The organism is Streptomyces sp. NPDC029956 (assembly GCF_055574655.1).
In genome coordinates this window covers 57672-107711 of record NZ_JBVHZJ010000028.1, presented here as the reverse complement: position 1 = coordinate 107711, position 50040 = coordinate 57672, and the positions used below count along the sequence as shown (strand labels likewise).

The 50040-nt window shown below is 72.7% G+C and carries 47 protein-coding genes (1 of these 47 cut by a window edge); 23 read left to right on the top strand and 24 right to left on the bottom strand.

Annotated elements, in window-relative coordinates; all coding sequences use genetic code 11:
- Window positions 1–154 precede the first annotated feature (154 nt).
- Together ACZ4XX_RS22670 and ACZ4XX_RS22665 are read right to left on the bottom strand one after the other, a co-directional pair.
- A complete protein-coding gene (locus ACZ4XX_RS22670) occupies window positions 155–505 on the bottom strand; it encodes a hypothetical protein (protein WP_468509669.1) in 351 nt (116 codons plus the stop codon).
- A complete protein-coding gene (locus ACZ4XX_RS22665) occupies window positions 502–753 on the bottom strand; it encodes a lipopolysaccharide assembly protein LapA domain-containing protein (protein ID WP_468509668.1) in 252 nt (83 codons plus the stop codon). The genes ACZ4XX_RS22670 and ACZ4XX_RS22665 overlap by 4 nt, the downstream gene beginning before the upstream one ends.
- A 210-nt stretch (window positions 754–963) precedes the next feature.
- On the opposite strand from ACZ4XX_RS22665, the gene ACZ4XX_RS22660 reads away from it, so the two are divergent.
- Window positions 964–1725 carry a GntR family transcriptional regulator gene (locus ACZ4XX_RS22660; protein WP_468509667.1) on the top strand — a complete coding sequence of 254 codons (762 nt, stop codon included), beginning with the start codon at window positions 964–966 and terminating at the stop codon, window positions 1723–1725.
- Between the two features lie 334 nt (window positions 1726–2059).
- Entirely contained in the window at window positions 2060–3163 is a 1104-nt protein-coding gene (locus ACZ4XX_RS22655) for an adenosine deaminase (RefSeq protein WP_468509666.1), read from the top strand.
- 75 nt (window positions 3164–3238) lie between these two features.
- Here the strand turns inward: ACZ4XX_RS22655 and ACZ4XX_RS22650 are convergent, their stop codons facing one another.
- The 5 genes from ACZ4XX_RS22650 to ACZ4XX_RS22630 form a co-directional block, all read right to left on the bottom strand.
- A complete protein-coding gene (locus tag ACZ4XX_RS22650; RefSeq protein ID WP_468509673.1) occupies window positions 3239–4195 on the bottom strand; it encodes a S66 peptidase family protein in 957 nt (318 codons plus the stop codon).
- 35 nt (window positions 4196–4230) lie between these two features.
- Window positions 4231–6231: a S9 family peptidase gene (locus tag ACZ4XX_RS22645; protein ID WP_468509665.1), complete on the bottom strand. Its 2001-nt coding sequence runs from the start codon at window positions 6229–6231 to the stop codon at window positions 4231–4233.
- Window positions 6232–6273: 42 nt separating this feature from the next.
- Complete coding sequence (locus ACZ4XX_RS22640) at window positions 6274–7608, bottom strand: M20/M25/M40 family metallo-hydrolase (RefSeq protein WP_468509664.1); 1335 nt, start codon at window positions 7606–7608, stop codon at window positions 6274–6276.
- On the bottom strand, window positions 7601–8434 hold the full coding sequence (locus ACZ4XX_RS22635) for a M55 family metallopeptidase (protein ID WP_468509663.1): 834 nt from the start codon (window positions 8432–8434) through the stop codon (window positions 7601–7603). The genes ACZ4XX_RS22640 and ACZ4XX_RS22635 overlap by 8 nt, the downstream gene beginning before the upstream one ends.
- A 371-nt stretch (window positions 8435–8805) precedes the next feature.
- Window positions 8806–9039, bottom strand: coding sequence for a hypothetical protein (locus ACZ4XX_RS22630; protein WP_468509662.1), 234 nt, complete (start codon window positions 9037–9039; stop codon window positions 8806–8808).
- Window positions 9040–9213: 174 nt separating this feature from the next.
- Here ACZ4XX_RS22630 and ACZ4XX_RS22625 point away from each other — a divergent pair, with 174 nt between their 5' ends.
- Entirely contained in the window at window positions 9214–10410 is a 1197-nt protein-coding gene (locus tag ACZ4XX_RS22625; RefSeq protein ID WP_468509661.1) for a hypothetical protein, read from the top strand.
- A 30-nt stretch (window positions 10411–10440) separates the two neighbouring features.
- Here the strand turns inward: ACZ4XX_RS22625 and ACZ4XX_RS22620 are convergent, their stop codons facing one another.
- Together ACZ4XX_RS22620 and ACZ4XX_RS22615 are read right to left on the bottom strand one after the other, a co-directional pair.
- Entirely contained in the window at window positions 10441–12924 is a 2484-nt protein-coding gene (locus tag ACZ4XX_RS22620; RefSeq protein WP_468509660.1) for an MFS transporter, read from the bottom strand.
- A 238-nt stretch (window positions 12925–13162) separates the two neighbouring features.
- Window positions 13163–13606, bottom strand: coding sequence for an SRPBCC family protein (locus tag ACZ4XX_RS22615; protein ID WP_073907439.1), 444 nt, complete (start codon window positions 13604–13606; stop codon window positions 13163–13165).
- A 147-nt stretch (window positions 13607–13753) separates the two neighbouring features.
- Here ACZ4XX_RS22615 and ACZ4XX_RS22610 point away from each other — a divergent pair, with 147 nt between their 5' ends.
- From ACZ4XX_RS22610 to ACZ4XX_RS22600, 3 genes are all read left to right on the top strand, one after another.
- Window positions 13754–14785: an Rv2578c family radical SAM protein gene (locus ACZ4XX_RS22610; RefSeq protein ID WP_468509659.1), complete on the top strand. Its 1032-nt coding sequence runs from the start codon at window positions 13754–13756 to the stop codon at window positions 14783–14785.
- Between the two features lie 116 nt (window positions 14786–14901).
- Window positions 14902–16494 (top strand): alpha/beta hydrolase, encoded by a 1593-nt coding sequence (locus tag ACZ4XX_RS22605; RefSeq protein ID WP_468509658.1) that lies wholly within the window; start codon window positions 14902–14904, stop codon window positions 16492–16494.
- Between the two features lie 77 nt (window positions 16495–16571).
- Window positions 16572–17048 carry a RidA family protein gene (locus ACZ4XX_RS22600; RefSeq protein ID WP_468509657.1) on the top strand — a complete coding sequence of 159 codons (477 nt, stop codon included), beginning with the start codon at window positions 16572–16574 and terminating at the stop codon, window positions 17046–17048.
- Here the strand turns inward: ACZ4XX_RS22600 and ACZ4XX_RS22595 are convergent.
- Entirely contained in the window at window positions 17019–17621 is a 603-nt protein-coding gene (locus ACZ4XX_RS22595; protein ID WP_468509656.1) for a HEAT repeat domain-containing protein, read from the bottom strand. The two genes, ACZ4XX_RS22600 and ACZ4XX_RS22595, sit on opposite strands and share 30 nt — an antisense overlap.
- A 303-nt stretch (window positions 17622–17924) precedes the next feature.
- On the opposite strand from ACZ4XX_RS22595, the gene ACZ4XX_RS22590 reads away from it, so the two are divergent.
- The 9 genes from ACZ4XX_RS22590 (at window position 17925) to pssA (ending at window position 28932) form a co-directional block, all read left to right on the top strand.
- Complete coding sequence (locus ACZ4XX_RS22590; RefSeq protein WP_468509655.1) at window positions 17925–19706, top strand: 3-hydroxyacyl-CoA dehydrogenase family protein; 1782 nt, start codon at window positions 17925–17927, stop codon at window positions 19704–19706.
- A gap of 115 nt (window positions 19707–19821) precedes the next feature.
- Window positions 19822–20652: a TetR family transcriptional regulator gene (locus ACZ4XX_RS22585; RefSeq protein ID WP_030320147.1), complete on the top strand. Its 831-nt coding sequence runs from the start codon at window positions 19822–19824 to the stop codon at window positions 20650–20652.
- Window positions 20653–21173: 521 nt separating this feature from the next.
- Window positions 21174–22511 carry a crotonyl-CoA carboxylase/reductase gene (gene ccrA, locus ACZ4XX_RS22580; RefSeq protein WP_468509654.1) on the top strand — a complete coding sequence of 446 codons (1338 nt, stop codon included), beginning with the start codon at window positions 21174–21176 and terminating at the stop codon, window positions 22509–22511.
- A gap of 14 nt (window positions 22512–22525) precedes the next feature.
- Entirely contained in the window at window positions 22526–24547 is a 2022-nt protein-coding gene (locus ACZ4XX_RS22575; RefSeq protein ID WP_468509653.1) for a protein meaA, read from the top strand.
- Window positions 24544–25509, top strand: a complete 966-nt coding sequence (locus ACZ4XX_RS22570; protein WP_073907415.1) for an HpcH/HpaI aldolase/citrate lyase family protein — start codon at window positions 24544–24546, stop codon at window positions 25507–25509. The genes ACZ4XX_RS22575 and ACZ4XX_RS22570 overlap by 4 nt, the downstream gene beginning before the upstream one ends.
- A 5-nt stretch (window positions 25510–25514) precedes the next feature.
- Entirely contained in the window at window positions 25515–26039 is a 525-nt protein-coding gene (locus tag ACZ4XX_RS22565) for a MaoC family dehydratase (RefSeq protein WP_229315537.1), read from the top strand.
- 2 nt (window positions 26040–26041) lie between these two features.
- Window positions 26042–27247: an acyl-CoA dehydrogenase family protein gene (locus ACZ4XX_RS22560; protein WP_015037484.1), complete on the top strand. Its 1206-nt coding sequence runs from the start codon at window positions 26042–26044 to the stop codon at window positions 27245–27247.
- A 169-nt stretch (window positions 27248–27416) separates the two neighbouring features.
- Window positions 27417–28073, top strand: a complete 657-nt coding sequence (locus tag ACZ4XX_RS22555) for a phosphatidylserine decarboxylase (protein WP_030320136.1) — start codon at window positions 27417–27419, stop codon at window positions 28071–28073.
- Window positions 28066–28932: a CDP-diacylglycerol--serine O-phosphatidyltransferase gene (gene pssA, locus ACZ4XX_RS22550; RefSeq protein ID WP_229315557.1), complete on the top strand. Its 867-nt coding sequence runs from the start codon at window positions 28066–28068 to the stop codon at window positions 28930–28932. Before ACZ4XX_RS22555 ends, pssA begins: the two co-directional genes overlap by 8 nt.
- A 70-nt stretch (window positions 28933–29002) precedes the next feature.
- Here the strand turns inward: pssA and ACZ4XX_RS22545 are convergent, their stop codons facing one another.
- Window positions 29003–30037 (bottom strand): GNAT family N-acetyltransferase, encoded by a 1035-nt coding sequence (locus ACZ4XX_RS22545; protein WP_468509652.1) that lies wholly within the window; start codon window positions 30035–30037, stop codon window positions 29003–29005.
- A 59-nt stretch (window positions 30038–30096) separates the two neighbouring features.
- On the opposite strand from ACZ4XX_RS22545, the gene ACZ4XX_RS22540 reads away from it, so the two are divergent.
- Window positions 30097–30942 (top strand): NAD-dependent epimerase/dehydratase family protein, encoded by an 846-nt coding sequence (locus tag ACZ4XX_RS22540; RefSeq protein ID WP_468509651.1) that lies wholly within the window; start codon window positions 30097–30099, stop codon window positions 30940–30942.
- 13 nt (window positions 30943–30955) lie between these two features.
- On the opposite strand, the gene ACZ4XX_RS22535 is transcribed toward ACZ4XX_RS22540, so the two are convergent.
- Genes ACZ4XX_RS22535 through ACZ4XX_RS22515 form a run of 5 tightly spaced genes read right to left on the bottom strand, consistent with a single transcriptional unit; the run spans window position 30956 to window position 35933 of the window.
- Window positions 30956–32221, bottom strand: a complete 1266-nt coding sequence (locus ACZ4XX_RS22535; RefSeq protein ID WP_468509650.1) for an ABC transporter substrate-binding protein — start codon at window positions 32219–32221, stop codon at window positions 30956–30958.
- Complete coding sequence (locus tag ACZ4XX_RS22530) at window positions 32218–33372, bottom strand: branched-chain amino acid ABC transporter permease (protein WP_468509649.1); 1155 nt, start codon at window positions 33370–33372, stop codon at window positions 32218–32220. Before ACZ4XX_RS22530 ends, ACZ4XX_RS22535 begins: the two co-directional genes overlap by 4 nt.
- A complete protein-coding gene (locus ACZ4XX_RS22525; protein ID WP_468509648.1) occupies window positions 33365–34255 on the bottom strand; it encodes a branched-chain amino acid ABC transporter permease in 891 nt (296 codons plus the stop codon). The genes ACZ4XX_RS22530 and ACZ4XX_RS22525 overlap by 8 nt, the downstream gene beginning before the upstream one ends.
- The gene (locus ACZ4XX_RS22520; RefSeq protein WP_468509647.1) at window positions 34252–35118 is read right to left on the bottom strand and encodes an ABC transporter ATP-binding protein; all 867 of its coding nucleotides are present in this window, start codon (window positions 35116–35118) and stop codon (window positions 34252–34254) included. The genes ACZ4XX_RS22525 and ACZ4XX_RS22520 overlap by 4 nt, the downstream gene beginning before the upstream one ends.
- The gene (locus ACZ4XX_RS22515) at window positions 35115–35933 is read right to left on the bottom strand and encodes an ABC transporter ATP-binding protein (RefSeq protein ID WP_468509646.1); all 819 of its coding nucleotides are present in this window, start codon (window positions 35931–35933) and stop codon (window positions 35115–35117) included. Before ACZ4XX_RS22515 ends, ACZ4XX_RS22520 begins: the two co-directional genes overlap by 4 nt.
- 206 nt (window positions 35934–36139) lie before the next feature.
- On the opposite strand from ACZ4XX_RS22515, the gene ACZ4XX_RS22510 reads away from it, so the two are divergent.
- Both ACZ4XX_RS22510 and ACZ4XX_RS22505 read left to right on the top strand, forming a co-directional pair.
- Window positions 36140–37348, top strand: coding sequence for a PucR family transcriptional regulator (locus ACZ4XX_RS22510; protein WP_468509645.1), 1209 nt, complete (start codon window positions 36140–36142; stop codon window positions 37346–37348).
- A gap of 73 nt (window positions 37349–37421) precedes the next feature.
- Complete coding sequence (locus ACZ4XX_RS22505) at window positions 37422–38030, top strand: hypothetical protein (protein WP_468509644.1); 609 nt, start codon at window positions 37422–37424, stop codon at window positions 38028–38030.
- 206 nt (window positions 38031–38236) lie between these two features.
- Here the strand turns inward: ACZ4XX_RS22505 and ACZ4XX_RS22500 are convergent, their stop codons facing one another.
- A complete protein-coding gene (locus tag ACZ4XX_RS22500; protein ID WP_468509643.1) occupies window positions 38237–39388 on the bottom strand; it encodes a glycerate kinase in 1152 nt (383 codons plus the stop codon).
- Between the two features lie 112 nt (window positions 39389–39500).
- On the opposite strand from ACZ4XX_RS22500, the gene ACZ4XX_RS22495 reads away from it, so the two are divergent.
- Entirely contained in the window at window positions 39501–39644 is a 144-nt protein-coding gene (locus ACZ4XX_RS22495) for a hypothetical protein (RefSeq protein ID WP_468509642.1), read from the top strand.
- Window positions 39645–39740: 96 nt separating this feature from the next.
- On the top strand, window positions 39741–40883 hold the full coding sequence (locus tag ACZ4XX_RS22490; RefSeq protein WP_468509641.1) for an ADP-ribosylglycohydrolase family protein: 1143 nt from the start codon (window positions 39741–39743) through the stop codon (window positions 40881–40883).
- 208 nt (window positions 40884–41091) lie between these two features.
- Here the strand turns inward: ACZ4XX_RS22490 and ACZ4XX_RS22485 are convergent, their stop codons facing one another.
- On the bottom strand, window positions 41092–41295 hold the full coding sequence (locus ACZ4XX_RS22485) for a type II toxin-antitoxin system VapB family antitoxin (RefSeq protein ID WP_266970805.1): 204 nt from the start codon (window positions 41293–41295) through the stop codon (window positions 41092–41094).
- Window positions 41296–41540: 245 nt separating this feature from the next.
- On the opposite strand from ACZ4XX_RS22485, the gene ACZ4XX_RS22480 reads away from it, so the two are divergent.
- Window positions 41541–42260, top strand: coding sequence for an SIR2 family NAD-dependent protein deacylase (locus ACZ4XX_RS22480; protein WP_468509640.1), 720 nt, complete (start codon window positions 41541–41543; stop codon window positions 42258–42260).
- A 27-nt stretch (window positions 42261–42287) separates the two neighbouring features.
- Here the strand turns inward: ACZ4XX_RS22480 and ACZ4XX_RS22475 are convergent, their stop codons facing one another.
- From ACZ4XX_RS22475 to ACZ4XX_RS22450, 6 genes are all read right to left on the bottom strand, one after another.
- Window positions 42288–42788: a methylated-DNA--[protein]-cysteine S-methyltransferase gene (locus ACZ4XX_RS22475; protein ID WP_468509639.1), complete on the bottom strand. Its 501-nt coding sequence runs from the start codon at window positions 42786–42788 to the stop codon at window positions 42288–42290.
- A gap of 21 nt (window positions 42789–42809) precedes the next feature.
- A complete protein-coding gene (locus tag ACZ4XX_RS22470) occupies window positions 42810–44285 on the bottom strand; it encodes an AlkA N-terminal domain-containing protein (RefSeq protein ID WP_468509638.1) in 1476 nt (491 codons plus the stop codon).
- Between the two features lie 181 nt (window positions 44286–44466).
- Window positions 44467–45228, bottom strand: a complete 762-nt coding sequence (locus ACZ4XX_RS22465; RefSeq protein WP_468509637.1) for a metallophosphoesterase — start codon at window positions 45226–45228, stop codon at window positions 44467–44469.
- A 248-nt stretch (window positions 45229–45476) separates the two neighbouring features.
- The gene (locus ACZ4XX_RS22460; RefSeq protein WP_468509636.1) at window positions 45477–46097 is read right to left on the bottom strand and encodes an L-threonylcarbamoyladenylate synthase; all 621 of its coding nucleotides are present in this window, start codon (window positions 46095–46097) and stop codon (window positions 45477–45479) included.
- 9 nt (window positions 46098–46106) lie between these two features.
- Window positions 46107–47519 (bottom strand): phytoene desaturase family protein, encoded by a 1413-nt coding sequence (locus ACZ4XX_RS22455; protein ID WP_468509672.1) that lies wholly within the window; start codon window positions 47517–47519, stop codon window positions 46107–46109.
- 72 nt (window positions 47520–47591) lie between these two features.
- On the bottom strand, window positions 47592–48428 hold the full coding sequence (locus ACZ4XX_RS22450; RefSeq protein WP_468509635.1) for an inositol monophosphatase family protein: 837 nt from the start codon (window positions 48426–48428) through the stop codon (window positions 47592–47594).
- Window positions 48429–48704: 276 nt separating this feature from the next.
- On the opposite strand from ACZ4XX_RS22450, the gene ACZ4XX_RS22445 reads away from it, so the two are divergent.
- A complete protein-coding gene (locus ACZ4XX_RS22445; RefSeq protein ID WP_468509634.1) occupies window positions 48705–49592 on the top strand; it encodes a hypothetical protein in 888 nt (295 codons plus the stop codon).
- A gap of 222 nt (window positions 49593–49814) precedes the next feature.
- Window positions 49815–50040, top strand: the 5' end (the start) of a protein-coding gene (locus tag ACZ4XX_RS22440; RefSeq protein ID WP_468509633.1) for a serine protease. Its footprint extends 584 nt past the window's final position; only the first 226 of its 810 coding nucleotides appear in the window; it begins with the start codon at window positions 49815–49817; its stop codon lies beyond the right edge, outside the window.

The window sequence follows — 50040 nt, the reverse complement described above, 5'->3', positions numbered from 1 at the left end:
GACCATCCTCCCCCCCCCCGCCCGCCCCCCCCCCCCCCCCCCCCCCCCCCCCCCCCCCCCCCCCCGCCCACCGATGCCGGGCAGAGGGCCGGCCGTCGGCCGGGGGCTGGGGGCTGGAGGCTGGGGGCTGGGGGCGCTCAACGGCGCCGGGTCCTCAGCGCCTCGCCATGCGCACCCGCGGCGGGCAGCTCTCTCCCTTCCGTACGACTCCGATCATGACGGTGGTGCGCCGGTCGAGGCCCGTGCCCGCCGCCGGGTACTGGGTGACGACCCGCCATCGCGGCGGCCAGATCACCCGCCGGTCCCGCCCGCTCACATCGTGGACGTCGAGCCGGGTACGGCGGTCCAGCCGGGTGAAGACCCGCCACAGGCCGCGGCCGAGGAAGTCGGGCACCGGGCGGGCCCCCGAGCCGTCGTCGGCCGCGGCGGCCTCCTCGGTCGAGGTGACGGCGACGGCCGCGAGGGCGAGGACGGCGCCCGCCCCCACGACGGCGCGCCGCTTCACTTCCGCCTCCGGGCCGCGGCGTAGTAGCCGCAGGCGGCGCCGATGAGGGCGGTCGCGAGGAGGGCCAGGTAGAGCGGCATGGACACCTCGGGGACGAGGAGCCGGATCTTGACCTCCCGGGTGTTCTGGAAGATGAAGACGAGGGTGACGATGGCGAGCGCGGCCATCGCGATCCGGCCGGGCGTGAGGGCCTCGGCGTACCGGGACCCGCCTCCGCCCGATGTCCGTGACGTCTCCTCTGGACTCATGCCCTGCCCTCTCCTCCGTCGTGCCGTCGGTCGTACGCGGCCACAGCCGTGGGACCAGAATGGGGTGAGTGGAGCCTCACCGTGACGGCGAGAGCAGCCGTACGGGTGACTTGTCAGACAACGTCGGCCGACTACCGTGGTGCCGGACACCGTCGGAACCGGGGCAGCAGGACCCACCGGAACCGACCGGAATCGAGACGAGGAGCGGCCGTGGCGGTCAGCGGACAGCGGCGGCGGCCGGTCGTGGCGCTCTACGAGCGGATCGCGGACGCCGTCCACGACGGCACCTACCCGCCGGGCTCGACGCTCCCGTCCGAGCCGAAGCTCGCCGCCGAGCTGGGCGTGAGCCGGCCGGCCCTGCGCGAGGCACTGCTGCTGCTCCAGGAGGACGGCCTGCTGACCGTACGCCGCGGGGTGGGCCGGACGGTCAACGACCGGCCGCCCCGGCGCGGGTTCGAGCACGTCCAGCCGCTGGAGGAGCTGATCGGCGCGGGCACACCGCTGCGGGTGCGGGCGCTGCTGCGCACGGTCGAGGAACCGACCGACTTCACCACCCAGCACCTGCTCGCCCCGGCCCGCGCGGAGCTGCGGTTCTGGGAATCCGTGCTGACCGGGGAGGGTACGGCGGCGGCGCTGAGCCACGAGTGGGCGGCGGCCGACGAGCTGCTGGAGCGGGTGCACCCGGAGTTCGCCCGGGCCCTGCGGGCGACGGAGGAGCGCACCGCGCGCGGGCCCGCCGTCTCGATGCTGTCGGTCCTGCTCGGGGCCTCGCGGGACACGGCGCTCACCGCGCACAGCGGCATCACGGCGACGCTGCTCGGGCGGCGGCGCGGGGACCAGCTGGGGCGGCCCGCGGACACCCCGGCCGTGCTGGTCACCCAGGTGGTGCGGGTCGGCGAGACCCCGGTCCTGGCCGCCAAGCACATGCTCCCGACGGGCGCCCCGGCACTGCCCGTCCTGCAGTCGCACTAGAGGGTCTCCTTTCGAGCCCGGCCTGACCGGCAGGACGCCCCGAGCCCGAGCCCCGGACCGACCCCGGACCGCCGGGCCGGCGCAACCTGCGAACGGCGGCTCCCGGAACCCGCCGGGCACGCGCCCCAACCCCCGGGGCGCTCCACCCCAACCCAGGAACGCTCCACTCCAACCCCCGGGCACGCACCGCACCCCCCCGGACGCTCCACCCCACCCCAGGACGCCTCCGCCGCACCCGCCGCGACTCCCGTCGCGCCCCTCTCGGCTCTTCCTCCCGCACCCCCTGCGGGCCCGTCACAGCGGGCCCCTCCCCCGTGGCGTACACTTCCCCGCCATGCACTTGTCTGACAACCCTGCCACGCCTGCCGCCGCCACCGTCTCCGAGTGGATCCGCCGGGCGCCCAAGGCCGTCCTCCACGACCACCTCGACGGTGGGCTGCGCGCCGCGACCATCGTCGAGCTGGCACGGGAGTGCGGCTACACCGCGCTGCCGACCGAGGACCCCGCCGCCCTCGCGGTCTGGTTCCGGGACGCGGCCGACTCCGGTTCGCTGGAGCGCTACCTGGAGACCTTCGCCCACACCTGCGCGGTGATGCAGACCCGCGAGGCGCTCACGCGCATCGCGGCCGAGTGCGCAGAGGACCTCGCGGCGGACGGTGTCGTCTACGCCGAGATCCGCTACGCCCCCGAGCAGCACCTGGAGGGCGGTCTGACCCTCGACGAGGTCGTCGAGTCCGTGAACGACGGTTTCCGTGAGGGCGAGCGCCGCTCCGGCGGCCGCATCACCGTCCGCACCCTCCTCACGGGCATGCGCCACACGGACCGCTCCCTGGAGATCGCGCAGCTCACGGTGGCGCACCGGGACAAGGGCGTGGCCGGCTTCGACATCGCCGGCGGCGAGATCGGCAACCCGCCGGCCCGCCACCTCCCCGCATTCCAGCACCTGAAGCGGGAGAACTGCCACTTCACGATCCACGCGGGCGAGGCCGTCGGCGCGGAGTCGATCCACGAGGCCGTGCAGGTCTGCGGCACCGAGCGGATCGGCCACGGCGTGCGGATCACGGACGACATAGCCGAGGACGGCACGCTCGGCCGGCTCGCCTCGTACGTCCGGGACAACCGGATCGCCCTGGAGGTCTGCCCGACGTCGAACCTCCAGACGGGCGCCGCGAAGGACTACGCCTCGCACCCGATCGACGAGCTGCGCCGCCTGGGCTTCCGGATCACGCTCAACACGGACAACCGGCTGGTCTCCGGCACCACCATGAGCGAGGAGTTCCAGCACATGGTGGACGCCTTCGGTTACAGCTCCGAGGTCTTCGAGGAGTTCACGGTCGCCGCTCTGGAGGCCGCCTTCCTGCCGCTGCCGGAGCGGCAGCGGCTGATCGACGAGGTCGTCCGCCCGGGGTACGCGACGCTCCGGGCCGTGGCGGTCTGACCTCCCGCCCCTGGACCCAGGGGACCTCCCGCCCCTGGACCCAGGGTGCGCCCAGGCCCCTCGTCCGCCCCCCCCTCAGCGCAGGGCCGGGGCGTCCAGGGTGAGGGTGTTCTGCTCCGTGTCCAGGACTGCCGACAGCCCGAGCGGCATCGTCAGGGCCGTTTCGCTGTGGCCGAAGCCCAGTTCCTCCACGACCGGGACGCCGAGGTCGCCGAGGTGGTCCGTGAGGACCGCCCGGATCTCCTCGTACGGGCCGCATTCCGCCCAGGAGCCGAGGGCGATGCCCGCGACGCCGTCGAGCCAGCCGGAGCGGAGGAGTTGGGTGAGGATGCGGTCCAGTCGGTACGGCTCCTCCCCCACGTCCTCCAGGAGCAGCAGCCCGCCGCGGGCCGAGGGGCGGGCGTGCGGGGTGGCGAGGTCGGCGGCGAGGAGGCTGACGCAGCCGCCGAGGGTCACACCACGGGCGCGTCCCGGTGCCAGCGTTCGTGCCGTGTCCAGGCCGAGCGTGCGCACCGACTCGGGCTCGAACAGCGTGGCCCGCAGGGACTCCCGGGTGCGCGGGTCCGAAAGGAAGGTGCCCGCGGCCACCATCGGGCCGTGCAGGGTCGAATAGCCGGTCCGGACGGCGAAGGCCTCGTGCAGGGCGGTGATGTCGCTGTAGCCGACGAACACCTTGGGCCCGGCCTCCCTGATCGCCCGCCAGTCGACGAGGTCGACCATGCGCTGTGCGCCGAATCCACCGCGCGCGCAGAGGACGGCGGAGACCGAGGGGTCGCACCAGGCCTCGGTCAGGTCCCGCGCCCTGGCCCGGTCGGCGCCGGCGAGGTGGTCGAGGACGGGGTGGGTGTCCAGGGCGTGCGGGGCGACGACGGGGTCGAGGCCCCAGCCGCGGAGGATGTCGAGTCCCGCCCGCAGGCGTTCCTCGGGGACGGGTCCGGCGGGGGCGACGACGGCGACCCGGGCGCCGGGCCGCAGCCGCTCGGCCCGGGTGAGCGGGCCGACGTGCGGCCGGGACTCCGCCGGGACGGGCAGGGCGGGCGGGACGGGGAGGGTGGGTTCGGGCGTCGTCACGTGCGGTACTCCAGGTCCGGTACGTCCGTCCGGGTGATGCCGAAGGTCCGGGCGTACAGGGAGAGTTCCGCCTCCAGGGCGCGGACCATCGTGTCGGCCCGGCGGAAGCCGTGGCCCTCCCCCTCGAAGGCGAGGTAGGCGTGCGGGACGCCCCGGCCGGCGGTGCGGGTGAGGAAGCGCTCGGCCTGTGCGGGTGGGCAGATGACGTCGTCGAGGCCCTGGAGCAGCAGGAAGGGCGCGGTGACGCGGTCGACGTGCTCGATGGGCGAGCGTTCCTTGTACCGGGCGGGGACGTCGTCGATGGACCCGATGAGCCCGTGGAGGTACTGGGACTCGAAGTCGTGGGTCTCGTCGGTGGCCCAGCCCCGCAGGTCGAGGATGGGGTAGATGATGGTGCCGCAGGCGTACACGTCGGTGGAGACGAGGGAGGCGGCGGTCGTCCAGCCGCCGGCGCTGCCGCCGCGGACGGCGAGCCGGGCCGGGTCGGCGGTGCCCTCGGCGGCGAGCGCGAGGGCGACGGCCGCGCAGTCCTCGACGTCGACGACGCCCCACTGCTCGCGCAGCCGCTCGCGGTACTCCCGGCCGTAGCCGGTGGAGCCGCCGTAGTTGACCTCGGCGACGCCGATGCCGCGCGAGGTGAAGTAGGTGATCTCCAGGTCGAGGACGAGTGGGGCGTGACCGGTGGGTCCGCCGTGGGCCCAGATGACGTAGGGCGGCAGTTCGTCATCGGGGCCGGCGAAGTCGGGGTGGTGGGGCGGGTAGATCTGCGCGTGGATCTCGCGTCCGCGGGGGCCGGTGAAGGTACGGACGCGGGGTTCGGGGTGGTGGGCGGGGTCGACGGCGTCGGTGTGGGCGGCGCCGACGACCCGGGTGCGGCCGGTGCGGGTGTCGAGTTCGACGAGCTCGTAGGAGCTGTGCGGGGAGGCGGCGATGCCGATCACGCGGCTGCCGTGGGCGGCGAGGGTCGGGGCCCATTCGGTCCAGGGGCCGACGGCGTCGACGAGCGTGCCGCGGTCGGGGTCGAGGACGCCGAGGGCGGTTGTTCCCTTGCCGTGGACGACGGCGATCAGACCGTTCTCCAGGGGGGTGAACCAGTTCAGCCCGATCTTCCAGAGCGGTCCGCCGAACTCCTCGGCGCGGGGGCAGAGCGCCGCCGGTTCGCCGAGGCCGCCGTCGGTGTCGATCTCCGTCCGGTAGAGGTTCCACCAGCCGGTGCGGTCGCTGACGAGGAGCAGCCGACCGGCGGCGTCCCAGTCGACCTGCGGGATCGACTCGGCGGGGCCGCCCGCGACGGTCCTGGCTCGGTGGAAGGTGCCCTCGGGGGTGACCTCGGCGAGCTGGACCTCGGTGCCGTCCCAGGGCATCCGGGGGTGGTCCCAGCCGATCCAGGCCGCCCGGCGGCCGTCCGGGGAGAGCCGGGGGCCGGTCACGAACCGGTGGCGCTCGTCGGAGAGTTCGCGTACCGCCGCGCGGTCGTCCGCGGCGGAGCCGTCGAGGGGGACGGCGACGAGCACCCGGCGCACGTCGGTGGGGGCGGGGCCGGTGAACTCCTCCAGGACGCACCACACCTCGCCCCGGTCGGGGTGGATGACCGGGTCCACCCAGCGCAGTCCGCGGCCGGTCCCGGAGACGGGCGTGAGGGGCCGGGGCTCGGTGCCGGGGGCGGCGTCGGGCTCGTGGGCGTAGAGCCGCTGGTCCGGGAAGTGGCAGAAGACGGCGAGGGGTCCGCCTGCCGGGCGCGGGACGGCCGCCCAGGGCAGGCCGCCGTACTCGATGACCCGGCTGCGGACGTTCCACGGGGCGGGTAGCAGGCTTTCCTCCGTGCCGTCGGCACGCCGTCGCACGAGGGCGCGCCTGCCTCCCTCGGCGGGCCGCGGCGCGGTCCACCACAGCTCGTCGCCGACGACGCCGGGGTACTCGGGCCGCCCGTCGTGGGCGGCGGCGAGCGCCGCGTCGACGGGTGACGGCCAGCTGCCGTGGGCGGCGATCGTTTTCATCCCAGCTCCCCCTGTCACGGTGTTACGCGAACGATGACGGTCCTACGCCGACGTCAGGTAGTGGTCGAGCACCCGGACGCCGAAGTGCAGCGCGTCCACGGGAACACGTTCGTCGACGCCGTGGAAGAGGGCCCCGTAGTCGAGGTCCGGGGGCAGCCGGAGCGGCGAGAAGCCGTAGCCGGTGATGCCGAGCCGGGAGAACTGCTTGGCGTCGGTGCCGCCGGACATGGTGAACGGCAGGACGTGGCCGTCCGGGTCGAAGCGCTCGACGGCGGCCCGCAGCTTCGCGAAGGTCGGCGAGTCGACGGGGGCTTCCAGGGCGACCTCGCGGTGGTGGAACTCCCACTCCACGTGCGGGCCGGTCAGCTCGTCCATGGTCCGGGCGAACTCCTCCTCGGTGCCCGGCAGCGTCCGGCCGTCGATGTAGGCGACGGCCTGGCCCGGGATGACGTTGACCTTGTAGCCGGCCTCCAACATCGTCGGGTTGCTGCTGTTGCGGACGGTCGGCGCGACGAGGGCCGCGGCGGGTCCGAGCTTGTCGAGGAGGAGGTCCACGTCGAGGTCGGGCGCACGGGTGTCGATGTCGAGGGCGTGGATCGCGGCGAGTTCGGCGAGGGCGGCGCGGACGGTGGCGGTGAGCCGGACGGGCCAGGTGTGCGAGCCGATGCGGGCGACGGCGTCGGCGAGGCGGGTGACGGCGTTGGCCGTGTTGACCTTGGAGCCGTGGCCGGCGCGGCCGTCGGCGGTGAGCTTGAGCCAGGCGGTGCCCCGCTCCCCCGCGGCGATCGGGTAGAGGGTGGTGCCGGGCTGCGCGTGGAAGCTGAAGGCACCGGACTCGCTGATGCCCTCCGTGCAGCCCTCGAAGAGTGCGGCGTGGCGGTCGGCGAGGAAGCCGGATCCGTCCTCGGCGCTCGCCTCCTCGTCCGCGGTGTAGGCGAGGACGATGTCGCGGCGCGGCCGGATGCCCTGCCGGGCCCAGGAGCGGACGACGGCCAGGACCATCGCGTCCATGTTCTTCATGTCGACGGCGCCGCGGCCCCATACGACCCCGTCGCGGATCTCTCCGGAGAAGGGGTGGGTGGTCCACTCGGCGGGGTCGGCGGGCACGACGTCCAGATGGCCGTGGACGAGGAGGGCCTCGGCCGAGGGGTCGGTGCCGGGGATGCGTGCCACCACGTTGGTGCGGCCGGGGGTCCGCTCCAGGAGGGTGGGTTCGATGCCGACGGCGGCGAGCCTCTCGGCGACGTACTCGGCGGCGGGCCGTTCACGGCAGTCGCCGCCGCCTCGGTTGGTGGTGTCGATGCGGATGAGCTCGGAGGTGAAGGTGACCACCTCGTCGAGCGCCGTCGTGTCCGGGCCCCGGACCTCCTCAGCCATACTGCTCCTCCACCGCGGCCGAGACGATCGTCGTGACCGCTTTGAATGTGCGGATTGCCTCGTACATCGTCTCGCTGGTGTACGCGACGCGCCGCTCCGCGCCGCGCGCCACGCCGGGAACCACCGTGGCGGCCGCGCCCAGATGATCGGCGTCGAACTCCAGCTCCACGGTGAAGGGGCCGCCGTGGACCGGCTCGTGGCGGACGGCGAGCGCGGCGCCGGTCTTCGCGGCTGCCCGGATGTCGGCGGCGGTTCTGGCCGGGGTCCGGCACACGGCGGCGTACCGCGAGACGTGGTCCTTGACGGCGACCTTGGGTGCCTCCGGGGCGTAGCCGAGGGCGTCCTCGCAGGTCAGGTCGTCGCCGGTGACGAGGACGACGGGCACGCCGTACTCCGCGACCACGTGGGCGTTGAGCAGGCCCTCGCTCGCGCGCTCGCCGTTGAGCCAGACGCCGGTGATCGAGTTGGCGAGGTAGGTGTGGGCGAGGACGCCCTCGGTGCCGGCGCCGGTGTGGTAGCCGATGAAGGCGATGCCGTCGACGTCCCCGTGCTGGACGCCCTCGACCATGGAGAGGGACTTGTGCCGGCCGGTGAGCATCTCGGCGCGCTCGTCGAGCCGCTCCAGGAGCAGGTTCCGCATGGACCAGTGCGCCTCGTTGATGAGGACCTCGTCGGCGCCGCCGTCGAAGAAGCCGAGCACCGCGGCGTTCACGTCGGAGGTGAACATCGCGCGGCACCGCTCCCACTGGGGCGTGCCGGGCAGCACGTCGGCAGGCCAGGTCACACCGGTCGCGCCCTCCATGTCGGCGCTGATGAGGATCTTCATGACTGGCACCGTACGCGCCGCCCGGCGGGCTCACCACCCCTGTGGAAAACCGTCGTTGGAGTGGACCACTGGCAGTCACCGGGACGGCGTACGGGGTCACCCCGACGGTTCCGGATACCTTCTGGGATCCTCCTCCGCGAGGCGGCGCAGAGCGGCTTCGGCCTGGTCCTCGGGAGGGGTGCCGTCGTCGGGGAGTTCCCAGAGGAACCGGCGTGCCGACTGTTCCGTGTCGGGTGTGCCGTCGGCTGCCAGGGGCGGGCCGTCGAAGGTGACGACGGTCGTGTCGGGTCTGTGGAAGTCCGTGGAGATCCATCCTCGCCGGAGCCCCCACCGGGTGAGGAGCTCGGGCCGCTCGCGCGGCCCCGCGCCGATCAGCCGGGCTGTCCGGCGGGCCGGCCAGGTACAGCCGCGGTCCTGCTCGGCGCGGGCGATCTCGCGGCCTCGCGGGCGGTGCGGCAGTCGGCCGGGCCACGCGGTGGGTACGCGCCGTCGGGCAGCGGAAGGCCGCCGCGGGGCAGGGGTGCGTCGGGTGCGGAGTAGCGCAGGCCCTCGGCGTACGCGTACAGGGAGGGTGCGAGCGCCGGGCGCTCGTACGGCGCGCTCATCGCGCGGGGTGGGACTCGATTCCGTAGGTCACGGCGGCATCCTGTCCGCCCGGCCGGCCGCCGCGCCGGCGGTTTTCCGCAGGCTCGATGTCTTGAATCGGACGAAATATCGCCAAGGTGTGCGTATAGGCTGTCGGCCGCAGTTCTCGTACCCGACCTTCCGGAGTGCTCTCGGTGACCATCGCCCTCGACCCGTCCGACACCTCGCCCGTCGTCCCCGCGCCCGCCGACCCGTCGGCGGAGTTCTGGGTCCAGCAGACTGAGTCGCCGGCCGCTGAGACCGCCGAAGCGGCCGGGGCCCCCGTCGACGAGCCTTCCGCCGAGCCCTCCGACGACCTCGACCCCTCCGACGACCTCGACCCCGCCGCCGCCGCGGACCTCGACCCCGTCGTCGTCCGTGACGCCCTGGACTTCGGGGTCTACGCCCGCACCGGCGGCTGGACCTTCGCGCTGAAGGTGGCGCGCAGCGTCCGTCCCGGCGGACAGGCCGCCGAGGGAACGGCGGCGACGAAGGTCTCGGCGAAGGCGTTCGCGGGGCTCGCGGGGTGCTCCGCGGAGCGGGTCATGCGCTACTACAAGGCCTGGGACATGGCGGCCGACGACGGTCTCGTCCCGCAGTTCGAGGTGCTCGTTCCCGGCGAGGACGTCGAACTGCCCGAGGCCGACGTCTGGCTCTCGTACTACACCTCGCGCAACAGCGCCTCGTCCGTGCGCGGACAGGCGATCAGTGCGGCGGCGGAGGCGGAGGGCATCCGGCCGACGAAGGCCCTGGAGGTCGCGGAGAACCCGACGGCGCTGCGGGCCGCGATCCTCGCCGACCCGGGGACGGCGGAGGCGGCGCGCGGTGCGCTGCTCGACCGGATGAAGGAGGATCCGGCCCTGCAGACGGAGATGGCCCGCGCGATCGCGCGTACCGACGATCTGAAGAAGGCCGTGGCGAGCGAGGCGAAGGCGGCCGACCGCATCGGGTACGTGCGCCAGATCGTCGAGAACGGCCAGATCAAGACGCCGGCCGGGCAGACCGTCGAGGCGCCGGCAGCGCTGCGGGCCGAGGCCGAGCGGCATCTGTCGCTCCTCGACGAACTCGACGACTCCGAGGAGGCGGGCGAGTGGGCAGGTGAGGCGTACGACACGGTCAGGGGCCTGGTCGCGAAGGCGGTCGAGGAGGACCCGGCGCTGCGGGTCCAGGAGCGGCGGACGAAGTTCTACAGCAGCCTGCAGAAGGCGACGAAGGTCTTCGAGGAGCTGACCCTCGACGAGGTCCTGGAGGAGGAGATCTTCGAGGACGACATGCTCCAGCGCCTCGAAGCGCTCCAGGAGGCGATCAGCTCCTGCATCAGCACGCTGCGCAGGGCGTCGACCGCCTCCTGACCCCGGAGAGCCGCCCGGAGGGCGGTCCTCTCAGTCCTGGTGGCCGAGCTGGAGATCGCGCTCGGTGCGGCCGCCGCCGGCCATCTGGAGGACGGTCGCGACGGGCGGGTAGCCGGCTGCGATGACGGTGTACTCGCCGGAGGACAGGTCCACGAAGCGGAAGGTGCCGTCGGCGCCGGTGGTGAGGGTGTCGACGACGTTGCCGGCGGCGTCGAGCAGGGTGATCCGGGCGTCCTCGACGGGACGCCCGCCACCGGCCCGTACCGTGCCGCGCAGCACCGCGCCGCCGGCCAGTTCGATGTCCTGTCGGGTCTCGCGGGAGGACTGGACGCTGACGGGGAGCGCGGCGGGCCGGAAGGCGGGGGCGCTGGCGGCGAGCGTGTACTCGCCGGCGACCAGTTCAGAGATGACGTAGCCGCCCTCGCGTCCGCTGCGGGTCGAGGCGACGACCTCGCCGCGGACGTCGGTGAGGGTGACGGCCGCGTCGCGTACGGGTGTCCCGTCGGCGGTGACGACGCTGCCCGCGAGCCGGCCGGCGCCGCCGAGGACGACATCGAGCTCGACGGGCCGGTCGCCGACGGTGACGGAGACGGCCTGGGGCTGGTGTCCGCCCGCCGCGGCGATGAGGACGTACGCGCCGTTGCCGGGGACGCTCAGCGCGTACCGCCCGTCCTCACCGCTGGCGCCCCGCCCGACCTGCCGGCCCTGGACGTCGATGAGGGTGAGGGCGGCGCGGGGGACGCGGCTGCCGTCGTGGTGCTGGACGGTGCCGCAGACGGGGAGCCCGGGGTGCGGGGCGGCGAAGGAGGCGGGCGCGGGCACGGGCGCGGCGTGCCGGGCGTGCGGGACGGCCTGGGCGCCGCCGAACTCGTCGGCTCCGGTGGCCTCGGTGGTGGGGCTGTGGTGGGACACCAGCGGTTTCTCCTTGAGGAAGAAGGCGAGGACGAGGCCGAGCACGAGGACCGGCACGAGGTAGAGGAAGATGCGCGGCATCGCGTCCGCGTACGCCTGGATGTAGGCGTCGCGTACGGCGGGCGGCAGGGTGTGCACCGTCTGCGGGGTGATGGACTCGGCGGGCGGCAGGGAGGTCGCGCCGCCGGCGAGGACGCTGCTGAGCCGGTCGCCCAGGGCGTCGTCGAGCCGGGAGGCGAAGAGGGTGCCGAAGACGGCGGCGCCGACGCTGCCGCCGATCTGGCGGAAGTAGTTGTGGGCGCTGGTCGCGGTGCCGAGGTCGCCGGGGCGTACGGAGTTCTGTACGGCGAGGACGAGCACCGGCATGACGAGGCCGATGCCGGTGCCGAGGACGGCCTGCCAGAGGCTGTGCTGGAGCCGCGGAGTGTCGGCGTCCATGCGGGAGAGGAGCCACATGCCGAGGACGGAGAGGGCGCCGCCGAGCAGTGGGTAGATCTTGTAGTGGCCGGTGCGGCTGATGAGCTGGCCGGAGACGACGGAGGCGATGACGATGCCGCCCATGAGGGGCAGCATCAGGAGGCCGGACTCGGTGGCGGTGGCGCCCTCGACCATCTGCAGGAAGCTGGGGAGGTAGCTGGCGGCGCCGAAGAGCGCGATCCCGACGACGGCGCCGACGAGGGCGGTCACGGTGAAGACGGAGTCGCGGAACAGCCGCAGCGGGATGAGGGGTTCGGGCGCGAAGTGCTCGACGACCAGGAAGAGCAGGGTGGTTCCGGCGGCGCCGCAGGCGAGGGCGATGACGACGCGGGAGTCCCAGGCGTATTCGGTGCCGCCCCAACTGGTGAGCAGGACCAGGCAGGTGGACGCGGCGGCGAGGAGGAGGGCTCCGAGGACGTCGAAGCGGGCGCGTGCCGTGGGCTTGGGGAGTTCGAGGACGACGGCGACGACGGCGAGGGTGACGAGTCCGAAGGGCACGTTGAAGTAGAAGCACCAGCGCCAGGAGACGTGGTCGGTGAAGAAGCCGCCGAGGAGGGGTCCCGCGACGGAGGCGAGGCCGAAGGCGGCGCCGATCAGGCCCATGTAGCGGCCGCGTTCCCGGGCGGGGACGATGTCGGCGATGATCGCCTGGACGCCGATCATCAGGCCGCCGGCGCCGATGCCCTGGATCGCGCGGAAGGCGATGAGTTCGTCCATGCTGCGGGACCAGCCGGCGAGTCCCGAGCCGATGACGAAGACGACGATGGCGAAGAGGAAGACGCCCTTGCGGCCGAGGAGGTCGCCGAGTTTTCCGTAGACCGGCAGGCCGATGGTGGCGGTCAGCAGGTAGGCGGTGATCGCCCAGGACATCCGGTCGAGGCCCTGGAGTTCGCCGACGATCTTCGGCAGGGCGGTGGCGACGATCATCTGCTCGAGCGCGGCAAGAAGCAACGCGAGCATCAGGCCGCAGAAGACGAGCCGGACGCGACGGGGGTCGAGGTGGTCGGGGTGGGTCGGCGGGGTGGGGTCGGCGGGCGGGCCGCCCGCGGCGAGCGGTCCCGCGGTCCCCGCGGCCGCCGGTACCTCTCCGTCCTCGGCGGATTTCACGATCGTGATCGCACCCACGTACCTGCTCCCCTCGTCACGGCGTCTGCGCCGCGCCATTCTTCGCATTGGGTACGAAGGGGGAGCAAGTCGGGCGGTACGGGAGGTCAGTGGCGTCCGGCGGCCCGAACGGCCCTGCGGTACGGCGCACTTGCGTCGCTCATCAGCGTGTTTACGAGGGGGCCCGCGCCCCCGGCGCACAGGGGGCGCCGTTACGGGGGTGCGGGCGATCCACTCGAATCGGTGAACGCTCCGGGCGTTACTTCTCGACCTCGTCCGCCAGCTTGGCGAGAACGGCGTCGTAGATCCGGCCGAGGCCCTTGGGTGCGAAGGTCCGCTCGAAGAAGCCGCCGACGCCGCCGGCGCCGTCCCAGACGGTGGTGACGACGGCGCGGGACTTGCCCTCGCCGGCGGGGGTCACGAGCCAGGTGGTGACCATGGAGGAGTTGCGGTCCTTCTCGACGAGCTGTCCGTCGGTGGGCTCGGTGACCTCCAGGAGGCAGTCGCGGACGCGCTTGCTCGTGGCCTGCAGCTTCCAGTGGACGAGGGTGCCCTCGCCGTCGCCGCCCTCGCGCACCTCGTATTCGCTGAAGTGCTCGGGGAGCAGCTTCGCGCGCGTGCCGCTGTAGTCGGCCAGCGCGTCGAACACCGTCTCCGCGTCGGCGGCGATGATCCGTTCCGTGGTGGCCTCGACCTGCGCCATTGACTTCCTCCAGCTCGTGGTTCCTCAGGGGTGTGGGCCTAGAGAACCACGTGGGCTCCGGGGCGCGAAATCCGGGTTGCAACGATCAAGGGAACAGGTGTTCTATTCTGAGCGAACGGTCGACGCCGAGCCATCGAGGAGGCGCCCATGCGCTGGGACAATCTGGGCGACACCCCCGCCGCTCCCGCCGACATCGCCCTGTTCGGTACGGACGCGGTGACCACCCGGACCTTCGACACCCCCGAGTTCCGGGGCATCACCTTCCACGAGGTACGGGCCCGCTCGATCCTCAACCGGGTGCCCGGCGCCTCCCGGATGCCGTTCGAGTGGACGGTCAATCCGTACAGGGGGTGCACACACGCATGCGTGTACTGCTTCGCCCGCAAGACCCACAGCTATCTCGACCTCGACACCGGGCTCGGCTTCGACTCCCAGATCGTCGTCAAGATCAACGCCCCGGAGCTCCTGGCCCGCCAGCTCTCCTCCGCCCGCTGGCAGGGCGCGCACATCGCGATGGGCACCAACGTCGACTGCTACCAGCGGGCCGAGGGCCGCTACGGGCTGATGCCGGGCATCCTCACCGCCCTGCGCGACCGCGCCAACCCCTTCTCGATCCTCACCAAGGGCACGCTGATCCTGCGCGACCTGGAGCTGCTCACCCAGGCCGCGCGGGTCACCGAGGTCGGCATCTCCGTCTCCGTAGGCTTCACCGACCAGGAGCTGTGGCGCACGATCGAGCCCGGCACCCCCTCCCCTCAGCGCCGGCTCGACGTGGTCCGGACGCTCGGCGCGCACGGCATCGACTGCGGGGTCCTGATGGCCCCCGTGGTGCCCTTCCTCGGCGACCGGCCCGAGCAGCTGCGCGACACGGTCCGCGCGGTCGCCGAGGCCGGGGCGAGTTCGGTCACCCCGCTCGTGCTGCACCTGCGGCCGGGCGCCCGCGAGTGGTTCATGCAGTGGCTGGGGCGCCACCACCCCCACCTGGTGCGGCGGTACGAGCGGATGTACGCGGACGGGGCCTACGCGCCCACGTGGTACCAGCGCCGGATCACCCGTCAGGTGCACGAGCTGGCCGCCGAGTTCGGCATCGGCCCCGCGCACCGGGGCGCGACGCGCCGGACACCCGTACCGGAGGAACCGCCCCTCGCGGCCGCCCCCGAGCAGCTCACCCTCCTCTGAGGAGGCTCCTCCGATCATCGGACCGGTCACCTGACACGCCGTCGGATCCCCCTCCGTTCGGGTCAAGTCTTCGGGAAACAGGTCCTCTCCAGGCCGGTTCGGGACACAAACGCCCTATGACCCCACGCGCAGGAATGCTGATCGCCGCAGGAGCGCTGGTCGCCGGGACGGTCACCGTCCTGCCCGCCGCCCCCGCGGGCGCCGGTGAACCGGCCCCCCGTCCCTTCCCCACGCTCGCCTGGACCGGCTGCGCCACCGAGGCGTATCCGAAGCTCCAGTGCGCCACCCTCAGGGTGCCGCTCAACCACGACGACCCGGCCGGCCGGACCGTCACGCTCGCCCTCACCCGGATCCCGCACACCGCGAAGACCTTCCAGGGGCCGCTGCTCGTGAACCCGGGCGGGCCCGGCGGCAGCGGACGCGGCATGGCCGGGTACGTGGCGTCCTCGCTGCCTCCGAAGGTGGCCGCCGAGTACGACGTGATCGGCTTCGACCCGCGCGGGGTCGGCAAGAGCGAGCCCGCGCTCGACTGCAGGCCCGGCCACTTCGACCCGGTCCGCCCGGACTCGGTACCGGGCGACGCCGCGGGCGAGCGGCTCGCGATCGAGCGGGCCCAGGCCTTCGCCTCGGCCTGCGGCAAGAAGTACGCGGACGTGCTGCCGTACATCGACACCGTGAGCACCGCCCGGGACATGGACGTCATCCGGCGCGCGCTCGGCGCCCAGAAGATCAACTACCTCGGCTACTCGTACGGCACCTACCTGGGGGCCGTGTACGCGCGGCTCCACCCGGACCGGGTGCGACGGATGGCACTGGACTCCGTGGTGAACCCGCACGGCGTCTGGTACGAGGACAACATCGCGCAGGACTACGCCTTCGACACCCGGCACAAGGACTTCATGGCCTGGGTGGCCAGGCAGAACTCCGTGTACAAGCTGGGCACCGACCCGGCGGAGGTCGAGGCGGCCTGGTACCGGATGCGCGACGCGCTGCGCACGAAGCCGGCCGGCGGGAAGGTCGGGCCGGGCGAGCTGGAGGACACCTATCTGCCCGGCGGGTACTACAACGGCTACTGGCCCCGCCTCGCGAAGGCGTTCGCCGCGTACGTCAACGACGCGGACGCGGTGCCCCTCACGGAGGCGTACGAGCGGTACGGCGAGGCCGACGCGGCGGCCGACAACGGCTACTCGGTCTACACGAGCGTGCAGTGCCGGGACGCGGCCTGGCCCCGCGACTGGAGCGTCTGGCGCAAGGACAACTGGGACGTGCACGCCAAGGCACCCTTCTCGACCTGGAACAACGCCTGGTACAACGCGCCGTGCGCGTTCTGGCCGGTGGACTCGCTGACCCCGCCGGACGTCAGCAACGACCAGGTGCCGCCGGTGCTCATCCTCCAGGCCACGGACGACGCCGCGACGCCGTACGAGGGCGGGGTCGCCCTGCACCGGCTCATGCACGGCTCCAGCCTGGTCGTGGAGGAGGGGGGCGGGAACCACGGCGTGACCCTCGGCGGGAACGACTGCATGGACGGGCACCTGTCCACCTACCTCGCCACGGGCAAGGTCCCGCGCGCCGAGGGCGACGCCGAGGTGGACGCGGCCTGCGCGACGCTGCCGGAGCCGAAGCCCGAGCCGGTGACCCGCTCCGCGCCGACCGCCGCCGAATCCGCGGGCGGCGCGCTGCACGGGTTCCTCGGTCACGTGCGCTGACGGCACCCGGACGCCCGACGATGCCCGCACCCCCCGGGGCGCGGGCATTGTCAGTGCCGTCGGCGAGGATGTGGGGCATGACGAGCCACCTGACCCACGTACCCGCTCCCGACGGGATCGCCGCCAGCCCGCAGTACAGCCACGTCGTCTGGGGAACGGGCCGCTTCGTCGCGATATCCGGCCAGTGCGCGTTCGACGCCTCGGGCGCGGTGGTCGGCGAGGGGGACGCGGTGGCGCAGGCCCGTCAGGTCTTCGCGAACCTGGACCGCTGCCTCGCGGCGGCGGGCGCCGGGTTCCAGGACGTGGTGAAGCTGACGTACTTCGTCACGGACGTCGCCCATCTGCCGGCCGTACGGGAGGCGAGGGACGCCCGTTTCGCGGGAGCTCCGCTGCCGGCGAGCTCGGCGGTCCAGGTGTCGGCGCTCGTCCGCCCGGAACTGCTCGTGGAGATCGAGGCGTTCGCGCTGGTGCCGGAGCGGAGGCCGGACTCCGGGGCCGCCGGCGCGGGCGGCCCGGTGCTCCGCTCAGTGGGTGGTGCCGATTCGGCCCAGTGACGCCTCCGCCGCAGCGCCGAGCCGGGGGTGCGGGAGCGCGGCCTCCAGAGCGGGGCGGGCCCGGGGGTCGCCGAGGGCACCCAGACCCTCGACGCAGGCGAGGCCGACCCGCCAGTGGGGGTCGTCGGCGGGCAGCCGCCTTTCGAGGACGGTGATCAGCGCGGGTACGGACTCGGGGGCGCGGAGGGCGGCCAGCAGCCGGATCGGCAGCAGGGCGTAGGCGACGCGGAGTTCGTTGGTGGCGAGGGCGGCTGCCGCCCGGGCGGTACGGGGGTCGCCGAGCCGGGTCAGGGCGTGGGCGGCGGTGACGCAGCGCTCCGGGTCGCGGTGGTTGAGGAGGAGCACCAGAGCCTCGAAGGCGCGGGGGTCGCCCGTGACGCCGAGGGCGTAGGCGGCGATCTCGCGGGCCCAGAGGGGCTGCCCGGGTGCGGTGAGGACGTGGTGCAGTTCCTCGGGATCGGTGGTTTCCGCCAGCTGTTCGAATGTCGCCGGAACGGTTCCGGAGTCATTCCCGATCTCGTCCCGCAATCGATCGATCATCGAGCAGAATTCCGGATCCTCGGCGTATTCCATGAATCCGAGCCTATCCGCGATCCAGATCACATTTTCCTCAACTTCCCGGGACTGGCGCGCTCGTTACCCGCCGGTTAGTCTCAGGTGAGCGGGGCACCCCCCGCGCTTCTCACAACGGCCTGGTGACGCAGCCGTTGTGGGTGTTGGTCGGTTCGGCAGTTTCGACGTGACTCCGGGACAGAGTCCGTCGCCCCATTTCCTCCAGGGCATCGCCCTTTCTCCGGGCAGAGCCCTCGCTCTTTCCCGCGCCCTTTCGTGCGCGCACTGCCCTCAGTCGTCACTCTTCCTCTCAGGAGTCCCCTGATGGACACCCCTCTCTCCACCATCGCCGTCGTCGGTCTCGGCACCATGGGCACCGGTATCGCCGATGTCCTCGTCCGGGCCGGCCGCGAGGTCATCGGCATCGACATCAGCGACACCGCCGCCGCCCAGGCCGTCGCCGCCCTGGAGGCCTCCACCGCCCGTGCGGTGGCCCGCGAGCGGATCACCGAGGAGGAGCGGCAGGACGTCCTGGCCCGCTTCCGTACCTTCTCCGACCTCCAGGCGGCCGCCGAGGCCGACCTCGTCATCGAGGTCGTGCCCGAGTCGTACGAGGCGAAGCAGGAGGTGTTCCGGGCCCTCGACGGCATCGTCCGGCCCGGCACGATCGTCGCCACCGGCACGAACGCGCTCTCCGTCACCCGGCTCGCCGCCGACTCGGCGCACCCCGAGCGGGTCCTCGGCCTGCACTTCTTCACCCCGGTCCAGGCCATGAAGCTGGTCGAGGTGGTCTCGTCCGTGCTGACCGACCCGCGGGCCGTCGAGGCCGTCACGCAGCTCGCCCTCGACCTGGGCAAGGAGCCGGTGGCGGTCGGCGACCGGGCCGGTTTCATCGCGGACGGGCTGCTCTTCGGCTACCTGAACCAGGCCGCCGCCATGTACGAGGCCAAGTACGCCTCCCGCGAGGACATCGACGCGGCGATGAAGCTGGGCTGCGGTCTGCCGATGGGCCCGCTGGCGCTGCTCGACCTGATCGGCGTCGACACGGCCCGTACGGTCCTGGAGGCCATGTACGCGGACTCCCACGACCGGCTGCACGCCCCGGCCCCGATCCTCAAGCAGCTCAGCGAGGCGGGCCTGACCGGCCGCAAGTCGGGCCGCGGCTTCTACACGTACGAGGCGCCGGGCTCCGGCGAGGTCGTGCGGGACGCGCTGACCCCGCTGGGCTCCGCGGAGGCCGCAGGCGGCCGCGAGATCCGCTCGGTCGGCGTCGCCGGCTCGGGCACCATGGCCTCCGGCATCGCCGAGGTCTTCGCGAAGGCCGGGTACCAGGTCGTCCTCGCCGCCCGCTCCCAGGAGAAGGCGGACACGGCGAAGGCCCGGATCGCCAAGTCGCTGGCCCGCTCGGTCGACAAGGGCCGGATGACGGGCGAGGCGCGCGACGCCACGCTGGCCCTGATCACCCCGGCCGGCACGCTGGACGCCTTCGCCGACGTCGACCTGGCCCTGGAGGCGGTCGCCGAGGACCTGGAGGTCAAGCAGGAGCTGTTCGCGCGGCTCGACAAGATCTGCAAGCCGGGCGCGGTGCTGGCCACCACGACCTCCTCGCTGCCGGTCGTCGCCTGTGCCCGCGCCACCTCGCGCCCGCAGGACGTCATCGGGATGCACTTCTTCAACCCGGCGCCGGCCATGAAGCTGGTCGAGATCGTCCGCACGGTGCTGACCGGCGACGACGTCCACGCGACCGTCCGCGAGGTCACCACGAAGATCCGCAAGCACCCGGTGGACTGCGGCGACCGGGCCGGTTTCATCGTGAACGCGCTGCTCTTCCCGTACCTGAACAACGCGATCAAGATGGTCCAGGAGCACTACGCGACCCTGGACGACATCGACGCCGCGATGAAGCTGGGCGGCGGCTACCCGATGGGCCCGTTCGAGCTGCTCGACGTGGTCGGTCTGGACGTGTCGCTCGCGATCGAGCAGGTGCTGCACCGCGAGTTCCGGGACCCGGGCCTGGCCCCGGCCCCGCTCCTGGAGCACCTGGTGGCGGCCGGCTGCCTGGGTCGCAAGACGGGGCGCGGCTTCCGCGAATATGCCCGACGCTGAGCCGGGAGCGGCCGGCTGGGGTGGTCTGCTGAGCCCTCCGGGCACCGTCGGTGTCCCGGGGGGCTCCCCGCCCCCACCTGGGCACACTCCCCCTCCGATGCAGTACGTTCGGACCATGCCCAAGGCCGCGAAGACACCCCGTGCCACGTCCCCGTCCGATGCTCCGGAGAGCGCGGCGGGCACTCGTGCCGCCGCGCAGCGGCTCAAGATGCGCCGGGAGCTCGCCACGGCCGCGATGGAGCTCTTCGCGAGCAAGGGGTACGAGGCGACGACGGTCGACGAGATCGCCGCCCGGGCCGGGGTCGCGCGACGGACGTTCTTCCGCCACTTCCGCTCCAAGGAAGAGGCGATCTTCCCTGATCACGACGACACCCTGGTGCGGGCCGAGGCGGTGCTGAACGCGGCCCCGCCGCACGAGCACCCGCTCGACACGGTGTGCCGGGGCATCAAGGAAGTCATGAAGATGTACGCGGGCTCCCCCGCGGTCTCCGTGGAGCGCTACCGGCTCACGCGAGAGGTGCCGACCCTGCGGGAGCGGGAGATCGCCTCGGTGGCCCGCTACGAGCGGCTGTTCACCCGCTATCTGCTCGGCCACTTCGACGAGCGCGACCACCACGACGGGAACGACGACCCGCTGCTCGCCGAGGTGGCGGCCTCCGCGGTCGTCACGGCCCACAACCACGTCCTGCGCCGCTGGCTGCGGGCGGGCGGTCAGGGCGACGTGGAGAGCCAGCTGGACCACGCCTTCGCCATCGTCCGGGAGACCTTCGGCTCGGGCATAGGCGCGGGCCGCCCGGCCCCTTCCTCATCCTCCCCGGGGACCACCGAGCCGGCCCCGGCCGTCCGGGCCTCCACCACGGGCGACGTGGTGGTCGCCGTGGCCCGGACGGACGCGCCGCTCGACGAGGTCATGCGCACGATCCAGCAGGCGCTGACGAAGAGCTGACCGGAGTCCGCCCCCTCATCCGCGCGTGTCACGACGAAGGCCGCCCCTCTCCGGGGCGGCCTTCTCGCGTTCCCCGGGCCGTCCTTCGTCCGTTCCCGTGGGCGTCCTTCGTCCGTTCCCGTGGGCATCCTTCGTGCGCTCTCCGGCGCGGCCTTCGCCCGATCTCCTGGGCGGCCTTCGTCCGTTTTGACCTGCGATTCGATCGATCATCGCTCACATGTGACCGGCAGATTGCATATGAGTGAAATTGTTGGCACGCAGTGCCTTGTCACGTGACACGCCGTGCCATACGTTGATGTTGTCCGGGCGGTCGGCGCGCAGAGGTCTCCTCGTGCGCCGGCTGTCCCCACAAGCGATCGTGATTGTGCGCCCGGACGCCTGCGTCACAGGCAACCACCGCGCCCACCAGGCGCAGCCCGCACCACCCCGCCGAACCGACGGCACACCTCCACAGCAGCAGCCCCAGACGTAACCCTCAGCGCGTCCTCCCCTCAGGACGCCGCACCGCCGGAGGCAACCCCGTGAAGGACATCCTGGACGCGATCCAGTCCTCGGACTCCACGTCCGCCGACTTCGCGAACATCCCGCTCCCCGAGTCGTACCGCGCCGTCACCGTCCACAAGGACGAGACGGAGATGTTCGCCGGGCTCGCCAGCCGCGACAAGGACCCGCGCAAGTCGCTGCACCTTGACGACGTGCCACTGCCCGAGCTCGGCCCGGGCGAGGCCCTGGTCGCCGTCATGGCAAGCTCCGTGAACTACAACTCGGTCTGGACCTCGATCTTCGAGCCCGTCTCGACCTTCGGCTTCCTGGAGCGCTACGGCCGGCTCAGCGACCTCAGCAAGCGCCACGACCTGCCGTACCACATCATCGGCTCCGACCTCGCGGGCGTCGTGCTCCGCACCGGCCCCGGCGTGAACTCGTGGAAGCCCGGTGACGAGGTCGTCGCGCACTGCCTCTCGGTCGAGCTGGAGTCCTCGGACGGCCACAACGACACGATGCTCGACCCCGAGCAGCGCATCTGGGGCTTCGAGACCAACTTCGGCGGCCTCGCGGAGATCGCGCTGGTCAAGTCGAACCAGCTGATGCCGAAGCCCGACCACCTGAGCTGGGAGGAGGCGGCGTCCCCGGGCCTCGTCAACTCCACCGCGTACCGCCAGCTCGTCTCCCGCAACGGCGCCGGCATGAAGCAGGGCGACAACGTCCTCATCTGGGGCGCGAGCGGTGGACTCGGCTCGTACGCCACCCAGTTCGCCCTGGCCGGCGGCGCCAACCCGATCTGTGTCGTCTCCTCGCCGGAGAAGGCCGACATCTGCCGGGCCATGGGCGCCGAGGCGGTCATCGACCGCAACGCCGAAGGCTACAAGTTCTGGAAGGACGAGCACACCCAGGACCCGAAGGAGTGGAAGCGCTTCGGCAAGCGCATCCGCGAGCTCACCGGCGGCGAGGACATCGACATCGTCTTCGAGCACCCGGGCCGCGAGACCTTCGGCGCCTCCGTGTACGTCACCCGCAAGGGCGGCACCATCACCACCTGCGCCTCCACCTCGGGCTACATGCACGAGTACGACAACCGCTACCTGTGGATGTCGCTCAAGCGCATCATCGGCTCCCACTTCGCCAACTACCGCGAGGCGTGGGAGGCGAACCGTCTGGTCGCCAAGGGCAAGATCCACCCGACGCTCTCCAAGGTGTACTCCCTGGAGGACACCGGCCAGGCCGCCTACGACGTGCACCGCAACCTGCACCAGGGCAAGGTCGGCGTCCTGGCGCTGGCGCCCCAGGAGGGCCTCGGCGTCCGCAACCCGGAGCTGCGCGCCCAGCACATCGACGCCATCAACCGTTTCCGCAACATCTGAGCCCGGGACCATAGATGACTGAGCGCCAGAAGGACCGGCCGTGGCTCATGCGGACGTACGCCGGTCACTCGACCGCCGAGGCGTCCAACGAGCTGTACCGACGCAACCTCGCCAAGGGTCAGACCGGCCTCTCGGTCGCGTTCGACCTGCCGACGCAGACGGGCTACGACCCCGACCACATCCTCGCCCGCGGCGAGGTCGGCCGGGTCGGCGTCCCCGTCTCGCACCTCGGTGACATGCGGCGGCTGTTCCAGGACATCCCCCTGGACCAGATGAACACCTCGATGACCATCAACGCCACGGCGATGTGGCTCCTGGCGCTCTACCAGGTGGTGGCGGAGGAGCAGGGTGCGGACGTCACCCGGCTCCAGGGCACCACCCAGAACGACATCGTGAAGGAGTACCTGTCGCGCGGGACGCACGTCTTCCCGCCCGGCCCCTCCCTCCGCCTCACGACGGACATGATCACCTACACGGTGAACAGCATCCCGAAGTGGAACCCGATCAACATCTGCAGCTACCACCTGCAGGAGGCCGGGGCCACTCCGGTCCAGGAGATCTCGTACGCGATGTCCACCGCGATCGCGGTGCTCGACGCCGTACGGGACTCCGGACAGGTCCCGGCCGACCGCTTCGGCGAGGTCGTCGCCCGTATCTCCTTCTTCGTGAACGCGGGCGTCCGCTTCATCGAGGAGATGTGCAAGATGCGCGCCTTCGGCCGCATCTGGGACAAGGTCACCCGCGAGCGGTACGGCATCGAGAACGAGAAGCAGCGCCGGTTCCGCTACGGCGTCCAGGTCAACTCGCTCGGTCTGACCGAGGCCCAGCCGGAGAACAACGTCCAGCGGATCGTCCTGGAGATGCTGGCCGTCACCCTCTCCAAGGACGCCCGCGCGCGTGCCGTGCAGCTGCCCGCCTGGAACGAGGCGCTCGGCCTGCCCCGGCCGTGGGACCAGCAGTGGTCGCTCCGCATCCAGCAGGTCCTCGCCCACGAGTCCGACCTCCTGGAGTACGAGGACATCTTCGCCGGCTCGCACGTCATCGAGGCCAAGGTCGACTCGCTCGTCGAGGAGTGCCTGGCCGAGATCGAGCGCATCCAGGAGATGGGCGGCGCGATGGCCGCCGTCGAGTCCGGCTACCTCAAGTCGCAGCTCGTCTCCTCGCACGCCGAGCGGCGCGCCCGGATCGAGGCCGGCGACGAGAAGATCATCGGCGTCAACATCTTCCAGGCGACCGAGGAGAACCCCCTCACCGCCGACCTGGACACCGCGATCATGACGGTGGACCCGGCGAACGAGGCGCGGGTGGTCGCGGCCCTCCACGAGTGGCGCGACAACCGCGACGAGACCCGCGCCCAGGAATCCCTGGCGACGCTGAAGGCGACGGCTGCCGGTGACGGCAACCTCTTCGCCGCCACCCTGGAGTGCGCGCGTGCGGGCGTCACGACCGGGGAGTGGTCCTGGGCGCTGCGGGACGTGTTCGGCGAGTTCCGCGCCCCGACGGGGGTGTCCTCGGCCCCGGTCGCGGTGACGGCCGAGGCGGGCACGCCGCTGGCCCTCGTACGGGACAAGGTGGCGCGGACCGCCGAGGAGATGGGCGTCGGGCGGCTGCGGCTGCTCGTCGGCAAGCCGGGCCTGGACGGGCACTCCAACGGGGCCGAGCAGATCGCCGTACGCGCGCGTGACGCCGGTTTCGAGGTGGTCTACCAGGGCATCCGGCTGACGCCCGAGCAGATCGTGAACGCGGCCCTCGCGGAGGACGTGCACTGCGTGGGTCTGTCGATCCTCTCCGGCTCGCACTCCGAGCTGGTCCCGGACGTCCTCGACCGCCTCCGCGAGGCCGGCGCGACCGACGTGCCGGTCATCGTCGGCGGAATCATCCCGAACGCCGACGCCGCAGAACTGAAGCGTGCGGGTGTGGCCGCCGTCTTCACACCGAAGGACTTCGGTATCACGGAGATCATCGGACGTATCGTCGACGAGATCCGGACAGCGAACAAGCTCCACCCCCTTGAAAGTACGGAGGTCCCCGCATGACCAGCCCCGTGAACCGCCTGCGTCCGCGCCGCTCCTGCCTGGCGGTCCCCGGTTCCAACCCGCGCTTCCTGGAGAAGGCCCAGGGCCTCGCCGCCGACCAGGTGTTCCTGGACCTGGAGGACGCGTGCGCCCCGCTGGCCAAGCCCGAGGCCCGGCACACCATCGTGAAGTTCCTGAACGAGGGCGACTGGACCGGCAAGACCCGTGTCGTCCGCGTCAACGACTGGACGACCCACTGGACGTACCGTGACGTCGTCACCGTCGTCGAGGGCGCCGGCCAGAACCTCGACTGCATCATGCTGCCGAAGGTCCAGGACGCCCAGCAGATCGTGGCGCTCGACCTCCTGCTGACCCAGATCGAGAAGACGATGGGCTTCGAGGTCGGCAAGATCGGCATCGAGGCGCAGATCGAGAACGCCCAGGGCCTGAACAACGTCAACGCGATCGCGCAGGCCTCCCAGCGCGTCGAGACGATCATCTTCGGCCCGGCCGACTTCATGGCCTCCATCAACATGAAGTCGCTGGTCGTGGGCGAGCAGCCGCCCGGCTACCCGGCGGACGCGTACCACCACATCCTGATGAGCATCCTGATGGCCGCCCGCGCCAACAACCTCCAGGCGATCGACGGCCCCTACCTGCAGATCCGCAACCAGGAGGGCTACAAGGCCGTCGCCCGGCGCGCCGCCGCCCTCGGTTTCGACGGCAAGTGGGTGCTCCACCCGGACCAGGTCGCCGCCGCGAACGAGATCTTCTCGCCCTCGCAGGAGGACTACGACCACGCCGAGCTGATCCTCGACGCGTACGACTACTACACGTCCGAGGCGGGTGGGAAGAAGGGCTCCGCGATGCTCGGCGACGAGATGATCGACGAGGCCTCCCGCAAGATGGCCCTGGTCATCTCCGGCAAGGGCCGTGCCGCCGGCATGCAGCGCACCAGCAAGTTCGAGATCCCGGAGGCCTGAGTCCGATGCAGTTCGGCCGCACGTACGAAGAGTTCGAGATCGGTGCCGTCTACAAGCACTGGCCCGGGAAGACGGTCACCGAGTACGACGACCACCTCTTCTGTCTGCTGACGATGAACCACCATCCGCTGCACATGGATGTGAACTACGCCGAGAACACGACGGACTTCGGCAAGAACGTCGTCGTCGGCAACTACATCTACTCGCTGCTGCTCGGCATGTCCGTGCCGGACGTCTCCGGCAAGGCCATCGCCAACCTGGAGATCGAGTCGCTGCGGCACGTGGCGCCGACCTTCCACGGCGACACGATCTACGGTGAGACCACGGTCCTCGACAAGACCCCGTCGAAGTCGAAGAACGACCGCGGCATCGTCTATGTCGAGACCAAGGGCTACAAGCAGGACGGCACCCTCGTGTGTGTCTTCCGCCGCAAGGTGATGGTCCCCACCGAGACGTACATCAAGGAGCGCGGCGGCGAGCAGCCCGGCCGCCCCGAGCTGATCGAGCCCGCCAAGAAGACGGAGAAGTAGCCATGGCCCGACTCGCCCAGACCGCCGGGCTCACGGACGTCCAGCAGGAGATCCTCAAGACCGTCCGGGAGTTCGTCGACAAGGAGATCATCCCGGTCGCCACCGAGCTGGAGCACCGCGACGAGTACCCCCAGCAGATCGTCGACGGGCTCAAGGAGCTCGGCCTCTTCGGTCTGATGATCCCCGAGGAGTACGGGGGTCTGGGTGAGTCGCTCCTCACCTACGCGCTGTGCGTGGAGGAGATCGCGCGTGGCTGGATGTCGGTCTCCGGCATCATCAACACGCACTTCATCGTGGCGTACATGCTGAAGCAGCACGGCACCCAGGAGCAGAAGGACTACTTCCTTCCGCGGATGGCGGCCGGCGAGACGCGTGGCGCGTTCTCGATGTCGGAGCCGGGCCTCGGCTCGGATGTGTCGGCGATCACGTCCAAGGCGGTCAAGGACGGCGACGAGTACGTCCTGAACGGCCAGAAGATGTGGCTGACCAACGGCGGAACGTCGACGCTGGTCGCCGTTCTCGTCCGAAGTGACGAAGGACACCCGGAGGGCACCGCCCCCCACAAGTCGATGACGACCTTCCTCGTCGAGAAGGAGCCCGGCTTCGGAGAGGTCCGCCCCGGCCTCACCATCCCCGGGAAGATCGACAAGATGGGTTACAAGGGCGTCGACACCACCGAACTCATCATGGACGGACTGCGCATTCCGGCCAATCGGGTCCTCGGCGGGGTCACCGGCCGAGGGTTTTACCAAATGATGGACGGCGTCGAGGTCGGCCGCGTGAACGTGGCGGCCCGTGGCTGTGGCGTCGCTCAGCGCGCCTTCGAGCTCGGTGTCTCGTATGCCCAGCAACGTCACACTTTCGGCAAGGCGATCGCTCAGCACCAGGCGATTCAGTTCAAGCTGGCCGAGATGGCTACCAAGGTCGAGGCCGCTCATGCGATGATGGTGAATGCAGCACGCAAAAAGGACTCCGGGGAACGAAACGACCTCGAAGCAGGGATGGCGAAGTACCTCGCCTCCGAATACTGCAAGGAGGTCGTCGAGGATGCCTTCCGCATCCACGGCGGCTACGGGTTCTCCAAGGAGTACGAGATCGAGCGCCTCTACCGCGAGGCGCCGATGCTGCTCATCGGCGAAGGTACCGCCGAGATCCAGAAAATGATCATTGGTCGTCGGCTGCTCGAGGAGTACCGATTCCAGGGTTGATTGTCGGTTTTGAGTCGTTTTGGCCGCGAAGAAGATCACACCCTGTGTTCGTCTTCCGGCCGTCGACTCGGTTCCTGGCTTACCCAGTTGCGCCCCGCAACCGATAGCATCGAGGGAAAGCCGCCGTCCCCCGTTGCCAGTGCGGCATCATCCGCTACGAAGGTCATCCATGCCCCACAGCCAAACCTCTGCACACCGCGACAGCCTCACGGGCGTACGCCTCGCGCGCGGAGCATCGCCGTGGCTTCTGCCGACCGTCGCCACCGCGGCGCTCAGCCTCGTGCGCGCGCGCAAGTCGAGGCGGGCCGCGGCCATCGCCGTGCCGACCACCGCGCTCGCGGCCGGCATGCTGTGGTTCTTCCGCGACCCCGAGCGTGAGATCGCTCAGGGCCGGGTCATCTCCCCCGCCGACGGTGTGGTGCAGAGCATCATGCCGTGGAAGGACGGACGCACCCGGGTCGCCATCTTCATGAGCCCGCTGAACGTCCACGTCAACCGCGCGCCGCTGGCCGGCACCGTGACGTCCGTGGAGCACGTTCCCGGCGGGTTCGTCCCGGCGTTCAACAAGGAGAGCGAGAACAACGAGCGCGTTGTCTGGCACTTCGACACCGAGCTCGGCGACATCGAGATGGTGCAGATCGCGGGCGCCGTCGCCCGGCGCATCGTGCCGTACATCCCGCAGGGGACCAAGGTCGAGCAGGGTGACCGCATCGGTCTGATCCGCTTCGGCTCGCGCGTCGACATCTACCTCCCCGAGGGTGTCGAGGTCGCCGTCGAGGTCGGCCAGGCCACCACAGCGGGGGTGACTCGCATTGACCGTGATTGATCCCGACACACGGGCCGCCGACTGGGTCGCCGGCACCGATACGGAAGGGTCCGAAGAGGCCGAGGAGATGCCGCTGTCGTTGAGGCTGTCCATAGCGGACGCCCTCACGCTCGGTAACGCCACGTGTGGATTCATGGCGGTGTACTTCACCACCACGGGCATCCTCATCCCGCACCTCACGGGCAGCACGGAGACCGGCATGGCGCGCAACAGCGCCGCCACCGCCGTGATCCTCATGCTGGCCGCGGCGATCTTCGACCTGTTCGACGGCATCGTGGCGCGCAAGCTGCGCTCCTCCCCGATGGGCGCCGAGCTCGACAACCTCTCGGACCTGATCAGCTTCGGTCTGGCCCCGGCCTACTTCGTACTCGTGTACGGCATGGTCACGCCCGGCGCGCAGCAGAAGGTCTCGGCGGTGGCCGCGATCGTGGTGCTGCTCGCGGTGGTGCTGCGGCTGGCGAGATTCTCCTGCGTGACCATGAAGGACGGCATGTTCCAGGGCATGCCGAGCCCCTTCGGTGCGCTGACGGTGGTCTCGATCGTGCTCCTGGAGCTGCCGTTCATCCCGACGCTGCTCGCGATCATCGGCGTCGCCTGGCTGATGGTGAGCCGGGTCGAGTACCCCAAGCCGCGGGGCATCCTCGCGGTGGCGATGCTCAGCTGGATCGTCGGTGCGATGGGCATGCTGGCGGCCTGGGCCTTCGACGCTCCGGGCGGACAGTTCCTGCTCCAGACCGGGTGCGCGCTCCAGGTCGTGATGGGCGCCGTGATCCCCCTCTTCGCGACGGCCCGTCGGGTGAACACCTTCCGCGGCAACCGGCGTGAGAGCCGGGAGGCGCGTGCGGCGCAGCTGCCGTAGCGCAGACACGTACAGACGAGAAGGGCCCCGGAGGCGATGTCGCCTCCGGGGCCCTTTCCGTTCCCCCGGACTAGCCGAGGCGCTTGTAGTAGAGCGTGGTCGCGCGCAGGACGCCCGCCGGATCGGCGGCGAAGTCCGGGATCGTGCCGGCGGCCGTCCAGCCCGCGCCCCGGTAGAGGCGCTCGGCCGGGCTGTCGGTCTGTGTGTCCAGGACGAGCAGGCCGAGGCCGGTGGCGGCGGCGTGGGCCTCGGCCGTGGCGAGCAGCCGGTGTCCGAGGCCTCCGCCCCGGGCCGAGCGGTGGACCAGGAGGCGGGCGATCTCGCCGCGGTGCCTGCCGTTGGCCGCGCCGCCGCGGACGAGGGTGACGACGCCGGTGAGGCCCCCGTCGGGGCCGTGGGCCGCCCAGACGTCCCGTACGCCCTCGGCCGCCTCCTCGGCGACGCGCTCCCACCAGGCGGCCGCTTCGGGGGCCGCCAGGGGCGCCAGGAAGCCGACGGAGGCGCCGGAGTCCACGGCGTCGACGAGGAGCGCGGCGAGACCGGCGGAGGCGTGGGCGCGGACCTCGTCGGGGGTGAGCCGCGCGATGCGGTCGGCGGAGGCCGGCCTCCGCCGCGAGGCCGTCTCCAGCCTCTTCTCCAGACACAGGAGGTCGGGCCGCTCGTCCCAGGAGGCGACGGCTTCGAAGCCCAGACCGCGGTAGAGGGCCAGGGGCTCCTCCCGCCAGTTCCAGACGGTGAGGCGTACGGCGGAGGCTCCGGAGGCCGCGGCACGGCGCAGGGCCTCGGCCATGAGGGCCCTCGCGATCCCCTTGCGACGGGCCTCGGGCGCCACCCAGAGCCGCTTGATCTCGGGCGCCCCGCCCCCGTACGGGGCCTTGAGGACGACGCAGCCGGCCGGGAGGTCGTCGCCGGGCGGGGTGGCGAGCAGGACCGTGTCGGCGGTGAAGGCGGCTGCCGGGTCCTCGGCCTCGCTCCGGTATACGGCCGGCAGCGCTGCGACCGCCGCCACGGGCGTCCCCTTCTCGGCCTGGTTGGCCAGATGGTAGGCGCCGAGCAGGTCGGGAAGGCGCGGGTGGGAACGGTTCTCCTCGATCGATGCGTTCATGGCCTTCAGCCTCACACCACGTTGTTTCGGGCGTGTGACGATCTCCTAGGCTGTGGATCATGGGTATGCGTGTACTTGTCGCGGGCGCCACGGGCGCCGTCGGTCGTCAGCTCGTGCCACGCCTGGAGGCGGCCGGCCACGAGGTCGTGGGTCTGTCGCGACGCGGTCCGAACCCCGTGGACGTCCTCGACGCCGCGGCGGTGCGCCGCGCGGTGGCCGGAGCGGCGCCGGACGCCGTGCTCCATCAGCTCACGGACCTGGGTGGGGCGGACGGGGCCGCGAACAACCGCGTACGCATCGAGGGCACCCGGAACCTGGTGGACGCGGCGCGCGCGGCGGGCGTCGGCCGGATCGTCGCGCAGTCGATCAGCTGGGCGTACGTCCCCGGCGACGGACCCGCCGACGAGTCCGTACCGCTCGACCCGACGGACGAGCCGCCCCGGTCGCGGATCGTCGCCGGGGTGCGGGCCCTGGAGGACACGGTGGCCGAGCTCCCCGAGGCGGTCGTGCTGCGGTACGGCATCCTGTACGGGCCCGGCACCTGGTACGCGCCGGGCGGCGCCGTGGCCGCCGCGCTCGCCGGGAACCCGGCGGCCCGGTTCCTCGGGAGCACGGCGGCCGACGACGCGGTGAGCTCCTTCGTGCACGTGGCCGACGCGGCCGAGGCGGCCGTACGGGCGCTGGCGTGGCCCTCGGGCGCGTACAACGTGGTGGACGACGAGCCCGCGCCCGGGCATGCCTGGCTGCCGGTCCTCGCGGAGGCCCTGGGGGTCCCCGCCCCGGCGCGGAGCGAGGGCGGAGCGCCCTGGGCCCGGGGCGCGGTGAACGCCCGGGCCCGTGCCCTGGGCTGGGCCCCGGCCCACCCGTCCTGGCGGACGGGCTTCGCGGACCGGGACCCGGACTGACCCTGCCGACCCGTTACGGGGTGTACGACTTCGCGGCGTCCGCGACGAAGGGCTGCCGGACGGTGCGCATGCCGCCGGCGACCTTCTTGTCGGGCTGGATGATGACGGACTCCCGGGACGACGGGGCCTTGGGGTCGCCGAGGTTGTGGCTCATCCCGAAGCCGGCGTCGTAGGACGTCAGCGTCAGGAGCGCCTTGTCGACGCCGTCGCGGGTGAGGTCCTTGTTCTCGCAGGCCTTCTTCAGCGCCTCGCCGAAGACGCTCGCCGCGGTCCAGCCTGCGACGATGCCGTTGTCGAGGGAGTCGCTCGGGTAGGCGGCCCTGTAGTCCGCGACGAGCTTCTTCGCGGTCGGGGTGTCCGCGCCGATGGGGAGGCTCGGGGAGGCGAACCAGTACATCTTCTCCAGGGCGGGGCCGGCCTGGGTGCCGAGCAGCTGCGGCGCGAAGGCGGAGTTGTTGCCGACGACGGGGACCTTCAGGCCGGTGGCGGCGGCGACTCCGACGAGTGAGGCGGCCTGGCGGGGTCCCGCGCTGATGACGATGGCCTTGACCCCGGCCTGCTTGAGCGCCGCGACCTGCGCCGACATGTCGTTGTCGGTGGGCTTGATCTTCTGTTCGACGACGGTCAGGCCCGCCTTCTCCGCCGCGTACTTGGAGCCCTTGAGGGCGTTCTCTCCGTAGTCGCCCTCGAAGTAGACGTGGCCGAGCTTGTCGCCCGACTTCAGGCCCTTCTCCTTGAGCAGGAAGTCGACGGCGTTGATGGTCTCCACGTCGTACGTGGCACCCAGGACGCGGATGTACGGGGAGCCGAGCAGCGAGGCCGACCAGGCCTGCGGGAGGACGAGGCCCTTGTCCAGTCCGTCGACCTTGGGCTTGACGGCGGCGACGAACGGGGAGCCGATGAACTGGGCGTAGCCGACGACCTTCGGCTCCAGTTCGGTGTAGGCGGCGAGCGCCTTCTGCGGGTCGTAGCCGTGGTCGCGGACCGTCAGCTCCAGCTGCCGGCCGCAGATCCCGCCGGCGGCGTTGACCTGCTTCACGTACAGCTGCTGGGCCTGGGTGACGCTCTTGCCGAGGGTGGCGTACACGCCGGTCATGTCGGTGAGCGCGCCGAGGGCGATCGTCTTGTCGGTGACGCCCTTGCCGGTCTTCACCCCGCCCGCGTCGGTCTGCTTGCCGTCGCCGGTCTTGGCCTTGGAGCTGCATCCGGCGGCGGTGAGGGCGACCAGCGCGGCGAGCGCGGCGGCCAGGCCCCGCACGGCCTGTCGTCTGTGGTTCATCGTGACTCCCCTGAGGGTTCGGTGGTGGTCGGGGTGTTCGGGGTGCTCGGGGTGTGTATGGGGATCTTGGGGCTCTTGCCGCTTCCGGGTTCTCCGGTCCGCCGGGCGGCCAGCCGGGCCAGGCCTCCGGGCAGGAACAGCACCACCGCGACGACGGCGGCGCCGTACAGGTAGCGCGCGGCCTCCCCCGGTGCGATGCCGCCCGTTCCCGGGGCGGAGACGAGCGGGAGCGCGTCGCTGTAGCGGTTGAGGAGCTGGGGCAGGAGGGAGACGAAGACGCCGCCGGCGACCGCTCCCGCGACCGAGCCGAGACCGCCGATCACGATCATGGCGAGGTATTCGAGGGAGAGCGCCATGCCGAAGTACTCCGGCACCGTGCGCTGGAAGACCAGGGCGAGCAGCACGCCGGCGAGGCCCGCGTACATCGAGGACAGGACGAAGACGGCGGCGCGGTAGCGGGCGACCGGGATGCCCATGACGCCGGCGGCGATCCGGTGGTCGCGGATGGCGTTCATCGCCCGTCCGGGGCGGCCCCTGAGGACGCCGCGGGCGAAGAGCACCCCGCCGAGGAGCAGGATCAGACCGAGGTACCACAGCTTCTCCACCGCCCCGAACGGCACCTGGGCGACCAGGAGTTCGGTGTCGTCGAAGGTGAGCCCGAAGAGGGAGAGCGGCGGGACCGCGCGGCCGTTGTAGCCGCCCGTGAGGTCATGGGCGTTGAAGAGGACGTGCTGGCCGATGAAGATCAGCGCGAGGGTGGCGATGCCGAGGTACGCGCCCCGCAGCCGGCCCGCGATGGGGCTGAACACCCCGCCGGCCAGGCCCGAGAGGGCCACGGCCAGGACGGCGGCGAGCCAGCCGGGCAGGCCGAGTCCGGCGAGCCCGTCCGCGCCGTCCCCGGCGAAGGCGCAGTAGCCGTAGGCGCCGACGGCGAGGAAGAAGGCGTGCCCCATGGAGAGCTGCCCGGTGGCACCGGTCAGCAGGTTGATGCCGATCGCGCCGAGGGCGGCGGCCATGGCGAACAGGCCGGCCTGGAGCCAGAACCTGTCCAGGTAGAACGGCAGGACCAGGAGGACGAGGCAGGCGGCGGCCCCTCCGTACACCGCGGGACTGCCGACCCGCAGGCCGCTCCGGGCGAGGGTCTCAGACACGGGCCAGCTCCTTCGTGCCGAAGAGTCCGGCCGGGCGGATCAGGAGCACCGCGACCATGACGAGATACGGGGCCAGGTCGCCGATCCCCCGGCCGAGGAACGCCAGGTCGCCCTGGTAGCCGGTGGCGAGGGACTCGGTGACGCCGACGAGGAGGCCGCCGACGAGGGCGCCCGTGGTGGAGTCGAGGCCGCCGAGGATGGCGGCGGGGAAGGCCTTGAGCGCGGCCAGCGAGGTGGCCCGCTCGAGGCCCGGGGTCGGGAAGACGGTGAGGAAGAGCGCGGCGACGGCGGCGAGACCGCCGGCGACCGCCCAGGCGCCGATCGAGACCCGGCCGAGCCGGATGCCCATGAGGGCCGCCGTCTCCTGGTTCTCGGCGGCCGCCCGCATGGCGACGCCCCAGGACGTGTACCGGAAGGCGAGCAGGAACGCGGTGATGAGGAGGGCCGCGGCGAGCAGTGCGGCGATCCTGGTCTCCGCGATGGTGACCCCGCCGACGGTGACGACGGCATCGCCCCACGGGTCGCCGAGGGAGAGGATGTCGGTGCCGATCCGGCGGGTCAGCTCGGTGGCGAGGAGGATGTCGACGCCGATGGTGACGATGGCGAGGACGCTGTGGTCGGTGCCCCGGTGGCGGCGCATCACGAGGAACTCGACGGCCGCGCCGACCACCGCCGCGCCCGCGATGCCGGCGAGCAGGGCGGGCCAGAAGCCGATCTCGTCGTGGAGGACGGCCGTGACGTAGCCACCGGCGAGGAGGAGCGAGGCGTGGGCGAAGTTGACGACCTCGGTGGCCCGGAAGATGACCACGAAGCCGAGGGCGATGAGGGCGTAGATCGAGCCCAGTGAGATGCCGTTGATCAGGAACTCGGCGAAGGTGCTCACGCGGCGGACTCCTCTCCGAGGTAGGCGCGGACGACCGCCGGGTCGTTCTGGACGTCGGTGGGTGCCCCGTCGGCGATCCGGCGGCCGAAATCGAGGACGGTGACGGAGTCGGCGAGCCGCATCACCAGGCCCATGTCGTGCTCGACGAGGAGCACCGAGATGCCCAGGCTGTCGCGGACCCCGGCGATCACCGAGGCCGTGCGGCGCCGCTCGTCGGCGGTCATCCCGGCGACGGGCTCGTCGAGGAGCAGCAGCTTCGGCTCCATGCAGAGGGCGCGGGCCAGTTCGGCGAGCTTCTGCTGCCCGTACGGGAGGGAGCCCGCCGGCCGTGCGAGCTGCTGCTCCAGGCCGACGAAGGCGGCGATCTCCCGGACCCGGGCGCGGTGGCGCGCCTCCTCGCGGGCGGCGGAGGGGAGGCGGAGCCCGGCGGCGACGAAGCCCGTGCGGGTCAGCCGGTGGCGGCCGAGCATCAGGCTGTCCTCGACGGTGGCGCGGGGCGGCAGGGCCAGGTTCTGGAAGATCCGGCCGACGCCGAGGTCCGCGATCCGGTGCGGGGGCAGGGCGGTCAGCTCGTGCGGGCCGAGGCGGACGGAGCCCTCGGTGGCGCGGTAGACACCGGACAGGACGTTGAAGCAGGTGGACTTCCCGGCGCCGTTGGGCCCGATGAGGGCGTGCACGGTGCCGGGCCGGACGGTGAAGTCGACGGCGTCGAGGGCGGTGAGGCCGGCGAAGCGGACGGTGAGACCGCGGACTTCGAGAGCGGGGACGTCGGGAGCGGGGACGTCGGGAGCGGGGACGTCGGTGGCGGGGACGTCGGAGGCGGGTGGTGTTGCGGGGCCCGGTGGCGAGGGCGGTGTCGTCATCTGTTCTCCTCCCAGCGGGACAGGACCGGGTGCGCGGTGCGGGCGCGGGCCGCGTCGGCGGCGGCGTCCTCGTCGACCACGCCCAGATAGCGGCGGCGTACCTCGTCGGAGGCGGCGAGTTCGGCGGCCGGGCCCCAGAGGGTGACCTCTCCGACCTCCAGGACGTACGCCCGGGAGGCGAGCCGCAGGGCGAGCGCCGCGTTCTGCTCGACGAGCAGCACCGCGGTGCCCTGGGCGTTGATCTCCCGGACGGCGTCCGCGATCCGGGCCGCCATCAACGGCGCGAGCCCGAGCGAGGGTTCGTCGAGCAGAAGCAGGCCCGGCGCGGCCATCAGGGCGCGGCCGACGGCCAGCATCTGCTGCTCGCCGCCCGAGAGCAGCCCGGCGGGCTGGCGGGCCCGCTCCGCGAGCACCGGGAACAGCTCGTGGACCCGGCGGAGCGAGGCCGCCCTGGCCGCCCGTCCGCCGCGGCTGCCGAGCGCTCCGGCGCGCAGGTTGTCCTCGACCGTCATCCGGGCGAAGACCTGACGGCCTTCCGGCACCTGGGAGACGCCGGCCGCGACGACGCGGTCCGGCGGCAGCCCGTCGAGCGGCGTGCCGTCGCGGCTCACCGTGCCGGAGACCACGGCGCCGCCGTGGAACCGGAGGGTGCGCGAGACCGCCCGCAGCAGCGTCGACTTGCCGGCCCCGTTGGCCCCGAGGACGGTGACGACCTCACCCGCCGGCACGGTCAGCGACACCCGTCGCAAGGCGTGCACCGGTCCGTATCCCGCCGTCAGGTCCGTCACCTCGAGGGCGGGTGCGGTACCTCCCATGGTTCCCCTTTTCCGGTCTTGCCGGACCGATCCTTGTTACTCGGCCGTTCGATGGCGCTCACCCCAACACCGCGCCGGACCGCGCGTCCACGGCCCGCGGCCGAATCGCTGCCGGTGACCAGCGGGCGCGCCGAAGGGCTGTGCATGCGCACAACGCTGCGCGTCAGGGCTGTGCGGAGGGGGCCGGGACGGTGGATCCTCCGGGCATGGGACGGCGCAGACGGCGGACCGGTGACGACTGGAAGGTGCTCGCGCAGGCGTGCACGGCGCTTCTTGAGCGGGTGCCGGAGCTGGTGGACGAGCATCTGAGGGAACTCCACGCGTACGAGCCCGCCTACGGGCGGATCCTTCCGTACGACCAGCACTGGCAGGAGGCCGAGCAGGCGATACGCATCGGGATCGAGATGATCTCGGCGCCCCGGAGCTCCCCCCGGCGGGACCTGGAGCACGCGGACGAGATGGGCCGGCGGCGGGCCGCGCAGGGCATGCCGCTCGAACTGGTCGTGCACGCCTACCGGCACGCCGGGCATCTCGTCTGGGACGCGCTGATCGAGGGCGCGGGGACGGACACCGCGCAGCTGGCCGCGCTGATGCAGTCGGCGACGACGGTGTGGTCGGCCGTGGACGCGCAGGCGGACACGGCCTCGGAGGCGTACCGGACGACGGAGCTCGAACTGCGCCGCCGCACGGACGAGCAGCTCCAGGCGCTCCTCGACGCGCTGCTCCAGGGGCAACGCTCGCCCGAGCTGGTGGCGCGGGCGGCGGCGGGCCTGGACCTGCCGGAGCAGGGGCGGTACGCGGTGGTGGTGCTGCGCTACGACCGGCGGGAGGAGCGGGAGCTGTTCCACCGGCAGGTGCAGGGCGAGGGCGTGCGGTTCCTGTGGCGGATGGGGGCCGACTGCGAGCTGGGGGTGGTGGCGCTCGCAGGGGACACCGGCCTGGACGCGCTGTCGGAACTCCTCGACGGGCGGTGCCCCGGTCCCGGAGGGATCAGTCCGGTCGTGGTGGGCCTGACCGAACTGGGCCGGGCGCGGCGGCTCGCCGAGCTGGCACTGCGGACGTGCCCGCCGGGGAGTCGCGAGATCGTACGGCTCGACCGGCGGATGGCGGGCGCGTTGGTGGTGGCCCAGCCGGAGGTGGCGAGCCTGCTGGTCTCGGACGTCCTGGGCGGTCTGCTCGAACTGGATCCGGCGGACCGGGCGGTGCTTCTGGAGACGCTGGACGCGTGGCTGGAGTGCGAGGGGTCGGCGGGGCGGGCGGCGGGGCGTCTGTACTGCCACCGGAACACGGTCTTCAACCGGCTGCGGCGGCTGGAGCAGTTGACGTCCCGGTCGCTGTCCCGGCCGCGGGACCTCACGGAGATGACCTTGGCGCTGGACGCGTTCCGGCTGACGGCGGCGGGGGGTGCGGTCTGAGCCCTCCGGTCCGGTCGCGCGCCCGCCGGGCCGCGGGCCCCGGGCGGTCGAACGGACCTGTCAGGATGGGCCCGTGACGATCACTGCGGACAAACGTACGGACCGCCCGCGGCACCTGACCCTCGGGCGGGCGCTGCTGGCCGGCGGGGTGGCGACGGGAGTCGGCTGCCTGGTGGGGCCCCGGCTCGCCGAGGGGGCGGGACTGCTCGTCCTGACCCGCGCCTTCGAGTACCGCTGGCCCAGCTTCCTGGTGGCGGTCGCGCTGTTCGGCGCGGCGACGCGGCTGCTGGCCCGGGGGGCGGTCCGGCGGCGGGTGCTCGCGGTGTGTGCGGTCGCGGTCGTGGCCGCCGTCTGGTTCCGGGTGGTCCTCTTCCCGATGGTCGGCACCGAGTGGGAGGAGACGGGCCGGACGGCCGCGCCGGGCGGCGCGGACCGGTACGTCGTGGTGGAGGAGGGCTTGCTCATGATCGACCCGCTGTGGCGGGTGTCGGTCGTGGACGGGTCGGGGCTGACCGCGCGCCACTGGACCGTCGGCACCTTCAACGGTGACGCCGGGGGTGTACTGACGAAGGTGGCCTGGTCGGGGCCCGACGCCCTGGTCCTGACGACCGGGGGCGAGATGACGACCGTGCGCCTCGATCCGCACACCGGGAAGCCGGAGCGGGAGCTGTCGGTGCCGTAGGGCCGGGTCCACTCCGCCCGTACGGGTGCCGTAGGGCCGGGTCCACTCCGCCCGTACGGGTGCCGTAGGGCCGGGTCCGCCCCGCCCGCACGGGTGCCGTAGCGCCGGGTCCGCCACCCGTGCGGGCGGCGGTCCCGAGACTCTGCGGCAGCGAGCCCGGGGTCCTGCCGGAGGAACCCGGGGTGCGGCGGCGGACCCGCGAGGCCCTACCTGAGGAAGTCCTCCGCGATGCGGGCCGCCGAGTCCTCCAGGAGCGGGCCGGCGTTCGCGATGCACTTCGCCGTGTCGGGTTCGAGGTCCGTGAGGGCGTAGGCGCGGCGGATGCCGGCCTTGCCGAGGGCCTCGGGCGGCAGGGCCAGACGGCCGCAGACCGCCACGACCTCCTTGCCCGCCGCGCGGGCGGCGGCGGCGACACCCGCCGGCGCCTTGCCGTGGAGGGTCTGCTCGTCGAGGGAGCCCTCGCCGGTGATGACCAGGGTGGCGCGCTCCAGGGCGGGGGCGAAGCCCAGCACCTCCAGCATCAGCTCGATGCCGGGGCGGAAGCTCGCGCCCAGGATGAGCGCGCCGTAGCCGATGCCTCCCGCGCCGCCGGCGCCGGGGGCCGCGGCCGCCTCGGCGGCCTTGGGGCCGATGGCCTTCTCCAGGACGGTGGCGAAGTGGGCGAGGGCCGCGTCCAGGGTCCGGACGTCGTCCGGGGTGGCGCCCTTCTGCGGGCCGTAGACGGCGGGGGCGCCCTTGGGCCCGGTGAGCGGGTTGTCGACGTCGCTCGCGAGGATCAGGTCGACGGAGGCGAAGCGGGGGTCGAGGCCGCCGAGGTCCGCCGTGGCGAGCTCCGCGAGGGGCGCGCCGCCGGGGCCCACGGGGGCACCGGAGGCGTCCAGGAAGCGGGCGCCGAGCGCGGCGAGCATGCCGGCGCCGCCGTCGGTGGTGGCGCTGCCGCCGACGCCGAAGACGACGGTGGTCGCACCGGCGTCCAGGGCCGCGCGGAGCAGTTCGCCGGAGCCGTACGTCGTCGCGGTCAGCGGGGCGAACACGCCGGGCGGGAGGAGCTGGAGGCCCGAGGCCTCCGCCATCTCGACGACCGCGGTGGTGCCGCGCAGCGCGAAGGCGGCGGTGACCCCTTCACCGAGCGGTCCCGTGACCCGTACCTCGCGGCGTTCGAATCCGGCCGCGACGGCCGCGGCGACGGTGCCGTCGCCGCCGTCCGCGACGGGCAGGGTCTCCACCGCGAGCTCCGGGACGACCCGTCGCAGTCCTGCTGTCACCCGCTCCGCGACCTGTACGGCCGTGAGCGAGCCCTTGAACTTGTCGGCCGCCACGAGCACGTGAGCGACCTGAGTTGCTGCCCCGTCCGTCACCTTGCATCCCTTGCTTTCGAACGTGCAGTCGCGCCGAGCCCGACCCTATCCGTACCGCCGGACGGCGTGCCACCCCCAGATAGACGGATATTTCGAAACATAGTGGGGTCACATGGGTACGGAACCGATCGGCCGGACCCCGCAGGAGCAGCAGGAACGGCATGCGCCCGACGGCACGGTCATCGGGAGCGGGAGGGCCGCGGTGGTGACGGAGCAGGGCGGCGACCCCCACCACCGGCTGCGGCGTGCGGCGTAGGCGCGCACGGACACGGATCCGCCGGAGGGCCCCCTCGGGGCTGACCGGGAGACGCTTCGGCGCGCGGCCGGCCGCCCGGTTCGGTAGACCGGAGGTATGAGCCCTACGCACGGGGAACGGACGCATGCGGAGCGGACACCCGGGGAGCTGACGCACGGGGAGCGTCCGCCCGGGAGGCTCGCCCGTGCGGAGCTCGCGGACCGCGTCCTGGGCGGCTGGACCGGCCGGATCGCCGGGAACATGCTGGGCAAGCCCGTGGAGCAGGGTGACCACTGGACCCGGGAGCGCATCGACGCCTATCTGCGGCTGGCCGACGCGCTCCCGCTCACCGACTATCTGCCGCCCCCGCCGCCCGGCGCCACCGGCTTCGAGCTGCGCCCGGAGTGGCAGCGGTGCGTGCGCGGCGGGATCGACGGCAGCTGCCGGGACGACGACATCGACTGGTCGATCCTGGGTCTGCACGTCCTGGAGACGTACGGCTCCGCGTTCACGACCGAACAGGTGGGCCGGGAGTGGCTGCAGCGGATGCCGTACCTCCAGACCTTCACCGCCGAACGGGCCGCCTACCGGAACCTCGTCGACGGGCTGCGGCCGCCGCTGACGGCCACGTACGACAATCCGTACCAGGAGTGGATCGGCGCGCTGATCCGGGCCGACGTCCACGGCTGGACCAGCCCGGGTGATCCGCTCCGGGCCGCCTCGCTCGCCCGCCGGGACGCAGTCCTCTCGCACACCGGGAACGGGGTGTACGGGGCGATGTGGGCGGCGGCGCTGATCGCCGCGGCGTTCACCGCACCGGACGTCCGGTCCGCCCTGGAGACGTCCCTGGAGCGGATCCCGGCGAGCTGCCGGCTCGCCCGGACCGTACGGGACACGATGGCACTGCACGAGGCGGGCCTCGACTGGTCGGCGACGCTGACCACGCAGGCGGAGCGGACGGCGGGGCTCGGCTGGATCCACACCGTCCCCAACGCGGCCGTGCTGACCGCCGGACTCCTGTACGGGGAGGGGGACTTCACCCGCACGATCGCCCTGACCGTACGCGGCGGCCTGGACACGGACTCCAACGGCGCGACGGCCGGTTCGGTCGCGGGCGTGCGGTGCGGGGCGGCTGCGATCCCGCCGCAGTGGTCGGAGCCGCTACGGGACCGGGTGAGCAGTGCCGTCTTCGGCTCCGACGGGGTCGGAATCGGTGAACTCGCCGAGCGGACGGTGCGGTTGGCCGAACGGGAGGCGTGACGACAGGACCTGGAACAGATGCCTCGGCGTGGGCGTGGTCGGCCCCGTGGGTGTCTTCGCGGGCTCCGGCGAGCGCCCCAGGCCGCTCGGCAGCGCCACGGACAGCAGGAGGAGGAACCCGGCGACCAGCGCCAGCCCGACGATGAGCGTCCACAGGCACCCGCTGATCACCAGCCGGGTGCGGCGGTCGGGATCACTCGGCATGTCGTCAGCCCTGCGGCGGCTCCGGCTGGACGACCTCGCCGGTGCGCTCGGCCTCGTCACGGCTGACGGCGCGGGCCTCCGTGCGGTGGCCGCGGGCGATGTAGTCGCGGACGACCGCCTCGACCGCGTCCTGGGGGTTGCCGATGCCGGCCAGGACCATGACTTCCACGACGAGTTCGGCGTCGAGACCGATGTTCACCTTGGCCATGGCGGGAACCTAGCACCGGGAAACCCGTTCGCGGGAGCGGTGGGTGTGACGACAGGGCCTAGGCCCTGTCGTCAAACCCTCGCCTGCCCCGCGACGCCATGCACGCGCTCTCGCCGCACCGGGCGCAAGCCCGAGTACTCCAGTACGAGGACTTGTGCCCGGCGCGCCGAGAGCACGCACCTGACGCCGCGGGGCCGCCCTTCGGGCGACGACGGGAGTGTGACGACAGGACCTAGGGTCCTCGTATGACGATGGTCGCGATCTTCAGTGGCGCCGGTATCTCCACCGACTCGGGCATCCCCGACTACCGGGGGCCGAGAGGCCTGTGGCGGCAGGACCCCGAGGCCGCGCGGCTCGTCACGTACGGGCCGTACATGGCCGATCCGGAGATCCGCCGGCGCTCGTGGCGGATGCGGCTCGACGGTCCCGTCCTGAACGCCGAGCCGAACGTGGCGCACCGCGCGATCGCGGCGTTCGAGCGGACGAGCGGCAACCCGCTGCGGGTGATCACGCAGAACGTGGACGGGCTGCACCAGGCCGCCGGGGTGCCGGCCCGGAAGGTCCTCGAACTCCACGGCTCGGCACGGTCGGTGCTGTGCACGGCCTGCCACGCGCGCTCGACGATGGCGGAGGCGCTCGACCGGGTGCGGGCCGGTGAGGAAGACCCGCCGTGCCGGGCGTGCGGCGGGATCCTGAAGTCGGCGACGGTGATGTTCGGGCAGCGGCTCGATCCGGTGGTGCTCGGCAACGCCATGTCGATCGCCAAGGCCACCGAGGTGTTCGTCGCGGTCGGCAGCAGCCTCCAGGTCCAGCCGGCCGCCTCCCTCGCGGGGATCGCGGCCGAGCACGGCGCCCGGCTGATCATCGTGAACGCCGAGCCCACCCCGTACGACCCCGTCGCCGACGAGGTCGTGCGCGAGCCCATCGGCACGGCGCTGCCGGCGCTCCTCGACCGGCTTCGCTAGAAGCAAGGCGCTCCTCGACCGGCTTCGTCAGAAGAGGGCGGCCGGTTCCGCCGTACCCGACTCGAAGGCGAGCAGCCGTTGCTTGCGGTCCAGGCCGCCGCCGTAGCCGGTGAGGCTGCCGCTCGCCCCGATCACCCGGTGGCAGGGGACGATGATGCCGACGGGGTTCTTGCCGTTGGCGAGGCCCACGGCCCGGGAGGCCGCGGGGTTGCCGAGTTCCTCTGCGAGTTCGCCGTACGTCCGGGTCTCTCCGTACGGGATGCGCAGCAGCCCCTCCCAGACCCGCAGCTGGAACGGGGTGCCGATCAGGTTCAACGGCAGGTCGAACTCGGTGAGTTCGCCCGCGAAGTAGGCGTCGAGCTGACGGATAGCCTCCCGGAAGGGGCGTGGGTCGGGCTCGCCGAAGGTCTCCTCCGGCGGGCGGTGGCGCTGGCCGGTCATGTGGACGCGGCTGAGGACGCCGTCGACGGCGACGAGGGTCAGCGGGTCGTACGGGCTGTCCACGACGGTGTGCTGGATGGCGGGCATGGGAGGGGTCCTCACGGTCCTTTACGCGGGCAGGTGGTTGATCGGGTGGTCGTCGGTCGCCCAGAGGTACTGGACGGCGTAGGCGCGCCAGGGGCGCCAGTGCCCCGCGCGGGCGGTGAGGGCGGCCGGGGTGCCGGGGAGGCCGAGCCCTTCGGCGGCGCGGCGGACGCCGAGGTCGCCGGGGAGGAAGGCGTCCGGGTCGCCGAGGGCGCGCATGGCGATGATCTCGGTGGTCCAGGGGCCGAATCCGGGCAGGGCGAGCAGCCGGGCGCGGGCCTCCTCGCGGTCGTCGGCGGGGCCGAGGGTGAGTGAGCCGTCGGCGAGCGCCCTGACCAGGGTGAGGAGGGTGGTGCGGCGGCTGCGGGGCAGGGCCAGGGTCTCGGGGTCGAGGGCGGCGAGCGCCTCGGGGCCGGGGAAGAGGTGGGTGAGGCCGCCCTCGGGGTCGTCGACGGGGGTGCCGTGCGCGGTGACGAGCCGGGCGGCGTGGGTGCGGGCGGCGGCGGTGGAGACCTGCTGGCCGAGGACGGCCCGTACGGCGAACTCGGCGGGGTCGACGGTCCCGGGCACCCGGCGGCCGGGGGCGGCGTCGACGATCGGCGCGAGCTGCGGGTCGGCGCGCAGTCGCTCGTCGACGGCGACGGGGTCGGCGTCGAGGTCGAGGAGCCGGCGGCAGCGGCTGATGGCGTGGGTGAGGTCGCGGGGGTCGGTGAGGGAGAGCCGGCAGGCGATGTGGTCGTCGCGGGGTGCGAGGGCGACGATCCCGTGCCCGTACGGGAGGGCGAGGGTCCGGCGGTAGGCGCCGTCGCGCCACTCCTCCACGCCGGGGACGGCGGTCGCGGCGAGGTGGCCGAAGAGGTTGGAGGGTTCCAGCGGGGTGCGGAACGGCAGCCGGAGGCTGATCACCCCGGGGGTGGGCGCCCGGCCGGCGGCGGGGCGGGCGGCGCGGGCGCGGAGCTCGCCCGGGGTGAGGGCGAAGACCTCGCGGACGGTGTCGTTGAAGGTGCGGATCGAGGCGAAACCCGCCGCGAAGGCGATCTCGCCGAGCGGCATCGGGGTCGTCTCGATGAGGACGCGGGCGGTCTGGGCGCGCTGGGCGCGAGCCAGGGCGAGCGGTCCCGCACCCAGCTCGGCGAGGAGCTGGCGTTCGATCTGGCGGGTGGACCAGCCGAGCCGCCGGGCGAGCCCGGGGACGCCCTCCCGGTCTACGACGCCGTCCTGGATGAGGCGGACGGCGCGGGCGACGGCGTCGGCGCGGACGTTCCACTCGGGCGAGCCGGGGCTGGTGTCGGGCCGGCACCGCTTGCAGGCCCGGAATCCGGCGCGCTGGCAGGAGGCGGCGCTGGCGTGGAACTCCATGTTCTCGGGCTTGGGCGGGACGACCGGGCAGCTGGGCCGGCAGTAGATCCGGGTGGTGCGGACGGCGGTGAAGAACACGCCGTCGAAGCGGGCGTCCTTCGACTGGACGGCCCGTACGCAGCGCTCGGTGTCGGTGTGCATGAGTCCAGGATCGGGGACGGACGGCTCGCGGGCTGGCGAGAAAACGACATGGACGTCGCCGCGGCCTAGGTCAGGCACGCCGGGAGCCCTCCCAGGCCCCCAGGAGGCCCCCCCGCCGGGAGGCCGCCGCGAGGTCGGGCAGCCGACCGACCGGGAGGCCGTCGGGAGGCCGTCGGCGGGGTCAGACCACGACCGACCGGTAGTGGGTGGTCAGCCTGCCGTCGTCCGCCAGGACGTGGAAGGCGAGCGCGGGCGGCTGGTCGAGGTGGATGTGCGGATGCGTCACCGGGCGCTCCCAGGGGAGGCGGATCGAGGACACGACCCCGGGCGCGACGAGCAGCGGGCGCCCGGCGAAGGTCGTGGCGGCGGCGGTGTGCACGTGGCCCGCGAGGAATGCGGTCAGGTGCGGGTGGCGGTCGGCGAGCGCCGCGAGCCGCTCCTCGCCGAACTGCCGGATCTCGTCCACGTACGGGGTGTGCAGCGGGACCGGCGGGTGGTGGAAGCCGACGAGGACGGGGACGTCGCGCGGGGTGGCGTCGAGGACCCCGTCCAGCCACTCCAGGGTCTCGTCCTCCAGGTGGCCGTCGTGCCTGCCGGGCACGGACGAGTCGCAGAGGGCGATCACGAAGCCCTCGCCCCGGAGCACTTGGTTGACGGGGGCGTACGGGTGCGTTCCGGTCGTCTCGGGGAGGAGGACCTTCCGGAGGACGGCGCGGTCGTCGTGGTTCCCCGGGCAGAGGAGCAGCGGATGACGGGTGGTCAGCAGCTCTCTCACGGCGGCGTATTCGTCCGGGGTCGCGTGGTCGGCGAGGTCGCCGGTGACGAGCACGGCCGCCAGGTCGTACGGCAGTTCCTCCAGGTAGCGCATGACCGCGCGGATGCGGTCGGTGCTGCGCTGCTCCAGGCCGACATGGATGTCGCTGACATGAGCGATGACGATCACGTGGCTGGTCCTCCGTCGGTCGGGCGGGCGGATGCCCACCCGACCGTACGGTGCTCCCGGTTCGTGCCGTAAGGGCCGCTTCGCGAGCCGTGGCCCGCACGCCCCGGGCGGTGGCCCGTTTCGGGAAGGCGGTCCGCACCGGGCGGTGGCCCGTTTCGGGCACGTCCGCCGCCACGCAGGTCCGCCGCCAAGCACGTCCGCCGCCAACGCAGGTCCGCCCCGGGCAGGTCCGCCCCGGGCGGGCCCGGCTACTCGAATCGCGTGGTGTCGCCCGCGCCGCGGCGCAGCACCTCGGGCTCGCCGCTGGAGAAGTCGACGACGGTGGTGGGTTCGGTCCCGCAGTCACCGGAGTCGAGGACCGCGTCCACCAGGTGGTCGAGCCGCTCCTTGATCTCCCAGCCCTGGGTCAGCGGCTCCGCCTCGTCTGGCAGCAGCAGCGTGCTGGAGAGCAGGGGTTCGCCGAGCTCCGCGAGGAGGGCCTGGGTGACGACGTGGTCGGGGATGCGGACGCCGACGGTCTTCTTCTTGGGGTGGAGGAGGGCCCGGGGCACCTCCTTCGTCGCGGGCAGGATGAAGGTGTACGGGCCGGGGGTCGCCGCCTTGACCGCGCGGAAGACGTCGTTGTCGATGTGCACGAGCTGGCCCAGCTGGGCGAAGTTCTGGCACATGAGCGTGAAGTGATGCCGGTCGTCGAGGTCGCGGATCGCCCGGATGCGGCTGATGCCGTCCCGGCTTCCCAGTCGGCTGCCCAGCGCGTAGCAGGAGTCCGTCGGGTACGCGACGAGCGCACCGTTCCGGATGCTGTCGGCCACCGTGCCGATGGTGCGCGACTGGGGGTTCTCGGGGTGCACGTCGAAGTACTTCGCCATGGGGACAGTCTATTTTCGCAGCAGGCGCCAGACGGCCTTCGCCGCGTTGTGCCCGGACATGCCGTGCACTCCGGGCCCGGGCGGGGTGGCGGAGGAGCAGAGGAAGACCGCCGGGTGCGGGGTCGCGTAGGGGCGGAGGGAGAGCGTGGGGCGCAGCACGAGCTGGAGGCCGCGGGCGGCGCCGCAGGCGATGTCGCCGCCGACGTAGTTGGCGTTGCGCTCGGCGAGTTGGGGCGGACCCGCGGTGGCGCGGGCCAGGACGCGGTCGCGGAAACCGGGGGCGAAGCGCTCGATCTGGCGCTCGATCGCGTCGGTGAGATCGCCCTGCCAGCCGTTCGGCACATGGCCGTACGCCCAGAACACGTGCTTGCCCTCGGGGGCGCGGGAGGGGTCGACGAGGCTGGGCTGGGCGGTGATGAGGAAGGGCGCGTCGGGGGCGGTGCCGGTGGAGGCCTGGCGCAGGGCGGTGTCGATCTCCCGTGCGCTGGGGCCGACCTGGACGGTTCCGGCGCGCCGCGCATCCTCGGCGGTCCACGGCACCGGGCCGTCCAGGGCGTAGTCGATCTTGAACGCGCTGGCGCCGTACCGGTAGTGGTCGTAGTGGCCGCCGAAGCCGGCGATCCGGGCGAGGGCCGTGGGCGAGGTGTCGAAGACGTAGGCACGGGCGGGCGGCAGGTCGTCGAGCCGCTTGACCTCGAAGTCGGTGTGGACGGCGCCGCCGAGGTCCTTGAGGTACGCGGTGAGGGCGTCGGAGATGGACTGCGAGCCGCCCCGGGGCACGGGCCAGCCGCCGGCGTGGGCGGCGAGCGCGAAGACCAGGCCGACGGCGCCGGTGGCGAAGCCGCCGAGCGGGGCGATGACATGGGCGACGAGTCCGGCGAACAGCCCCCGCGCCTTCTCGTCCTGGAAGCGGCGCATCAACCAGGTGGACGGCGGCAGTCCGGCGAGGCCGAAGCGGGCCAGGGTGACGGGGTCGCGGGGCAGCCCGGTGAGCGGCAGCTGCATGAAGTCCCGGGCGAGGGTGTCCCACTTGCCGGCGAAGGGGGCGACGAGCCTGCGGTACGCGCCCGCGTCGCGCGGTCCGAAGGAGGCGGCGGTCTCGGCGACCGAGCGGGCGAGGACGGCGGCGGTGCCGTCGTCCCAGGGGTGGGCCATGGGCAGTTCGGGGTGGAGCCACTCAAGTCCGTACCGCTTCAGGGGCATCGTCCCGAAGACCGGTGAGCCGGCCCCGAGGGGATGCACCGCGGAGCAGGGGTCGTGGCGGAAGCCGGGGAGGGTGAGCTCCTCGGTCCTGGCGCCCCCGCCGACGGTCGGCTTCGCTTCGAAGACGGCCACGGAGAAACCGCGGCGGGCCAGTTCGACGGCGGCGGTCAGTCCGTTGGGCCCCGCCCCCACGACGACGGCATCGAGCATCGACGTCACCTTCGACACCTTCGGACTCCTTCGTCAGCCGATGGCCAGGGCTCCCAGGATAGGCCGGTGGCTCCGAGGCCCTCACTGCCCCCTGAGGAGGGTGAGGATCCGGTTCGCGGTCGCCGCGTCCCGGGCGGCGGTGAACGGCAGGGCGTTCCCGCCGGTGATCCTGAAGGGCTCGCCCGCGAGGGTCGTGTGCGTCCCGCCCGCCTCGGTGACGAGGAGGAGCCCCGCCGCGTGGTCCCACGCGTACTCCCAGGAGAAGGCGGTGGCGGCGAGCGCGCCGCGTGCCACGGACAGGTATTCAAGGCCTGCGGAGCCGCAGGGCCGGGGGGCGACGCCCTCGGTGACCAGGCCGAGCAGGGCCCGCTTCTGGTCCGGGGTGGTGTAGTCGGGGTGCGAGGTGGCGACCTCCAGGGCCTCGCCCGGGGCGGGCGAACCGGCGTGCAGCGGCTGCCCGTTGAGCGTGGCGCCCCGGCCGCGTACGGCCACGGCGAACTCGTCGAGGGCCGGTGCGTACGTCCAGGAGGCGAGCAGTTCGCCGTGCCGGGCGAGGGCGACGAGGGTGCAGAAGCCGGGGTCGCCGTGGACGAACTGGCGGGTGCCGTCGACGGGGTCGACGATCCAGACGGGGGCGTCGCCCTGCAGGGCGTCGTAGACGGCGGGGTCGGCGTGGACCGCCTCCTCGCCGACCACCACCGAACCGGGGAGCAGGGCGGTCAGGGACTTCGTGAGGTGGGCCTCGGCGGCCCGGTCGGCGACGGTGACGAGGTCGTGCGGACCGTTCTTCTCGACGATGTCGTCGGCGGCGAGCTGCCGGAAGCGCGGCATGATCTCGGCGGCGGCCGCCTTGCGGACCGCCTCCTCCACCTCGGTCGTACGGCCGGCCAGGACACGGTCAAGGAACTCTCCACTCATGCGTCCAGCTAAGCACGGGGCGCTGACAACCGGACCGGCGGATCTGTCACCCTCTGTTTCCCCGGGGAGCACCCTTTGGTCGGGTTCACCCCTTACATGCGGGGAGGGTTCCGTGCACGGCGCCCACCACGAGCTGACACGGGCGGAGGAGCTCGCGGAGACGAGGTTCGGGACGGCGGAGTGGACGGCGCGGGTGCCGTAGCCGCGACGCGGGGCCCGGGGAGCACCCTCCGGGCCCCGCGCCCCGCCGGCCGGCGCGCTGCATAGAGTGGCGGCATGCGTGTCGAGGGGCCGGTGAAGCCGGGGTTGCGGGTGGAGTGCGCCGACGGGCGTCGGCTGGTGCTGATGCAGGGCGCCGCCCCCGTGCTCTTCGCCCGGCAGCGGGCCACCCACCGCGGCCTGCACTACGCGCGTACCGGCCGGTACGCCTCCCCGCTCGCCCCGCTCCGGGCCGAACGGGCGCGTGCGGTCGCGGAGTTCGCGGTGCCGGGGTCGACGGAGTGGTCGGAGCGCTGGGCGGCGCACGCGGAGGCGGAGTTGCGCGGGGCCGCCCAGGGGCCGCTCCACGCGGGCGAGTGGCTGCTGCTCCCGGACGTCCACCGGTGGTTCAACGCCGTCAACTGGCCCGGACTCCTGGCCCACGACCCGGACCGGGGGCATCTGACCTGGTTCGGATACGGGGATCCGGTGGAGGACGCGCGCGACCTCCTGCCGCTGCGGGCGCTGTCGGACCCGGAGGCGCCGCGGGTGAAGGCGTACCGCCGCCAGTACCGGGAGGGTGTCCTGCCGCCGGTGTTCGCCTGGTGGATCAGCGGGCTCCACTCCCCCGTCGTGCTCGACGGTCACGACCGCCTGACGGCGGCACTCGCGGAGGGCGGGCGACCGGAGATCCTGATCCTCTCGCGGGCGGTCGTGGACGCCAGGTGGGTGGCGCTCCTCTCCGCCCGTCCTGTGGAGGAGTACGAGAAGCGGGTCGCCGCCCTGGAAGGGCCGCTCGCCGCGTCGCGGATCGCGCACCAGAGCCGCCGGCTCGCCGACGACCTGACCGCGATCATCAGCGGGTACGACCGCACCCTGGCCTGGCCCTTCCCCGGGGGTGCCGCCGCCTGGGACGCGGCCGTGGCGACGCACGTCCCCGGCTGGGCCCCGGAGGCCGACCGCTGACTCCCCCGGTCGGCCCTGGACAGCCGGCCGCCTGGACACCTGGTCGCCGCCGCACCGCCGCGCCGATCACGGCATCGGTCACCGGTCCGGACCGCGGGCAGGTGACCGTATCCCGCCCGCGTCGTTGAGCCCGTGCGGGCCGGAACGGCGGGCGGTGGACGTGCGGAAACGTCTCCGCACCCCGACGGCCCCGGAAGACGGCGTCGACGGTACGGAGATCAGGTGGCACGGGCGAAGAGGTTGCTGGCGGCGGTCGCGGGCGCGGTGCTCACGGTGAGCCCCCTCGGGATCGCGCCGCCCGCACAGGCGGTGGTCGGTGGCCAGGAGGCACGGCCCCACCAGTACCCCTTCATGGCGGGACTCGTGGACGTCCTCGAACGGCGGGTGATGTGCGGCGGGGCGCTGATCGGCGACCGGTACGTCCTCACCGCCGCCCACTGCCTCACGG

Coding starts and splice junctions, on each gene's coding strand:
- ACZ4XX_RS22665 (WP_468509668.1), bottom strand. CDS start 753: ATGAGTCCAGAGGAGACGTCACGGACATCGGGCGGAGGCGGGTCCCGG.
- ACZ4XX_RS22655 (WP_468509666.1), top strand. CDS start 2,060: ATGCACTTGTCTGACAACCCTGCCACGCCTGCCGCCGCCACCGTCTCC.
- ACZ4XX_RS22645 (WP_468509665.1), bottom strand. CDS start 6,231: ATGAAAACGATCGCCGCCCACGGCAGCTGGCCGTCACCCGTCGACGCG.
- ACZ4XX_RS22640 (WP_468509664.1), bottom strand. CDS start 7,608: ATGGCTGAGGAGGTCCGGGGCCCGGACACGACGGCGCTCGACGAGGTG.
- ACZ4XX_RS22635 (WP_468509663.1), bottom strand. CDS start 8,434: ATGAAGATCCTCATCAGCGCCGACATGGAGGGCGCGACCGGTGTGACC.
- ACZ4XX_RS22630 (WP_468509662.1), bottom strand. CDS start 9,039: ATGAGCGCGCCGTACGAGCGCCCGGCGCTCGCACCCTCCCTGTACGCG.
- ACZ4XX_RS22615 (WP_073907439.1), bottom strand. CDS start 13,606: ATGGCGCAGGTCGAGGCCACCACGGAACGGATCATCGCCGCCGACGCG.
- ACZ4XX_RS22610 (WP_468509659.1), top strand. CDS start 13,754: ATGCGCTGGGACAATCTGGGCGACACCCCCGCCGCTCCCGCCGACATC.
- ACZ4XX_RS22605 (WP_468509658.1), top strand. CDS start 14,902: ATGACCCCACGCGCAGGAATGCTGATCGCCGCAGGAGCGCTGGTCGCC.
- ACZ4XX_RS22600 (WP_468509657.1), top strand. CDS start 16,572: ATGACGAGCCACCTGACCCACGTACCCGCTCCCGACGGGATCGCCGCC.
- ACZ4XX_RS22595 (WP_468509656.1), bottom strand. CDS start 17,621: ATGGAATACGCCGAGGATCCGGAATTCTGCTCGATGATCGATCGATTG.
- ACZ4XX_RS22590 (WP_468509655.1), top strand. CDS start 17,925: ATGGACACCCCTCTCTCCACCATCGCCGTCGTCGGTCTCGGCACCATG.
- ACZ4XX_RS22585 (WP_030320147.1), top strand. CDS start 19,822: ATGCCCAAGGCCGCGAAGACACCCCGTGCCACGTCCCCGTCCGATGCT.
- ACZ4XX_RS22575 (WP_468509653.1), top strand. CDS start 22,526: ATGACTGAGCGCCAGAAGGACCGGCCGTGGCTCATGCGGACGTACGCC.
- ACZ4XX_RS22570 (WP_073907415.1), top strand. CDS start 24,544: ATGACCAGCCCCGTGAACCGCCTGCGTCCGCGCCGCTCCTGCCTGGCG.
- ACZ4XX_RS22565 (WP_229315537.1), top strand. CDS start 25,515: ATGCAGTTCGGCCGCACGTACGAAGAGTTCGAGATCGGTGCCGTCTAC.
- ACZ4XX_RS22560 (WP_015037484.1), top strand. CDS start 26,042: ATGGCCCGACTCGCCCAGACCGCCGGGCTCACGGACGTCCAGCAGGAG.
- ACZ4XX_RS22555 (WP_030320136.1), top strand. CDS start 27,417: ATGCCCCACAGCCAAACCTCTGCACACCGCGACAGCCTCACGGGCGTA.
- ACZ4XX_RS22545 (WP_468509652.1), bottom strand. CDS start 30,037: ATGAACGCATCGATCGAGGAGAACCGTTCCCACCCGCGCCTTCCCGAC.
- ACZ4XX_RS22540 (WP_468509651.1), top strand. CDS start 30,097: ATGGGTATGCGTGTACTTGTCGCGGGCGCCACGGGCGCCGTCGGTCGT.
- ACZ4XX_RS22535 (WP_468509650.1), bottom strand. CDS start 32,221: ATGAACCACAGACGACAGGCCGTGCGGGGCCTGGCCGCCGCGCTCGCC.
- ACZ4XX_RS22520 (WP_468509647.1), bottom strand. CDS start 35,118: ATGACGACACCGCCCTCGCCACCGGGCCCCGCAACACCACCCGCCTCC.
- ACZ4XX_RS22515 (WP_468509646.1), bottom strand. CDS start 35,933: ATGGGAGGTACCGCACCCGCCCTCGAGGTGACGGACCTGACGGCGGGA.
- ACZ4XX_RS22510 (WP_468509645.1), top strand. CDS start 36,140: ATGGGACGGCGCAGACGGCGGACCGGTGACGACTGGAAGGTGCTCGCG.
- ACZ4XX_RS22495 (WP_468509642.1), top strand. CDS start 39,501: ATGGGTACGGAACCGATCGGCCGGACCCCGCAGGAGCAGCAGGAACGG.
- ACZ4XX_RS22490 (WP_468509641.1), top strand. CDS start 39,741: ATGAGCCCTACGCACGGGGAACGGACGCATGCGGAGCGGACACCCGGG.
- ACZ4XX_RS22485 (WP_266970805.1), bottom strand. CDS start 41,295: ATGGCCAAGGTGAACATCGGTCTCGACGCCGAACTCGTCGTGGAAGTC.
- ACZ4XX_RS22480 (WP_468509640.1), top strand. CDS start 41,541: ATGACGATGGTCGCGATCTTCAGTGGCGCCGGTATCTCCACCGACTCG.
- ACZ4XX_RS22475 (WP_468509639.1), bottom strand. CDS start 42,788: ATGCCCGCCATCCAGCACACCGTCGTGGACAGCCCGTACGACCCGCTG.
- ACZ4XX_RS22470 (WP_468509638.1), bottom strand. CDS start 44,285: ATGCACACCGACACCGAGCGCTGCGTACGGGCCGTCCAGTCGAAGGAC.
- ACZ4XX_RS22460 (WP_468509636.1), bottom strand. CDS start 46,097: ATGGCGAAGTACTTCGACGTGCACCCCGAGAACCCCCAGTCGCGCACC.
- ACZ4XX_RS22450 (WP_468509635.1), bottom strand. CDS start 48,428: ATGAGTGGAGAGTTCCTTGACCGTGTCCTGGCCGGCCGTACGACCGAG.
- ACZ4XX_RS22445 (WP_468509634.1), top strand. CDS start 48,705: ATGCGTGTCGAGGGGCCGGTGAAGCCGGGGTTGCGGGTGGAGTGCGCC.